A 55,646-nucleotide genomic window follows, 5' to 3' on the forward strand; every position below is an offset into this window, starting at 1 on the left:
CCCGGCTGCGCGCCGGGTTCGACGCGTCGGCGGCGTACGTCTGCGACCTGCTGGAGCGGCCGACCGCTCCGGCAGAGTTGGCCGACGGCCAACTGCCGCTCGTTCTCGGCCCGTTCGAGATCGTCACGCTGCGTGTGGCGCGCGCCGGGGCGTGACGTCGGGGGTGCGGTGCCCGTGGCGAAGGCCGCTGACGGCCGCCGCGGCACCGCCGGATCGCGCCATGTCGCTGACCGTCCCGGCGGGTTCCCGGTCAGGCCAGCGACCGCCCCGCGGGGATGAGTTTGCCCGCACGGGCGACCAGTTCCGCGAGGCGGTCCATCGAACGCGGGTCATGGACATCGGGAATGCTGAGGATGATGTGTTCGATGCCGTGGGCGGCCAACTCCTCGCAGCGGTCGGCGCACTGGTCGACCGAACCGCCGGGGCCGGTGAGCGGCAGCCTCGCTACGACGGTCTTCTCGATCTCGTCGTAGGGCCGCCCCTCGCGTTCGCAGTGCTCGCGCAGCACGGTCAGCTTGTGCGGGACCTCCGGGGTGTCGAACAGGTTGCAGGCGTCCGCGTACTTCGCCACCAGCCGCAGCGTCTTGCGCTCGCCCGAGCCGCCCACCAGGATCGGCGGACGCGGACCGGACAGCGGCGCGGGTGAGACCAGCGGACGCTGAAGCGAGTAGTGGCGGCCCTCGAACGGCCGGGTGTCCCCCGTCCACGCGTGCCGCACGATCCGCAGCGTCTCCTCCAGCCGCTCGAACCGCTCGGCCACGGGCGGGAACGGAATGCCGAGGCCGGCCGCCTCCGCGTCATACCACCCCGCGCCGATGCCCAGCCAGGCGCGGCCCCCGGAGAGGACGTCCAGCGTGGTCACCGTCTTGAGCAGCACACCGGGGTGCCGGTAGATCACGCCGGTGACCAGTGTGCCCAGCCGCAGCCGCCGGGTGTGCGCGGCGGCGAACGCCAGCGCGGAGTACCCCTCAAGCATCGGCTCGTCCTCGGCGCCGTTCATCGGGATCTGCCAGAAGTGGTCCATCACCCACAGGCTCGCCAGCCCCGCCTCGTCGGCGTCGCGCGCGACGCGCCCCAGGGTCGGGCCGATCGCCTCCGGCCCACCTGGCCAGCTGAACGAGGTCACCGTCAAACCGATTCGCACTGTTTCTCCCGTTATGTTCGACTTCCGGCTCACGGTCACGCTAGACGCACCGCACACCGTGCGCCGCGGGACCGCCAGCCCTGCCCACCGCGGTTAATCCGTTCGGCCGGGCGGCCCGTACAGTGATCCACGTCCGCCTGTCCCGCGACGAACAGGAGCGGCCGCACCATGCACGACCCCGTGGAGACCGTGAGGACGGCCGTCAGCGGCGGCATCGGCTCGCTGGTGCTGGACCGGCCCGGCGCGCTCAACGCCCTTGACCTGCGGATGGTCCGGGGGATGCGGGAGGCACTGGACGCGTGGCGCGCGGACGACGCGGTGCGTGCGGTGGTGGTGCGCAGCACCTCGCCCAAGGCGTTCTGCTCAGGCGGCGACATCAGGGCGGTGCGCGAGGCCGCGCTGCGCGGCGACCGCGCGGCGGTGCGCGAGTACTTCGTATCCGAGTACGGGCTCAACGCCGCGATCGCCGCATACCCCAAGCCGTATGTGGCGCTGATCGACGGCTACGCGCTGGGCGGCGGGCTGGGGATCTCGGTGCACGGCGCGGTGCGTGTGGTGACCGAACGGTCGGGGTTGGCCATGCCGGAGACCGCGATCGGCTTCTTCCCGGACATCGGCGCCAGCTACTTCCTGCCCCGGCTGCGCGGCCGGACCGGCTGGTACCTGGGGCTGACCGGGCGCCGGATCTCGGGTGCGGCGGCGGTGGAGTGCGGGCTGGCCACGCACTATGTGCATTCCGTCGAGCTCGCCGCGCTGGAGCGCGAGTTGACCGCCACCGGCGGCGAGCGGCTCACCGAGGTGCTGGGCCGCCATGCCACGGTGCCGCCCGCGTCCGAACTCGCCGGCCACCGTGAGGCGATCGACCGCTGCTTCGCCGCCGACAGCCTGAACGGGGTCTTCGAGCGGCTGACCGCCGAGGGCGGCGACTGGGCCGAGGAGACGCTGGCGGAACTGCGCGGCGCCTCACCGTCCGCACTCCATATGACCTTCGAGCTGCTACGGCGCGGCGCGCGTCCGGACGCCTCGCTGGCGGACTGCCTGGCCCTGGAACTGCGTACGGCCTGCCGGACAGCGGACACCCATGACTTCGCGGAGGGCGTACGGGCGGCACTGGTCGACAAGGACCGCAGGCCGACCTGGGACCTGGCCCAACTCGACACCGTACGCGGCTGGTTCGAACAGTAGCGGTCAGCACCCGTGCGGGACCGCTCCCATGGTGTGACCTGGCGTAACTCACCGGCAGGGTTCGGCAGTTATCGCTGGTGACGCCTCCGCGTGAGGTGAGCCGTACGGAGAGTAGGACCGCATGCCGCCCAGGAGCAACCCCACGGCGCGCCAGGTACGACTGGGCGCCGAAATGCGCAGGATGCGCGAGCGCGCAGGCGTCACGGCACGGGACGCCGCCGCCTTCCTCAATTCCAACCCGATCCAGATGAGCCATGTGGAGTCCGGCCGCAGCGGCATCAGCGAGGAACGCGTCCGGCGGCTCGCCGACTACTACTCGTGCGAGAACCCGCGCTACGTCGACGCACTGGTGGAAATGGCCAACGAGCGGGGCAAGGGGTGGTGGGAGGAGTTCCGCGGCCGGCTCTCCCCGGTATCGCTGGACCTCGCCGAGATGGAACACCACGCGGTGTACATGCGCGCACTGGAGGTGCTCCATATCCCTGGCCTCCTGCAGACCGAGGACCACATGCGGGCCGCTTTCTCGTACGTGAATCCGGACCTCCCGCCGAAAAAGCTGGACACCTGGGTGGAATTCCGTTCCCGCCGCAAGGCCGCGCTGGCCGACTGCACGTTCGGCGCGGTGATCCACGAGGCGGCGTTGCGGCTGAAGGTGGGCGGGACGAAGGAGTCCCGTGCCCAGCTCACGTACCTCCTGGAGATGTCGGAGTGGGACAACGTCACGGTGCGGATCATCCCGTTCGACGCCGAGGGCTTCGCGGGCGCCGGGTACTCCATGCTCTACGTCGGCGGCCGGGTCTCACAGCTGGACACGGTACAGATGGACACCATGGACGGTTCCAGTTTCGTTGACGGGGAATCCCGTTTGAGGAAGTACCGCACACTGCTCGACCGGATCGAGTGCTCGGCCCTGACACCCGCCGCCTCACGGGACTTCATTCGCCGCGTCGAAGGAGAGTTGTAGCCTTGGCCACCTCGATCACCTGGCAGAGGTCCTCCTATTCCGCGGGCTCGGAGGGGAACACCTGTGTGGAGGTGGGCACCTCCGCGAACCGAATACACCTTCGGGAAAGCGACACGCCCAACGCGATCATCACTACCAATCGCATGCATCTCTCCGCCTTCATTCGCCGTATAAAGGCGGGGCGTTGAAGCATGGGCCGGGTACTGATCGTCGATGACGACGCCGCGATCCTGCGCTCGCTCGGGCGCGGACTGCGACTGAACGGTTACACCGTCACCCTCGCGGACAGCGGCGAAGCCGCCCTGGAGCAGCTGACCGCGGCCCCGGCCGACGTCATCGTGCTGGACGTCTCCATGCCGGGCATCAGCGGCACCGAGGTGTGCCGCCGACTGCGCGCCGCCGGGGACGACACACCGGTGCTGATGCTCTCCGCGCTGGACGAGGTCAAGGACCGGGTGGCCGGGCTACAGGCCGGGGCTGACGACTACCTCGTCAAGCCGTTCGCGCTCCAGGAGCTGCTGCTGCGGTTGCAGGCGCTGCTGCGCCGGCGCCCGCCCTCGCCCAGCGAGCCCGTCCGGGTCGGCGACCTGGTGCTCGATCCCTCCTCACGCGAGGTGCGCTACCAGGGCGAGCCGATCCGGCTCACCCGCCGCGAGTTCGAGCTGCTTGAGGTGCTGGCGCGCAACGCGGGCGTGGTGCTCAGCCGGGACCAGCTGCTGGACCGGGTCTGGGGGTACGACTTCGACGTGCGCACCGACGCCGTCGACACGTTCGTCAGCTACCTGCGGCGGAAGATGGAGGCGCGGGGACGCCCTCGGTTGCTGCACACGGTGCGCGGGGTGGGGTTCGTACTACGGCAGGAAGCGAAATGAGGGCGGAGCGCAGCTCCTCACTTGAGAGTGGTGGCGGGCGGCGGCCGGGAATGCGGCTGTCCACCCGGATCGCGATCGCGGTGGGCGTGACCGTGCCCCTGCTGGTGCTGGCGTCGGCGGCGCTGCTGCTGCGACTGGTGAGCGTTGACGCGCACGCCGCACAGGACTCGCACCTGCGGGACCGGGCGGCCGTGGTGCTGCCGATGGCCCGCAACCTGATCAACGTCAACCGTGCCGGGCGCTACCAGCAGGAGCGCAACCGCGAACACCGGCTGTTCGCCACCGCGTTGGACGTTGGTGTACGGGTGGTGACCGGGCCGGACGCCACACCGATCGCGGCGGGCGGCCCACAGCCCGGCCTCGGCGTCTCGCTGCCCGCGGCGACGGCGAACCCGGTGACCGTACAGGCGAACGGCAGGGCGTGGCGGGCGTTCCGGCTACCGGTCACCGGGGAGCGGGCGGGGGACGCGCTGTGGGTGTTCTCGCCCGCGTCGGTGGTGCGCAGTGGGGTGGACGCGGTGCGCGGCAGGATCCTGCTGACCGCGCTGATCGCGGCACCGGTCTCGGCGCTGCTGGCGCTGCTGGTCGCGGAGCGGGCGACCCGCTCGCTGCGCAGGTTGCAGCGGCAGGCCAGCGGGCTCGACCCCCGGGTGAGCGAGGCCCGGCTGGAGCACCGGCCGTCCCGTGTCACCGAGGTCGACGACCTGGCGCGCACCTTGCAGACGCTGCTGGCGCGCTACGACGAGCAGGCGGCCCGCACCGGTGAGGCACTGGCCACCGCCCGGTCGTTCTCGGCGGCGGCCTCGCACGAGTTGCGCACCCCGCTGATGAGCATGCGGACCAACCTGGAGATCCTTTCCGGCCATCCGGATCTGGACCTGGCCGAGCGCACCGAGGTGCTGGCGGACCTACGGGACGAACACGCCCGGCTGGAGGGGCTGTTGGTGACACTGCGTGCGCTGGCGCAGGGCGATCTGGTGGAGGCGGACGCGTTCACCGCCGTGGATCTGGGCGAGCTGGTCGAGGCGGCGGTGGCCGACGCGGCCCGCCGTCATCCCGAGGCGCGGATCACCGTACGGGCGGACGCGGCCCCTCGGCTGCGCGGCTGGGAGCCGGGGTTGCGGATGATCGCCGACAACCTGCTGAACAACGCGGTGGTGCACGGCCGTCGGCCGGGCCGCGCGTCCGAGGTCCAGGTGACGCTGCGCCGTACGGACGAGCACGCGGTGCTGACGGTGGACGACGCCGGTCCGGGCATCCCGCCCGAGGCTCGGGACCGGGTCTTCCAGCGCTTCGAACGCGGCCCGCAGAGCCCCGGCACCGGGCTCGGGCTGACGCTCGTCGCCCAGCAGGTCGATCTGCACCGCGGCACCGTGCGCATCACCGAGCGGCCCGACGGTGAGCCCGGCAGCAGCTTCGAGGTGCGGCTGCCGCTGTCCGCAGCGGCGATGCCCGAACTACCGCCGCACCGCGACTGGTTGAGCGGTTCGGTGCGTTCCGCGCAATGACCCGGCCGCCCCCACAAGGAAACCACAAGAACCACTTCTACGGTCTGCGTCGAGCGGCCCGCCCACCGTCTCCCAGCGGGGGCGGACCGCGCCCCAACCGTCACCACGAAGTGGAGAGAGTCATCATGCAGCGTCGCAAGGCGACGGTGACCGCGACCGTCGCGGGACTCGTCCTCACCGGTTCACTGGCGGCCGTGGCCGCGCCCGCGTACGCGGACGGCAGCAGCCCGTCCCCCTCCGCCGGCACCGCCCCGCACGCCCACCCGAAGGGTCCGAAGACGGACGGTGCGCGGGCACTGTGCCGCCGGGTACCGAAGCTGGACCGCCGGATCGCACGGGAGATCAAGCGACTGGATTCGGGCGTCGGCACGCCCGGCTCGATCGCGTTCCTGAGGCAGCGCGTCGACAACGCCAAGAAGGAGAACCACGCGGCGATCGCCAAGTTCCTCGGCGACCGGCTCAGCGCGCGGCAGGCCCTGCTGGTCAACCTCAAGCAGCGGCAGAGCGATCTGAAGGACGTCGCAACCTGGTGCAAGGCGAACGGCGACGGCAAGCCGGCCAACAGCACCACGAGCGCGTGAGCCGCCGCCGACGTCTCACCCTGCTGGCGACAGCGGCACTGGCGGTGCCGCTGCTGGCCGGGTGCGGGCACTCCGCCTCCGGCTCGGCCAGCGGCACGCCGTCGGCCACGTCGACACCGGGTTCGTCCTCCGCGAGCCAGCTCCAGCAGATGCAGCACAAGGTCGACGCCGCCCAGAGCGCGGCGGACGCGGCGGACCAGGACGCCCGCAGTAACTAGCCCTTCCGGCGGATTCCCGCCCGGTTGCCGTCGGTGCGCCGGAAGATGCCGTCTGACGTGCGCGAACGCCCCCGCTCCTGGCGGGGGCGTTCCGGCATTCGGGTGAGGCCCGGCGTGCGGTTCGCATCGCACGCGGGGCGGAGAGGGGGTTGCATCCTGGTGAGCCGGTCGGGCCAACGCGGCCATGCAGACCGCGCCGTCCGGCGCCGGGAGAGTGCCATGTCCTCTGGTCGAATCACCGCGGTCGCCCTGGCCGCCGTTGCCACGCTCGGATTCACCGCCGCGGCCGCCGTGGCCAGTGTGAACCCCGATCCGGTGGGTCCGGGGCAGCAGTTGCGGCTGAGCGACGACAGGAAGTGCGACATGTCGATGGGCGCCCACGCTTCCTCACCCCTGTTCGGTGAGACGGCGCTGGCCGCGGGGGCGGACCGGATGGTGGCCGGCGTCACCACTCCCGCGACCGCGCGGCCCGGCAGCTATCCGGTGACGATCCGCTGCGGCGCGGGCGGTGTCCGGGTCACCGGCACGGTCACCGTCCAGGCCGCCCCCTCCAAGGGCGCCGACGCGGGCACCGGCACCCCCGGCGGGGGCGCGCCCCAACTCGCCTGCGGTACCGCCCTGTTGGCCTTGGCGGCCTGCGGCGCCGTACGCCGACGGCGCGGTCACTCCCACGGTTAGCGGGGCCGGTTCGGGCTCGCGGCGGGCCCGGCGTCCCGCATGCGAACCCCGGCGGGCGTCAGCCGTCCACGCGGGCGTGAAGGTGCATGTCATGCCAGCCATCGGCATGCAGTGTCGCGCTGCGCTTCGTGCCCTCCAAGGCGAACCCCGCCTTCTCCGCCACACGACAGGACGCCGTGTTCGCCACCCCGTGGGTGAGTTCGAGCCGATGCAGACCGAGGTCGCGGAAGGCCCATCGCGCGACCCTGTTGGTGGCGTGCAGAGCCACTCCCGCGCCGCGGGCGGCTGGCAGCACCCAGTAGATGTACTCCGCGGTGCCCTGCCGCAGGTCCATGCCGCCCAGGGAGACCGACCCCAGCACCGAGTCGTCGTCGGCACGGGCGATGCCCCAAGTGGCAGCCGCCTCCTCGTGCCACCGCCGCCCGTAGCGCGCGATACGCTCCCGGGCCTGCTCGACGCCGCCGGTAGGCGGGCGGTTCCACTGCCGGATCGCAGGGTCCTGCCAGGCGGCGGCCAGCGCGGGGGCGTCCTCCTGCCGCCATGGCCGCAGGATGAGCCCGGCGTCGGGTATGCGCAGTACGGGTTGCGCGGCGCCGCCCATCCGTCCCGCGGGGACGACATCGGGTATGCGCTCGTTGATCGGGTTCATCGCCGCATCCTGCCAGACGCGTGCACCCCGCCCCGGCCCGACCGGCCGGCCAGGAAGTCCTCAAGGCAAGCCCCGCGGCAGCGAGCAGCCACGACGGCGGAGACCGGCGGTGCCGAGCCGACCGCGTCCCGCATGCGAACCCCGGCGGGCGTCAGCCGTCCAGCAGCCAGGTACTGGACGGAAGTGTCTGCTCCCGCGCCGCCGAGCGCAGGTGCTCGCGCAGCACGCTGCGCAACTCCCGTGCCGCTCGCGGCGGTTCGACGTCCTTGCGGTGGGCGACCGCGATGGTGCGGTGCAGCCCGGGCGGGGCGAAGGGGGTGACCCGTAGCCCGGATCGGGCGGCGACCATGGAGGGGATCACGGCGAGGCCGAGCCCAGCTCGGACGAAGCCGAGTACCGCGTCCATCTCACCGCCCTCGACGGTGAAGACGGGGTCGAATCCGGCCGCCCGGCACGCCGAGGTGGTGAACTCACGTAGGTCGTAGCCGCGCCGGAACATCACCAGCGGCTGGTCGCGCAGGTCCTCGATGCGGATCCGGCCGCTGCGGGCCGGGGCGGACGACGGCGCGGAGACCACGACGAGGTCCTCGCGCAGCAGCTCGGTCGCGGCCAGCGCGGGGGCCTGGCCGGGCAGCGGGGTGATGATCAGGGCGAGATCGAGTTCACCGGCCGCCAGCACTCGTACCAGGTCCTGCGAGCCGTCCTCGTGGACCACCAGGTCCACCCCGGGGAAGCGGTCGTGGAAGTCCCGCAGCACATCCGGCACCAGACTGGCGCACAGGCTGGGGGTGGCCCCGAGGCGGACCCGGCCGCGGCGCAGCTGGGCGACCTCCTGCACCTCCCGGCGCGCCGTCTCGGCGTCGGCGAGGATCCGCTGGGCGAGCGGAAGCAGCGCCTCGCCCGCGTCGGTGAGCGTGATGTGACCGCGGGCGCGGTGGAACAGCTCGGCGCCCAACTCCCGTTCCAGGGCCCGGATCTGCTGGGAGAGCGAGGGCTGCGCGACATGCACCCGGGCGGCGGCCCGGGTGAAGTGGCGGGTCTCGGCGACGGCCGCGAAGTACTGGAGCTGGTGCAGCTGCACGGCTGCCACGATAACGCCACACGATAGAGAACGTCTATCGAAACCAGCCGCACCATGTCTTGGACCGATCCACCCTGACCTGCCTACCGTCTGTGTCATGGCACTGGCGACGCGGACGGTCCGACGGCCGTCCACCTTGGCAACCCTGTGGCGGTCGACCGTCGGCAAGAAGACCGTGATGGCCGTCACCGGCGTGATCATGCTGCTGTACCTCGTCGCGCACATGCTGGGAAACCTGAAGATCTTCTTCGGTTCGACGGAGTTCAACGGCTACGCGCACTGGCTGCGCACCATCGGTGAGCCCGCGCTGCACTACAGCTGGTTCCTGTGGATCGTGCGGGTGGTGCTGGCCGCCTCGGTGGTGCTGCACGCGGTGTCCGCGTACCAGCTCAGCCGCCGTGACCTGGCCGCCCGCCCCACGGCCTACGCGCACCGGCGGCCGCGGGCCGGCTACGCGACCCGCACCATGCGGTGGGGCGGCGTGATCCTCGGCCTGTTCATCGTCTGGCACCTGCTGGACCTGACCACCCTGACGGTGAACCCGCGCGGTGAGGCGGGCCATCCGTACCAGAACGTGGTGGCGGACTTCCACAACTGGTACGCCGACGTGGTCTACATCGTCGCGATGCTGGCCCTCGGGCTGCACATCCGGCACGGCTTCTGGAGCGCGGCGCAGACCCTCGGCGCCAACAACGCGCGCCGCGACAGGACGCTCAAGTTCACCGCCAACGCGCTGGCCCTCGTCCTGACCGCGGGATTCGTCGCGGTGCCCGTCTCGGTGATGACCGGAGTGGTGAGCTGACATGACCTCGTACACCGCCTACCTGACCGGCGAGCCGATCGCCGACACCAAGGCCCCGGCGGGGCCGATCGAGGAGCGGTGGGACCGCCGCCGCTTCACCGCGAAGCTGGTCAATCCGGCCAACCGCCGCAAGCACACCGTGATCGTGGTCGGCACCGGCCTCGCGGGCGGCTCCGCCGGTGCCACCCTGGCCGAACAGGGCTACCGCGTCATCCAGTTCTGCTACCAGGACTCACCGCGCCGCGCCCACTCGATCGCCGCCCAGGGCGGCATCAACGCGGCCAAGAACTACCGCAACGACGGCGACTCCATCCACCGGCTGTTCTACGACACCGTCAAGGGCGGCGACTTCCGCGCCCGCGAGTCCAACGTCCGCCGCCTGGCACAGGTCTCGGTGGAGATCATCGACCAGTGCGTGGCGCAGGGCGTGCCGTTCGCCCGCGAGTACGGCGGACTGCTCGACACCCGCTCCTTCGGCGGTGTACAGGTCTCGCGCACGTTCTACGCCCGGGGCCAGACCGGCCAGCAGCTGCTGCTCGGCGCCTACCAGGCGCTGTCCCGGCAGATCGCGGCGGGGAACGTGGAGATGCACGCCCGTACCGAGATGCTGGACCTGATCGTGATCGACGGTCGGGCGCGCGGCATCGTCGCCCGCGACCTGGTCACCGGTGAGATCGCCACGTACTTCGGGGACGCCGTGGTACTGGCCTCCGGCGGCTACGGAAACGTCTTCTACCTGTCGACCAACGCCAAGAACTCCAACGCCACAGCCATCTGGCGGGCGCACCGGCGCGGCGCGTACTTCGCCAACCCGTGCTTCACCCAGATCCACCCCACCTGCATTCCGCGCTCCGGCGAGCACCAGTCGAAACTGACGCTGATGAGCGAGTCGCTGCGCAACGACGGACGGATCTGGGTGCCCAGGGCGAAGGGCGACAACCGCCCGCCGGAGCAGATCCCGGAGGACGAGCGCGACTACTACCTGGAGCGGATCTACCCCTCGTTCGGCAACCTGGTGCCGCGCGACATCGCCTCGCGGGCCGCGAAGAACGTCTGCGACGAGGGACGCGGTGTGGGTCCCGGCGGGCAGGGCGTCTACCTGGACTTCGCCGACGCGATAGCGCGGATGGGACGCGAGAAGGTCGCGGAGAAGTACGGCAACCTCTTCGAGATGTACGAGCGCATCACCGCGGAGAACCCGTACGAGGTGCCGATGCGCATCTATCCGGCGATCCACTACACCATGGGCGGACTGTGGGTGGACTACGACCTGCAGACCACCGTCCCCGGCCTGTTCGCCGTCGGGGAGGCCAACTTCTCCGACCACGGCGCCAACCGGCTCGGCGCCAGCGCGCTGATGCAGGGGCTCGCCGACGGCTACTTCGTGCTGCCCTCCACCATCAACGACTACCTGGCGCGCCATCCGCACGACACCGTCGACCCCCGGCACCCCTCGGTCACCGAGGCGGTCGACGGTGTCACCGCGCGCCTGGAGCGGCTGCTGGCGGTGGACGGCGACCGAACCCCGGACTCCTTCCACCGCGAACTCGGCGAACTGCTCTGGGACAACTGCGGGATGGCGCGCAACGACGCCGGACTGCGCAAGGCGCTTGAGCGGATCCCGGAGCTGCGGGCGGAGTTCTGGCGCCGGGTGAAGGTGCCGGGCAGCGGCGAGGAGCTCAACCAGTCACTTGAGAAGGCCAACCGGATCGCCGACTACTTCGAGCTGGCCGAGCTGATGTGCCTGGACGCCCTGCACCGCGAGGAGTCCTGCGGCGGTCACTTCCGCGAGGAGAGCCAGACCCCGGACGGCGAGGCGGCCCGCGACGACGACCGGTTCTCGTACGCCGCCGCCTGGGAGTTCACCGGTACCGGCGCGCCGCCCGTGCTGCACAAGGAGCAGTTGGTCTTCGAGTACGTCCACCCCACCCAGCGGAGTTACGCATGAGGCTCACCCTGCGCGTCTGGCGCCAGCGCGGCCCGGAACAGCCCGGCGCCATGACCACGTACGAGGTCGACGGCATCAGCGAGGACATGTCGTTCCTGGAGATGCTCGACACGCTCAACGAGCGGCTGATCCTGGACGGCGACGAGCCGGTGGCCTTCGACCACGACTGCCGTGAGGGCATCTGCGGCGCGTGCGGGATGGTGATCAACGGCCAGGCGCACGGCCCGGAGCGCACCACCACCTGCCAGTTGCACATGCGGCACTTCTCGGACGGCGACACCATCGACATCGAACCATGGCGGGCGGCGGCCTTTCCGGTGGTGAAGGACCTGGTGGTGGACCGGTCGGCGTTCGACCGGATCATCGGCTCCGGCGGCTATGTCACCGCGCCGACCGGCAGCGCGCCGGAGGCGCATGCCACGCCGGTGCCCAAGCCCGTCGCCGACACGGCGTTCGAGCACGCCGAGTGCATCGGGTGCGGGGCGTGTGTGGCAGCCTGCCCCAACGGGTCGGCGATGCTGTTCACTTCGGCGAAGGTGGTCCACCTCAACGTCCTGCCACAGGGCGCTCCCGAGCGGGAGAGCCGCGTCCTCGACATGGTCGACACCATGGACGCGGAGGGCTTCGGCGGCTGCACCAACACCGGCGAGTGCGCGCTGGCCTGCCCGAAGGGGATCCCCCTGCAGTCCATCGCCACCATGAACCGCGAGTTCCTGCGCGCCGCCCGCAAGGCGCCCCGCCAGGCATGGCCGGTGTGATCACGGTGCGGGGCGGGGCGTCCTAGACTCCACCGGGACGTTCCGGATCATCCAGTCACCAGGAGGCGGCAAGAGTGCGGCACGACGCGAAAGGCGTGGGGCAGCGGGACGAGGCGGCGTTGGTCGAGTTGGCCGATGGCGTGTCGGCCTACGTACAGCCGCGGGGCGGGTGGTGCGTCAGCAACGCCGGGGTGCTGGTCGGCCGGGAAGCGGTCACGCTGATCGACTGCACGGCCACCGAGTCGAGCGCGCTGCGGCTGCGTTCGGCGGTCGCCGAGCGCACTCCCGCGCCGGTCGGCACCATGGTGCTCACCCACCACCATGGCGACCACCACTACGGCGCCGGGGTGTTCGGCCCGGGCCTGACCGTCGTCGCGCATGAGCGGACCCGGGAGACGATGCTGCGGGAAGGCGTGAACCTGCCCTCGATCTGGCCCGATGTGCGGTGGGGTGACGTTCGGCTGGTGCCGCCGCAGCTGACGTTCACCGACCGGATGACGCTGTATGTCGACGAGCTGCGGGTCGAGTTGATCCATCTGGGCCCGGCGCACACCACGGGGGACGTGGTGGCCTGGCTGCCGGAGCGGCGGGTGCTGTTCACCGGCGACCTCACGTTCTCCCAGAGCACGCCGTTCTGCCTGCAGGGGTCGCTGGACGGCACCCTGGAGGTGCTGGCGGCGCTGCGGGAGTTGGACGCGCAGGTGGTGGTCAGCGGGCACGGTCCGGTCGGCGGCCCGGAGGTGCTGGACGCCAACGCGGAGTACCTGCGCTGGGTGCGCGAGCTGGCCGCCGAGGGCTTCGCCGCCGGACGGGAGCCGTTGGAGGTGGCGCGGGGCGCCGATCTCGGGGCGTTCGCCGGGCTGTTGGAGCCGGAGCGGCTGGTGGCCAACCTCCACCGCGGATACGCGGAGCTGCGCGGCGAGCCGCGCGGCGTCGAACTGCCGCTGCCCCCGATCCTGAAGGACCTGGTCGCCTTCAACGGCGGTAGGCCGCTGTCCTGTTCGGCGTAGCGCTCGTCATGGCGGCCAGCCTGCGGTAGGAGCCGAACATGGCTTCCCGGTCGTAACCGCTCGTCGTCACCAGGAACTCGTCGGCCTCGGTGCGCCCGATCAACGCACCGAGGCCGTCGGCCACTTCCTCCTCCGTACCGAAGATGTGCCCGGTCATGGCGCGTTCGAACTCGGTGCGCTCGCGGCTCGTCATGTCCAGCGCCCGGATCTCCTCGGCGGGTGCCAGCGGCGGGAACTCGCCGTGGGTACGGGAGTACGCGGTGGACCAGGCCTCCGGGACCAGCAACTCGCGTGCGGCCTCGGCGCTGTCGGCGACCGCCACCGTGCCGGAGACGATCACATAGGGCCGGTCCGCCCACGCGGACGGCCGGAAGTGCTCGCGGTAGCCGTCGATGGCCTCCAGCATCCGCCGCTCACCGCGCGCGGCGGCGATCACCAGCGGCAGCCCCGCCTCCGCGGCCACCCGGGCCCCGGCGCCGGTGGCCAGTACGAACGCGGGAACGGTCAGTCCCTCGGCGGGGCGGGCGTGCACCGGGTGCTCACCGGTGAAGTAGCCGAGCAGTTCGGCCAGTTGGGCGGCGAAGTGGTCGGCCGCGTCCTTGTCCCGGCCCAGTGCCCGCCGCACCCCGTCGGTGAACGCCACCGAGCGGCCCAGGCCCATGTCGATCCGGCCGGGGAACAGTGCCGCGAGCACCCCGAACTGCTCGGCCACCACCATCGGTTGGTGGTTGGGCAGCATGACCCCGCCGGTGCCGACCCTGATCCGGCTGGTGGCGGCGGCCACGGCGGCGGCCAGAACGGTGGGCGCCGAGCCCGCGACACCGGGCACGCCGTGGTGCTCGGAGACCCAGAAGCGGTGGTAGCCCCAGGCCTCGGCCTGCCGGGCGAACGCCACGGTGTCGCGCAGCGCACGCGAGGGGTGCCGTCCGCGCCGGGTCCGGGAGCGGTCCAGCACCGACAGCCGGACCGTGGGCGTCTTCAAGGTCACTTACAGCACAACGCCCACGGCCGCCCGGAATTCCCGTCTCAGTCGTCCAGCCAGTGGCTTCGGCCCAGCCGGATCAGCCGCAACTGGCGGCGGGCGATGTTGGCGATGTCCTCCTCGGACTCGGGGTGCTCGGGTGGGACGTCCAGGAAGGCGATGGCGATCATCACCATGTGGTCGACATAGAGGTCGGCGAGCATCCGGACGTCCTGCGGGCTCCAGCCCTCGGACTCCGGCTGTGCCGCGAGGTCGCTCGCCAGCTCCTCGGCGAACAGCCGGAGTTCGTCGGCGATCGCCTCACGCACCGGCTGTACACCGCCGTACCTTTCGCGGGCGATGAAGCGGAAGTGCGGGCGGTGTTCGCGCACATAGCGCGCGATCACCGCGACGGTGCCGTCTATCACCTCGTCGGCCTTGGCCTGCTCGCCGCGGATGGCCCGCACCATCTCGCGCAGCGACCCGAAGGACTCCTCGACCAGTGCGACACCGAGGTCGCCCATGTCGCGGAAGTGCCGGTAGAACCCGGCGGGCGCGACCCCCACCTCACGGGTCAGTTCGCGCAGCCCGAGGCTGCTCAGGCTCTGGTGTTCCAGCAGCCGCAGCCCCGCGTCCAACAGCGCCTGGCGGGTGCGCAGTTTCTGGGCCTGTCTGGCGCCCAGGGGTTTGTGGGCCTGGTCGGCCCCGAGCATGTGACTCACATCATCCAGTAAACAGTCGTTCGCTCGTTTTCGCCAGGCTAGAGTGGTCATGTCAGTGAACAACTGTCATCCCAACTGTTCACTGACTGTTCGGTTCACCGAAGTCCCACGTCTTACGGAGAAGGCCCGTCATGGCTCTCGCCCTGATCGTCATCGCCCTCGGAACCCTTTTCGGCGCGGCGGCCTACGCACCGGCCCCGGTGTTCATCGGCGCCGCCGCGTTGATCGGCGGCTGGCTGCTGGTGTTCTACGTCCGTGAGCGCCTCGCCCGCGCCCGCAACCACTGACCGCTCCCGCATCCGGAAGGGAATCCACCACCATGGACACCGTCGTCCCGGCCCGGACCACGGCCACCGCCCGGCGTTCGGACGCCGACGGCACGGCCGTCGCCTCGTTCATCCTGGGGCTGCTCGGCACCTTCGTGCTGAACATCGTCTTCGGACCGCTCGCCATCATCCTGGCCTCGGTCGCCCTGGTACGCGGCACCCGGCGGCGCGGCCGTGCGCTGCTCGGGCTGTTCCTCGGCATCGCCGACATCGCCATCCTGGTCGCCCTGATCACCGCCCACCAGGACATCGCCTGGACCCCCGGCTTCTGAAACGCCGCCGCTGGCCGAACAAGCGTTTAAGCTCGGCCGGTGACCAACTACCACCGCACGGCGCACCGCCATGGCTGAGTTGATCGCCGTGGCCGCCGATCCGGTGGGGCCGGGCGGACGGCTGCAGGCGCTGGACGGGGACGGCACCCCCGTCTCGGCCGCCGAGCCGGTGCCCGACCTGGCGTCCGCGGTCGCCGGGCGGGAGCAGCGGCTGCGACCCCGCTGGGTGTGGGCGGCCACCGACGATCTGTACCCGCGGCTGCTGGACCGGATCCCGGTGCGGCTGGGCCGCTGCCATGACCTCAAACTCGTCGAGGCCCTGCTGCTCGGCCACGAGGGCGGCCACGGGCAGCCTCGTTCACTGGGCGCGGCCTGGGCACGGCTGCACCGGCTGCCGGTGCCGGATGATCCGCGCGACGGCGGCACCGACGGACAGCCGTCGTTGTTCGCCGCCGACCGTCATCAACTCCCGCCCGATGTGGACCAGTTGACCGCCGTGGTGGCGGTCCACGCCGAGCAGCGGCGGCGGATCGCGGCGGTGGAGCACCCGGAGCGGATGCGGCTGCTGTGCGCGGCGGAGTCGGCGGGCGCGCTGGCCGCGGTGGAGATGGCCAGGGACGGCCTGCCGTGGAGCGCCGCCGTCCATGACGCGCTGCTGACCGAGTTGCTGGGGCCGCGCCCGGCGGGTGGGGCCCGGCCCGAGCGGGTGGAGCGGTTGGCGGCGCGGTTCCAGGAGGCGGTCGGCCGCCCGGTCAACCCGGACTCCCCCGCGCAGGTGCTGGCGGCGTTCGCCCGGGTCGGGGTGAGCCTGCCGTCCACCCGCAGCCATGTGCTGAAGGCGGCCGACCATCCGGCCGCCGCGATCCTGCTGCGCTACAAGGAGCTGTCCCGCGTCCACTCGGCGCATGGCTGGGCGTGGCGCGAGCAGTGGGTGCGCGACGGCAGGTTCCGCCCGGAGTACGTGGTCGGCGGGGTGGTCTCCGGCCGGTGGGCGACGCGCGGCGGTGGCGCGTTGCAGATTCCGCGGCTGCTGCGCTCCGCGGTGGTCGCCGATCCCGGGCACCGTTTGGTGGTGGCCGACGCGGGCCAGTTGGAGCCCCGGGTGCTGGCGGCGATGTCCGGCGACCGCGGGCTGTGCGCCGCGGCGGCGGGCGGCGACATGTACGCGGACCTGGCACGCACCGCGTTCGACGGCGACCGCGGCCGGGCCAAGATCGGGCTGCTGGCCGCGATGTACGGGCAGACCAGCGGCGAGGCCGGGCAACTGCTGGCGATACTGCGCCGCCGATTCCCGGCCGCCATGGCACTGGTCGAGGAGGCGGCGCGCACCGGTGAGGCGGGCGGCGTGGTCCGCTCGCAGTTGGGCCGCACCTCGCCGCGCCCGTCGGACCTGTGGGCGGGAAGCGACGAGGAGTCGGCGGACGGCGTGTCCCCTGCGCTGCGTGCGGCGCGAGCGTGGGGGCGGTTCACTCGTAACTTCACCATCCAGGCCAGCGCCGCCGACTGGGCGCTGGCGGTGCTGGCCGCGCTGCGCCGCAGGCTGGCCGCGCTGGACGGCTACGGCCGCACACCGCCTCGGCTGGTGTTCTTCCAGCACGACGAGGTGATGGTGCACACCCCGGTCGAGTTGTCCGAGGCGGTGGCGGCTGCGGTCGCCGAGTCGGCGCGGGAGGCGAGCCGGCTGGTGTTCGGGGACACCCCGGTGCGCTTCCCGCTGGAGACCAGCGTGGTGGAGTGCTACGCGGACGCCAAGTGAGGCTCACACCTCGGGTGCGGCGGGCGGCTCTCCGTCGACGGCCACCAACGCCACCGTGTCGTAGAACGACAGATGGCCCTTGATCGCCTCGACGCTCGGCAGCGGGTCCTGGTACGACCAGACCACGTCCGCGTGCGTGCCGCTGCCGTCGCCCACGTAACTCCAGTACGAGGCCACGCCCTTGAACGGGCACGTGGTCCGCGTGTCCGTGGACTCGAACAGGGTGAGGTCGACATCCTCCGGCGGCAGGTAGTAACGGACCTTGTGGCCCGTCTCGTACACCAGGACCGGGCGGCGGCTGTCGGCCACCATCCGGCCGTCGATCTCCACCCTGACGTGCTGGGAACCGGGCACCGCGGTAACGCGGTGGCCGTGCTCACGCTCTGACATCACGCCTCCTCATTCCCTCTTCGCACCTTGGGGCAACACCGCTGTCAGGCGGAGTGTTCCACCTCGATCAGCACCTTGCCCACCGCGTTGTCGCGCACCGCGTCATGGGCGTCGGCGGTGCGCTCCAACGGGAACCGGTGCAGCGGCAGTCCCGCCCGCTCACCGACCCGGAACGCGCCGTCCGCCACCGCCGCCGAGACATCGGCGACCGCGTTCTTCTTGGCCTCGTCGGAGACGAAGTACAGCAGCACGCCCTGCCAGCGCAGATTGCCGGTCATCGCCGCCCGCACCGGGATCCGCAGTTCGTCATCGGGGTTGCCCGCGTAGTAGGCGATCACCGCGTTCTGCGCGGCCACCGCGTGGTCCAGCTCGGCGTTGGCCGCCGGAGCCACCTCCACGATGATGTCGACACCCGCGGGCGCGATCTCACGGATCGCCGAAGCGGCGTCCCGCGTACGGTAGTTGACCACATGGTGGGCACCGGCCGCCTTGGCCAGCTCCGCCTTGTACGGACCGCTGACCGTGGTGATCACCGTGGCCCCGGCCCAACGCGCCAACTGGATCGCGGCGTTGCCCACCGCCCCCGCCCCGCCGGCGACCAGCACGGTGCGGCCCGCGAGGCTGCCCGGGGTCAGCCGGGTGGGTCCCCCGTCGGCGACGGTCAGACAGCGGTGCGCGGTGAGCGCCGGGACGCCCAGGCTCGCGCCCAGCTCGAAGGAGGCGTGCTCGGGCAGCGCCACGGCCTGCCGCTGGGGAATGACCAGGTACTGCTGCGCGGTGCCGTCGGCGCGCCGCCAGGCCGCCTCCCACAGCCACACCCGCTCGCCGATCCGGTCGGCGGGCACCCCCTCGCCGACGGCGTCGATGACCCCGGCACCATCCTGGTTGGGCACCTGCCCCTGCTCACCGAGCGGGCCGAACACCGGGGCGGTGCGGGTCTTCCAGTCGGTGGGGTTGACACCGGAGACGTGCACCCGGACCCGGACCTCGCCCGGCCCAGGCTCCGGAATCGGCCGTTCCACAAGGGTGAGGACATCGGAACCGCCGTGCTGGGTGTAGACGATCGACTTCATGTCCCCGTACAAGTCACCCGGCGGCCGGATTCTTCCCGTCCGGCAGCCGGGCCGCGAGATACGGCGCGGTACGGCTGGCGGGCTCGGCGGCGACCTGGGCGGGGGTGCCCGCGGCCACGATCCGGCCGCCCTCGTCGCCACCGCCCGGGCCGAGGTCGATGACCCAGTCGGCGGCGGCCACCACATCCATGTCGTGCTCCACGACGACCACCGAGTTCCCCGCCGCCACCAGCTCGGACAACTGGCGCATCAGCACCTCGGTGTCGGCCGGATGCAGTCCGGTGGTCGGCTCGTCCAGCAGGTACAGGGTGTGCCCGCGATCGCGGCGGGTGGCCCGCTGCAGCTCGGCCGCGAGCTTGACGCGCTGCGCCTCGCCGCCGGACAGCTCGGTGGCGGGCTGGCCCAGCCTCAGATAGCCGAGGCCCACCTGGCGCAGCGTGCGCAGGCTGCGAACCGCGGCGGGCACGTCGGCGAGGAAGTCGGCCGCCGCGTCGACCGTCAGCTCCAGCACGTCGGCGATGGAGGCACCCCGGTACGTCACCTCCAGGGTCTGCGGGTTGTAGCGGCTGCCGTGGCACTCCGTACAGGGCGCGTAGCCACCCGGCAGGAACAGCAGCTCCACGCTGACGAAGCCCTCGCCCTGGCAGGTCTCGCAGCGGCCACCCGCGACGTTGAACGAGAAGCGGCTGGCGGTGTAGCCGCGCGCCTTCGCCTCCTCGGTCGCCGCGAACAGCTTCCGTACCGCGTCGAACAGCCCGGTGTAGGTGGCGAGGTTGGACCTCGGGGTACGGCCGATGGGCTTCTGGTCGACACACACGAGCCGGTGGACGGCCGACAGCCCCTCGACGGCGGCTACTTGTCGAGCCGTCAGGTCGGCTGTCGTCTCCTCGGCCTGGGCGGCGGTGCCCAGGTGTTCCGCCAGCGCCTCGGCGAGGACCTGGCTGATCAGCGTCGACTTGCCGGACCCGGACACTCCGGTGACGGCGGTGAACACGCCGAGCGGTACGTCCGCGTCCAGGTCGCGCAGATTGTGCCGGGTGACACCGCGCAGCCGCAGCCACGCCGAGGGTCGGCGGGGCCTGCGGGCCGCCTCGGCGCCGGGCGGCGTACGGAACAGGAAGCGCCGGGTGGCCGACTCATGGACGTCCCGCAGCGCGGGGACCGGGCCGCTGTGCAGGATCCGCCCGCCCCGCTCCCCCGCGTGCGGCCCCACGTCGACCAGCCAGTCCGCGCGGCGCACCAGGTCCATGTCGTGCTCGACCACCAGCAGCGAGTTCCCCGCGGCGATCAGCCGTTCCAGCACGGTGAGCAGCGCGACGGTGTCCGCCGGATGCAGCCCGGCCGACGGCTCGTCCAGCACGTACACCACGCCGAACAGGCCGGACCTCAACTGCGTTGCCAGCCGCAGCCGTTGCAGCTCGCCCGCGGACAGCGTGGTGGTGGCCCGGTCCATTCCCAGGTAGCCGAGGCCGAGTTCGGTCAGCACCTCGATGCGCGCGACCAGGTCGCGGGCGATGGTCCGGGCCACGCCGTCGCCGGGGGCGTCGGCGGTCGGCCGCAGCACCTCGGCGAGCCGGGCCAGCGGCATCGCCGCCAACCGTGCGATGTCGTACCCGGCGAAGGTGACCGCCAGCGCCTCCGGCCGCAGCCTGCGCCCGTCGCACACCGGGCACCGCTCACTGACCAGGAACCGCTCGGCACGGGCGCGCAGCGCGGGGCTCTTGGAGTCGGCGAAGGTGTGCAGCACATACCGCCGTGCGCTCTGGTAGGTGCCCTGGTACGGGCGTTGGATGCGGTCCGCCTCCCGTACCGGGTGAACGGTGACCACCGGCTGCTCGTCGGTGAACAGGATCCAGTCGCGGTCCCGTTGCGGCAGTTCGCGCCAGGGGCGGTCGGTGTCGTAGCCGAGGGCGTCCAGGATGTCCCGCAGGTTCTTGCCCTGCCAGGCGCCCGGCCAGGCGGCGATCGCGCCCTCGCGGATGCTGAGCCCCGGGTCCGGCACCAGCGAGCGTTCGGTGACGCGATGCACCGTGCCCAGACCGTGGCACTCGGGGCAGGCGCCCGCCGCGGTGTTCGGCGAGAACGCGTCGGAGTCCAGCCGTTCGCCCGCGTCGTGCGGATACGTTCCGGCGCGCGAGAGCAGCATCCGCAGCGAGTTGGACAGCGTCGTCACGGTGCCCACCGAGGAGCGCGAGGTCGGCGCGGAACGGCGCTGCTCCAGCGCCACCGCGGGCGGCAGCCCGGTGATCTCGCCGACCTTGGGCACCCCCACCTGGTGGATCAGCCGCCGGGCGTACGGCGCGACGGACTCGAAGTAGCGGCGCTGCGCCTCCGCGTAGATCGTCCCGAAGGCGAGTGAGGACTTGCCGGAGCCGGACACCCCGGTGACCACGACCAGCGCGTCGCGCGGCAGGTCCACATCGACACCGCGCAGGTTGTGCTCACGCGCGCCGCGGACCCGCACGAACGGATCGTGCGGGTCGTGCGCCGGCGGTACGGAGGCGGCTGGGGCCGGGTCGGTCATCGGTGCTCGTCTCCGTGGCTCTGCGTCAGGGATTCGCGGTGATTTTACGGTTTGGTTCGCAAGTCCTCCGCGCCGCGCGGGTCACGGCCGCGACACCAGACGGTAGCCGTCGCCGTCCCGCCGTACGCGACCGCCGGTCGGCGGGGCGAAATGGGTGCCGAGCAGCAGCGTGTCGGTCTGCGCGACCTCGGCCAGCAGTGCCTGGCGGGTGCGCACGGCCTGCGCCGGGTCGGTGTCGAAGACGCTGCACACCTCGGTCCTGGCCAGCTGTACCGGATGGTGCATGCAGTCCGCGGTGATCAGCGCCGCGCCGCCCGCCCCGGCCAGCCGCACCGTGACCTGCCCGGGGGTGTGGCCCGGCGCCGGTAGCAGGGTGAGCCCGGGAACGACCTCAAGACCGGTGGGCGGTACGTCCACCAGATCCAGCAGGCCGCTGTCGCGCACCGGGTCGACGGACTCGGTGAACATCCGCCGCCGCTCCGGCGGGAGATCGGCCGAATACCAGTACTCGTACTCGACGCGGGTCGTCAGATAGCGGGCGTTGCGGAAGGTGGGCACCCAACGGCCGTTGTCCAGGCGGGTGTTCCAGCCGATGTGGTCGGCGTGCAGATGGGTGTTGACCACCAGGTCGACGCTCTCCGGCGGAAAGCCGATGGCGGCCAGCCGGTCGAGGAACGGGGTGTCCAGGCCGCTCCACCGCGGGTTCGGCAGCGTCTTTCCGTTGCCGATCCCGGTGTCGACCAGGACCTTGCGGCCCGCGACCTCCACCGCGAACGTCTGGACGGCGCCGACGAGTTCACCGGACGCGTCGACGTGGTCGGGGGCCAGCCACGGGGTGCGCGGCACGAGATCGGACGGCAGGTCGGCGAAAACCCGGGGACCCATGCCGGTGAGCGCCAGCTCGTCCACGCGGTGCACGGTGATGGCGCCGATCCGCCAGCTCGCCGCCGGGCCCTCGAAGTCCTGAGTCGCTGTCATGCGCCGATCCTAGGAGGCGCCTGCGGGCGTGACGCGGACGCCGATGTCGGCCGGCGGCGCCCTGGCTCGGATTAGGCTCTTCGCCTGGGTTCCGGCCCTTCCCATCCCATACCGCCCGGAGGACAACCGACCGTGCGTGACGAGACGATCAGCGGATTCCTGGAGCGACTGGCCGCGCGGCAGCCGGCCCCCGGCGGCGGTGCGTCGGCCGCGCTGCACGCTGCGCAGGGGGCGGCCCTGCTGGGCATGGTGGCCCGCTACACCACCGGTGCCAAGTACGCGGAACACCACGAGGCCATCGAGCGGATCATCACCGCGACCGACGAACTGCGGGCGGCGGCCCTGCAACTCGCGCAGGACGACGCGGCGGCGTTCGGGGCCGTGGCGGACGCGTACCGGTTGCCCAAGGGCACCGACGAGGAGAAGGCGGCGCGCTCGGCCGCCATCGCCGCGGCCCTCGTCGGCGCCGCCTGGCCGCCCTCGGAGGTCATCGGCGTCGCCGAGCAGGTGGTGACCGCGGCGGAAGGACTGCTCCCGGTGGGCAACCGCAACGTCCTGTCCGACGTCGCCGCCGCGGTCGAGGCCGCCCGCGCGGCGGCCACCACCGCCCGGGTCAACATCGAGGTCAACCTGGGCGGCATCACCGACGAGCGGGCGCGCGCCGAACTGGCCGAGGTGGCCGGCGAGGTGGACGGCATCGCGACCCGCGCCGACCGGGTCACCGCCACGGTACGCGCGGAGATCGCCGAATGACCGCCACCGCCCTGTACGGCAGGGAGCTCGCCGCCGCCATCCGTGCCGAGACCACCGAGCGGGCGGCGGCCCTGACCGCCTCCGGCCGTCCGCCGAAGCTGGCGGTGGTGGTGGCGACGGCCGACGAGTCCAGTGCCTGGTACGTGCGGTCCATCGCCAAGGCGGCCGGGCAGAGCGGCATCGCCTGCGACATCGTCGACCTCGGGCCCGACGCGGCGGCGGACACCATCGTGGCGGCTCTCGACCGCCTCAGCGCGGATGGCTCGGTGCACGGGGTGATGCTGCAGACGCCGCTGCCCGGCGGCGCCGCGTTGGAGGAGCTGGCCGGTGCCATCGCGTTCGGCAAGGACGTGGACGGCGCGAATCCGCTCAGCCTCGGCCGGTTGGCGGCCGGACTGCCCGCCCATCCTCCGGCCACCGCCGAGGCGGTGGTGGCGTTGCTCGACCACTACGGCGTCGAACTGGCCGGACGGCGGGTCGCGGTGGTCGGCCGCTCCACGGTGGTGGGCAAGCCGCTCGCGCACCTGCTGCTGGACCGGAACGCCACGGTCACCGTCTGCCATTCGCGCACCGTCGACCTGCCGGGCGTCACCTCGACCGCGGACGTGGTCGTGGCGGCCGCAGGGCGGCCCGGACTGATCACCGCGGACCATGTCCGCCCCGGCGCGACCGTGATCGACGTCGGCACCAACCCGACGCCCGACGGCGGGCTGACCGGTGACGTGGACGCCGAGGCGGTCGTCCACCGCGCGGCGGCGCTCACCCCGGTCCCGGGCGGCGTGGGACCGGTCACCACGGCGCTCCTGCTCCGCCACACGGTGAGGGCCGCGGCCGACCGCTGAGCTGGATGGACGGACGCCAGACCCCCGCGTTGGCGCCCGTCCACAGGTCTATGGATACGCCCCGCGACGTCAGCGGGCCGTAAAGGCGCCAGGAGGGGGCCGGTACCGCCTGTGGGGCGGCACCGGCCGTCAACACGCCGTAAAAATAGGCTGGTTGCCGGTATGGGTGGCGCTAACGTCCCGGCGCTTCGAGGCGCCGTGCGCCTTCCGCTGGACAGGCTCAAGCGGGAGGTGAGCCCAATGGCTTCGGTGCACTGGGTGCGAGTGGCGCGGCGTGGCTCCCGGCCGCGTACGTTGATCGGTGATCTTGTGTTGCCGGTCGGGTACGCGTCGGCGGCAGTGCTGGCCGCCGCCCTCGCGTTGGGTGGCGGGCGCGGTCACCCGTGGTTCTCGATGGCGGTCTTCGCCGTGCTCACCGCCGGGGTCGCCGCGCAGACCACGAGGATGGTGTGGGCTCCGGCGGTGGCGGTGGTCTGCTGGCTGTTCTTCGACGGGTTCCTCGTCAACCGCCAGGGCGAACTGGCCTGGCGGTCGACGGACCGCGCCGGGCTCGTCGTCCTGCTGGTCGCGGCTCTCGTCGGAGCCGTGGCCGCGGCGCTCGACCGGCGCCGGAACCAGTAGTGGGGCGGGTCCGGCGGACCCGCCCCACATGGGCGGTTACTGCTCGTGGGCCAGGTCCACGTCGAACCCTTCACGCCCGGTGGTGTCGAGCTGCACCTGGGTGGCGACCGGCGGGTACCCGCTGGCGATCACCGTGTACTGGCCGCGCTCCAGGTCACTGAACCCGTACACGCCGTCGGCCCCCGTGGTCGAGGTGCCGACCACGTTGCCGGCCGGGTCGAGCAGGGTCACCCTGGCCGCGTCCAGCGGCGCACCGTCCGGCGTGCGCACCGTGCCGCGGATGCGGGCGCCCGGCGAGAGCCGCACCTCGTACCAGTTGGGCGTGCCGCTCACCACCTCGACGGGCAGTGCGGCCGGGCGGTGCCCGTCGGCGCTGACCGCGAGCGTGTAGCTGCCCGGAACCAGTTCACCGAAGGAGAAGTCGCCCTCCGCTCCGGCGGCGCCGGAGGCAACGACCTCGCCGCGCACATCGGTGGCCACCACCAGCGCGCCCGGCAGCGGTTCGCCGTCCGTCGCGTCGCGTACCGCACCGGTCAGACCGGCCGCACCGCTGAGCGTGAGGTCGAAGTCGACCGGGGCGTCGCCGAGCACCACGGTGGCCGCCTGCGGCTGACGGGCCCCGGCGGAGCCGATCAGCACATAGGTGCCGCTACCGGGCGCGTCGAGAGCGTACCGGCCGTCGGCCTGGGTGGTGGTACGGCCGAGCTGGCGCCCGCCGACGTCGATCAGGGTGATCACGGCCTGCGGGACGGGGGCGCCCTCGCCGTCCGTGACCAGACCGCGTACCGACAGACCGGTGCGGTCCAACAGGGCCGTGGCGGCGGCCAGTTCGACGGCTTCCGTCGGTCCGCCCTCCCGCCGGTGGGCGCCGCTGCCGGGCTCGACGGCCACGGCCGCGGCCTGCTCCACGGTCGGTGCGGCGGACGGCTCGCCGGCATCCCCGGCCGACTCCGCCGCCTCGGCGGCGCGGGCCTGGAGGCCGGAGACCTGGCGCAGCGGGACCTCCTTGATGAACAGCATCAGCAGGAAGGCCACCGCGACCACGACGGCACCCAGCAGGAAGACGGTGTGCATCGAGTCGGCGAAGCCCTGCTTGAAGGGCTCGGCCAGCCGCGGGTCCAGCTTCTGGATGAACGACGAGTCGTTGAGCACACCTGAGGAGCCGCCGGCCGCCCCGGGGTGCTTCAGCATGCTCAGCACGGGCTGGTTGGCGGAGTTGGACAGCACCGACGGGTCCTGCAGCGCCGCCTGGAACCAGTCGGTGTGCACCGCTGCCTTGAACGCCGAGGAGATCTTGCCGCCGACGTTGCTGAAGAGCACCGACAGGAAGATCGCGGTACCGGCGGTGGCTCCCATCTGCCGGAAGAAGGTGGACGAGGCGGTCGCCACGCCCATGTCCTTCGGCGGCACGGCGTTCTGCACCGCGAGCACCAGGGTCTGCAGACATCCGCCCAGGCCGAGGCCGAAGACGAGCATGTAGACCATGGTCTGCCACAGCGGGGTGTCCCACTGCACCTCGCGGTAGAACAGCAGCATCGAGGCAACCATCAGCAGGGTGCCGATGACGGGGAAGATCTTGTAGCGCCCGGTCCTGGACGTCACCTGGCCGGAGACGACCGAGGCAATGATCATGCCGAGCATCAACGGCAGCATTTCCAGACCGGACTTGGTCGGGCTGGCGCCCTTAACGATCTGGAGGTACTGCGGGATCATCAGCATTCCGCCGAACATGCCCATACCGATGAGCACGGACAGCAGGCTGGTCTTGCTGAAGGTGCCGTTGCGGAACAGCCGCATCGGGATCAGCGCGTCGTCGCCGATCCACCGCTCCACGAAGATCCAGGCGATGATGCCGACAGCGCCGATCGCGTAGCAGACGACGGACTTCGTGGAGCCCCAGCCCCAGTCGCGGCCCTGCTCCGCGACGAGCAGCAGCGGCACCACGCCGATGGCGATGGTGACGGCGCCCCACCAGTCGATGCGGTGCTCGCGGCGGGTGTGCGGGATGTTGAGCACCTTGGCGACGACGAACAGCGCGACGATGCCGATCGGCACGTTGACCAGGAACACCCAGCGCCAGCCGGTGATGCCCAGCAGGGAGCTCTGGCCGGCCAGGAAGCCGCCGATCAGCGGTCCGGCGACGCTCGATGTGGCGAAGGTGGCGAGCATGTAGCCCTGGTAGCGGGCGCGCTCACGGGGCGGCACGATGTCACCGATGATCGCCAGGGCGAGCGACATCAGACCACCCGCGCCGATGCCCTGGAACGCCCGGAAGGCGGCCAGCTCGGTCATCGAGGTGGAGAAGGTGCACATCGCCGAGCCGACGATGAACACGCTGATCGCGGTGAGGAAGTACGGCTTGCGCCCGTGCAGGTCGGACAGCTTGCCGTACAGCGGCGTGGCGATCGTGGAGGTGATCAGGTACGCGGTGGTGGCCCAGGCCTGCTGGCTCAGTCCGTGCAGGTCGTCGGCGATGGTGCGGATCGAGGTGCTGACGATGGTCTGGTCCAAAGCGGCCAGGAACATGCCGAGCATGAGGCCGCTGAGGATGGTCAGGATCTGCCGGTGGCTCATGCCGCCCGGCGAGGGTATCGCCTTGGGCTCCGCGGTCGGCGGAGACGCGGACGTGCTCATACGTGTATTTCTCCCTGCTTCGCCGCGGTGCCCGCGTGTCCCCCGGGGCAGAGCCGCGCCTGTTGTTGTTCCACCAAGTCGTCGTTGAGTCGTGCCATGAGCCGGATCAGCTCACGGCGGTCCTCAGCCGGCCAGGGCTCCAGGAGCTCGGCCAGTTCCGCGTCGCGCTGGCGCTGGTAGTGCTCGAACGCCGCGCGCCCGGCCTCGGTCGCGGTCAGCAGCGACCCTCGCCGGTCCTCCGGGTCCGGTCGGCGTTCGACCAGCCCCCGCTCCACCAGGGAGCGCACCTGCCGACTGACGGTCGACAGGTCGAGGAAGGCGTCCGCGGCCAGATCGGTCGCCCTGCGCTCGCCACCGATCACCAGTCTGGCGAGCAGTACCCGGTCAGCGGCGCCCGGCTCGTGCTTGGCGCGCTGCTTCCAGGCCGCGATCAGCCGGGTGAGCCGTACCAGCTCGGTACCGAGACCGGCCGCCGCTTCGGGCAGCCCCGCCTGGTCCGTCCCCTCGCCCATCGCCTTCCGCCTCCACAGTGTATTGCTTGTATCCAGCAAGCTAGTCTAACCCGCTCCGGAGCGCCTCTAGCACGCGGGGAGTGAATTTGTCATAAGAACCGGGCGCGACCCGCGGCTCCTCGAAGATCACCGAGCGTTCGACGCGCATCACGGGACGCCACTCCACCCATGGCCCTGGTTTCCGGCGCGTCACCGGACAGGAGTAGTGTGCCGCCCCTCTCACAGGCTCGCGGCGCAACGGGGGCGCCGCCAGGGGAAGTTGAAGGAGAGCACATGACCAGAGCGAGCCGTGGCGGCAGGAGATCGGGCGTCGTCGCCGCTGCCGTCCTCACGGCCCTGCTCGGGAGCGGCGTACTCGCCGCGCCCGCCTCAGCACATGTCCCGGGATGGTCGGTGACCTGCGACAAGGTCTCGATCGGCCTCACCTACTACAACGCTCGCGCCACGAACACGGTGACGGTCAAGGCCGACGGCAGGGATCTGCTGCCGACGACCGAGTTCGGCGACGCCTATCACAACTCGCTCCGACTGCCCGCGCACACCGGCCCGTTGCAGGTGGAGCTGATCGTGCGGGCCGGTGACGACCAGCGGTACAGCGTGGACCAGACCAAGACCGCGCCGGTGTGCGCGAGCACCTCGCCGTCGCCCAGCCCCACCCCGTCCAGCGCGCCGCCGTCCAGCAGCCCGCTGCCCACCGTCACGGCGACGCTCAGCTCCTCTCCGTCCGCCGTCGCACCGGTCCCCTCGCCCTCGAAGTCGGGCGGCCTGGCCGAGACCGGTGGCTCCAGCGCCACACCGGTCGTCGCCGGTGCCGCGGCCGCCGTGCTGGCCGCCGGTGGCGCACTGCTGGTGCTGGGCCGCAGGCGCCGGGCGCACGGCTCGCACGCCGCCCGCTGACCCTGTAGGGCCCGGGCGGGGCGTGCGGGTTCGCCGCCGCGTCCGGGCCAAACGGGTCTCGTTTCAGCCCTGTTCGGTCGCTCGTCGGCCATTCTTCGCCATGTCACATCCGCGACGACACCTCCAGCGGGCATCGTCGGCCCCCATGAGTCGCACCGAACCTCCTACGTCCCGGCCGGCCGTCTCCCGCCGGGGCCTGCTCAGCGCGGCCGGAGCAGGTGTCTCCCTCATCGCCGTGGACGGCGGCCGGGCCACCGCCCTGCCCGCCCCCTCCGCCACCCTGCTGACCACCCCGAGCAGGCTGGACGCTCCCGCACTCACCGGAGTGCACCTGCAGTTCGGCGCCGACGCCTCCCGCGAGGTGACGGTCTCCTGGCAGACGGATGTCTCGGTACGCCGTCCCCGGGTGCTGCTCGGCACGGTCGAGCACGGCGTCGGCACCACCTGTCCGGCGGAGACCCGGACATACCGCGACCCGGTCACCGGCGAGGAGGTACAGGCCCACCACGCCCGCATCCGGGGTCTGCGACCCGGCACGGAGTACCTGTACATGGCGGTGCACGACGGGGCCACCCCGGAGGCGGGCACCTTCCGTACGGCACCGCGCGGACGGCACCCGTTCACCTTCACCAGCTTCGGCGACCAGGCCACCCCGCAGGTCAACAAGGCGCAGTCCGGGGGGCTCTGGGGCCAGGACAACTTCGGCTCGCAGTACGCGGGGGACACCACGTCCGCGGTGGAACAGGTGGCTCCGCTGTTCCACCTGCTCAACGGGGACCTGTGCTACGCCCAGTTGTCGGCCAACCCGACCCGGGTGTGGCGCGACTGGTTCATCAACAACGGCCGCAGCGCCCGCAACCGCCCCTGGATGCCCACCGCGGGCAACCACGAGAACGAACTGGGCAACGGCCCCATCGGCTTCCGCGGCTACCAGACGTACTTCGACTTCCCGGACAACGGAGCCGAGGACGAGTTCAAGGGCCTGTGGTACGCGTTCACCGCCGGTTCGGTACGCGTCATCATGCTCCAGAACGATGACGTCGCCTACCAGGACGCGGGCGGATCGTACATCCGCGGCTACTCGGCGGGCGCCCAGGAGCGCTGGCTGGAACAGGAGTTGCGGCGCACCAGGGCGGACCGGGAGATCGACTGGATCGTGGTCTGCATGCACCAGGTAGTGATCTCCACCGCCGACTTCAACGGCGCCGACCTCGGTGTGCGCAAGGCCTGGCTGCCGCTGTTCGACCGGTACGGCGTCGACCTGGTCGTCTGCGGCCATGAGCACCACTACGAACGGTCGCTGCCCATCCGCGGCCAGCAGGGCAACGCGACGGGCACCCCCATCCCGGTCTCCACCGACCTCGCGCTGGCCGACACCAGCAAGGGCACCGTGCACATGGTGATCGGGGGTGGCGGCATGGGCTTCACGTCCAACGGCAAGCTGTACGACGGGAAGACCGCCAAGGTGATCGTCGCCCGCGGCGACACCAGGGCGAACGGCCACTACCAGCCGGTCTACGCGCACGAGGACGCGCCGTGGTCCGCCTTCCGCGACCGGGAGAACCCGTACGGCTTCTGCGCCTTCGACGTGGACCCCGGCCAGCCGGGCGGCCGGACCCGGATCCATGTCACGTACTACGCGGTGACCGGCGCGGGCGGAGCGATGAAGCCGGTGGACCGCTTCACCCTGGAACGGCCCCGCAGCGACGGCTGACACTGAGGCGGGGCCGCGGTCCCGCGGCCGGAGGCCAGGGGCACCGCGGCCCCGCCGAGCGGAGCGCGAACCCCCACCGAGGCGACGGGAAACGCTAGTTGGCGAGCCCTTCCGTGGGCGAAGCCCCCAGAGCGTCCAGGCGTTGCCGCAGGGCGCGTAGCGCGTCGGGCTGGTGGCCCACCACCTGGCGGCGCAACCGCACCAGCTCCGGGGCGAGTTGTCGGGCCCGGCCCGGGTCGGTGACCCGGGACCAGCAGTGGTGGGCGCGGTCGACCGCGTTGACCACGGCCTCGTCCTCGGTGTCCTGGCCGCCCCTCAGCCGGGCGTCGGCCGCCGTCAGCCACAACTCGCAGGCGCGGCCGGTGTCCTGGGCGAGCATGGCGAGGTCGGCCCGTACCTCCACCCAGTGGACCGCCTCCGCCGAGGAGGGTCCCGCGGCGCGTAGCGCGGCCTGCTCCCACGCGGCCGCTATGGCCGCGGCCTCGGTGTGGCGTCCGGCGCGGGCCGCCTCGCGGATGGCGGCGTGCGGATCGGCCGCGGCGGGCGGGGGTGCGGCGGGGGCCGCCACACGGCTGTCGGCCCGCGGGGGCTCGGGCGGGGCGGGCGGTACCCGGTCGGCGGGTTCCGGCAGCGCGGGCCTGGGGGCGGGGAGTTGGGGCCGGGCCGGTGCGAACGCCCCGGCGGCGCGCGGGATTTCGGCGGCCGTCCCGCCGTAGTACTGCTGCTGGGGCTGCCGTCCGCCTGCGAACAACAGCTGCCGACCGCCCGTCGCCCCGGCCGCCGCTGCCGCCTCCTGGTGCAGCTGGCCCAGGGGCGGACGGACGGTGGCGGCCCGCAGCAGCTCGGCGAGCGCGCGGCTGTACGCGCACCCGCTGGTCTCCCGCTTGGGCGGCGGCGGAGCCAACACCCCGTACAGCGCGAGGCCGCCTGCCAGCAGCTCGGGCCGGGTGGATATCAGCTGCCACGCCGTGTCGTCGGCGACCAGGTCGCACACCACCGCCGTACTGCCGGGCGGCCGTTGCTGGAACGCGGCGGCCAGCCAGTGCCACGGCAGCGCCGTGTAGCGCACGGTGTCCGCCGTGGTGCGGCCGAGCACCAGGTGCGGCAGTCGCTGCTTGCGGTCGACGGTGAGCTGTCCGCACACGTAGACCAGCAGCGGTCCCGGTGTGGTCGCGGCGGTGTGCAGATGGGTGGTCACGGTGTTGGCGTCCACCGGGTCCACCAGCTGTACGACGTTGCCGCCGGACCGGGTGCCGGTGAGGACGTGCGGCGGCACGGCCGCGAGCAGCGGCAGCGCCGAGGCGGTGTCCAACACGCGGCGTCTGCCGGGAGGTGCGGAGGTCAGCAGCAGCGCACATCCTTGTTCCTGGTGGTCCGCCGCCCCGTTGATCGCCATGTCAGCACAGTATCGGCCCCCCGGCGGCGGCCTCGCCACGGTCCCGGCAGCAGCCCTTCACCGCCGCGCGTCACCGCTTCGTCACCTGTGTGCGCGCCATTGGTCCGAGGTCCTAGACTCGGCCTCCCAGACCAGCGCGCCAACACGGACGGGGAGTTGGTTTTCCATGAGCGGCGAGTGGTCACCGGGAGCGGCCCTGCCCCCGGTGGCGGCGGCCAGGACCGCCGAGGCGCGGCGCACTGGCACCTGGTCGTCCGCGGTGTCCACCGGAGAGTTCGCGGCGATCCGCTCGGTGGGCTTCGAACCGGTGGGCCAGGTGATGGGCTCGGCCGTCTACCAGGTGTCGCGCAGCGGTCCGTTCTGGGGCTACTACGACTGCGGGTACCAGTACGCCGGGTTCTCCGGCCGGATGTCGTCTCCGGCGCAGGTGGCGCTCTCCGGTCAGGGGGCCGGGTCTCGGGCGCTGGTCGAGGTGCTGATGGCCGCACGGCACAAGGCGCTCGGCCGGATGTCCGCGGAGTGCTCGGCGCTGGGCGGCGACGGTGTGGTGGCCGCCAACCTGACCATCGCGCCGTTTCCGGCCGCGCCGAACTGCCTGGAGTTCCAGGTCATCGGCACCGCGGTGCGCGCGCAGGGGCCGGTGCGTCCGCCGCGGCCGTTCACCACGCATCTGGACGGGCAGGGGTTCGCCAAGCTGGTCTCGGCCGGATGGGTTCCGGTGGAGCTGCTGATCGGCCTGTCCATCGGGGTACGGCACAACGACTGGACGACCCGGCGGCAGAACTGGCTCGGCGCGGGCAACCAGGAGGTCACCGGCTGGACCGACCTGGTCGGAGCCACCCGGCACGACGCCCGGGCCCAGCTGTACGGCCAGGCCGCCAGGAGCGGCGCCAACGGCGTGGTGCTGGGCAGCAGCGACCTGAGGGTATGGGGCGAGCGCTGCGTGCGGGCGCGCAACCGCAACAGCGAGTCCGACGCCGAGGACCACACCGCCGAGGCCACCCTGGTCGGCACGGCGGTGGCCGCCTTCCAGGTACGCGAGGCCCCGCCACGCACCCTGAGCATCATGCCGCTGGACTCCAGGCGGAAGCGGCTGCGCAGGCGCATCGAACGAGAGCTGGACTCCTACGGCACCGATCCGACCGAGGTGCGCCAGATGCTGGCCGAGCTGTCGGAACTGGACGGTACCGAATGATCCGCCAACAGCCGCACGCCCGTACCGCCGATGACCACGCAACGAGGGGAACCCGATCATGACCGCCACCGACCCCACCGCCCAGGGCGTACCGGCCGACGCGATGCGCCGACTGGCCGAGCTGCAGCCGGGCAAGCCGGGCGGGATCTTCACCAGTGACCTGTCGGTCAACGAGTTCCTGCTGGTGCGCGAGGCGGGCTTCCGGCCCATCGGCCTGGTGCTGGGCAGCTCGATCTACCACGTCGGGATCCAGTTGGGCCGCTGGGGCAAGAACCAGGAGCTGACCACGCTCAGCCAGGCCATGTACCACGCGCGTGAGCTGGCGATGACGCGGATGGAGGCGGAGGCGGCGCAGCTCGGCGCGGACGGCATCGTGGGCGTGCGGCTGTCGGTCGAGGCGCGTGAATTCGGCAACGACATCGCGGAGTTCATCGCCATCGGCACCGCGGTCAAGGCGGACGCCCCGGCTCCGGGCGGCGACGGCAGCTGGCGCAACATCAAGGGCCAGCCGTTCACCTCCGACCTGAGCGGCCAGGACTTCTGGACGCTGATCCGCGCCGGTTACGCGCCGCTGGGCATGGTGATGGGCACCTGCGTCTACCACATCGCGCACCAGAAGATGGGCTCGGTGTTCTCCAACTTCGGCAAGAACGTGGAGATCGAACCGTTCACCCAGGCCCTGTACGACGCGCGTGAGCTGGCGATGGAGCGGATGCAGCACGAGGCGGAGGAGCTGCACGCGGAGGGCATCGTGGGCGTCCAGCTGAACTCCCACAACCACCGGTGGGGCGGCCACACCACGGAGTTCTTCGCGATCGGCACGGCGGTACGGCCACTGCGCGACGACCATGTCATCGAACGGCCCACGATGGTGCTCAGCCTGGACGGCTGACCGCCCCGAGTAGCGTATTCATCCACTCCAGACAAGGCTCGCTCGTGATGACCCCCAACGACCCCACACCGTACGAACCGGGCGGTTCACCCGACTCCGTGGAGCTGCTGGCCGCCGCGCTGCGCCAGGACGCCGCCGATCTCGACGTGTACGCGCGGGTGCTCACCGGCACCCTGGCGGACGCGCTGCCGCCCGGCTCGGTCGCGGTGGAGCGCAAGCGCGGTATGGCCGACCGGCTGGCGGGCCGTGAGGGCCGGGTGGAGCGGCTGGACGTCTCGCTGGGCGAGCAGCGGCTGGTGCTGAACCTGGCCGGCGGCCGTCCGACGGGTGAGGTGTGCAAGGAGGTGCGCGGCGTGGTGCTCTCCCGCCGCCCGGTCGCGCTGGACGAGTGGGTACGGGAGCTGGCGAGCGCCATCGCGGCCCGCGCCGCGTCGGACGCGCGGGCCCGGGCGGCCCTGGAGAAGCTGATCCTCGGCCGGTAGCCGCTGTCGGAAACATCACGTCGGCGTCGGCGTCATCGCGGTCAACACCGTCATGCAATAGCTCGGAAACAGCCGGAAATTCGACCTGCGGCGGCCCGTGCGGGGCTCGGATGAGAAATGCCCCGTGAGATGGACGCGACTTTGCCGCCGCATGGTTGCCGCACAGTTCCCACACAGAAGACGTCCGGTTTGGCCAGGCACAGAGCGGTGTCACCTCTTCGGGTGATTGGTAAAGTCGAGGGTTGGTGCGGAACGCGGTTCGGCAATGGGGGCGCACCAGCGAGCGGTTTTCCTGGGATCTGAGGGGCGTCATCCATGAGCAATGCTGTCAGTGCCGCGCCGAGTGCCGATACGGGCACCGGGCCGGGGGCCGGAGGACAGCAGCAGCGGCGGTCGGGCAGGCAGTCCTCCGCCCTGACTCGACGCAGCGCGGCGGTGCCGATCTGGTACCTGCGGTTGGTGGGCGTGCTGAACCTGCTGACCGCGGTGTCGTTCGCGCTCCGCGAGCGGGTGCAGGAGCACAACACCGGTGAGCTGTTCACCCCGTTCATGCTGTTCGCCGGATTCGGCTCGGCGGCGGCGGCGCTGTTCATGGCGATGATGCTCGCGCGGCGCAAGCGGATGGCGTGGATCGTCTTCATCCTGCTGTGCGGCGGTTACGCGGCGTTGACCGCGTGGTGGCTGGTGGCCTGGGAGGAGCTGCGCCGCCATCCGTTCAACTGGATCTCGTTCGCGATCACTTGCCTGGTGCTGCTGTTCGCCTTGATCTCGGGCCGCGAGTTCTACGCCAAGGGCGACCGTACGAACCCGCAGCTGGCTCTCGCGGTGCTGGGCGTGGGTGCGCTGATCTCCGTCCTCGTCGGCGCGACCCTGGTGACGGCGGTCGGCCCCGACCAGGCCAGCATCGGCGACCGGGTGTGGTACGTGGCGCTACGACTGGCCACCCTCACCAACGACAAGGACTTCGGCACCCTGCACGTGGCCCGCTGGGTCAGCGCGGGTATCAACCTCACCGGCCTGGCACTGCTGCTCGCGGTGCTGTACGCGCTGTTCCGCTCGCCGCGGGGTCGCGAGCGGCTGGACCGGGACGACGAGGACCGGCTGCGGGCCCTGCTGGACAAGCACGGTTCGCGTGACTCGCTGGGGTACTTCGCGCTGCGCCGCGACAAGTCGGTGATCTTCTCGCCGACCGGCAAGGCGGCGGTGACCTACCGGGTGATCGGCGGGGTGACGCTGGCGTCCGGCGACCCGATCGGGGACGTGGAGGCGTGGCCCGGCGCGATCGACGCCTGGCTGGCCGAGGCCCGGGAGCACGCCTGGATCCCGGCGGTGACCGGTGCCAGCGAGGAGGCGGGCAACGTCTACGCCCGGCACGGGCTGGACGCGCTGGAGATGGGCGACGAGGCGATCGTCTACCCCTCGGAGTTCACCCTTGAGGGCCGTGCGATGCGCGGCGTACGGCAGGCCTACAACCGTGTGAAGCGCGCGGGTTACACCACGCGTATCCGTCGGCACGACGACATTCCGGCCGACGAGATGGCCGAGCTGCTGGAGGCGGCGGACCGCTGGCGTGACGGGCAGACCGAGCGCGGCTTCTCCATGGCGCTGGGCAGGCTCGGCGACCCGGCCGACGGCCAGTGCGTGATGATCGAGTGCGTTGACGGTGAGGGGAAGCTGCGGGCGCTGCTGAGCTTCGTGCCGTGGGGGCCGAAGGGCCTGTCCCTCGATCTGATGCGCCGGGACCGCGAGTCCGAGAACGGCCTGGTGGAGTTCATGGTCCTGGAGCTGATCCAGAACGCGGGCACGGTGGGCGTGGAGCGGATCTCGCTGAACTTCGCGATGTTCCGCTCGGTCTTCGAGGAGGGCGCCCGGCTGGGCGCGGGGCCGGTGCTGCGGATGTGGCGCTCGGCGCTGCTGTTCTTCTCACGCTGGTGGCAGCTGGAGTCGCTGTACCGCTCCAACTCCAAGTACCGCCCGATCTGGGAGCCGCGCTTCCTGCTGTTCGAGAAGACCTCGCAGCTGCCCCGGATCGGCATCGCCAACGCCCGCGCCGAGGGCTTCATCACCACTCCCGCGCCGCTGGCCCGGCTGCGCCGGGACGGCTGACCCCACACCGCCCCACCGTGGCCCCGCGGCTTTCCGCCGCGGGGCCACGGTGTTTCCGCTGTGTTTCGTACGTCCCGCGGATATGCCCCGTGCACTGCACGGGCGTCCCTTTTGTACGGGCGCAGGTGTGCGTTTTCAGCCGACTCCAGTCGACGCGGGGGATGACCTGTTCGACATTCGCACAGGTGAGCAAGGCGTCAACTGCAGTTGCGTAACACGGAATTCATAATCAACTCCTGCCCAGCGACCACCCCGCACCACCTCCGAGCAGCCCCGACGCCACTGCGAGCCATCACTCGATCGCACCCCGTGACCAGAAGTGTTCGTTCGATGTGCGTTAGGTGGAGGATTCGGCAAGACTCCCGTCCGCTATCTGCACCCCCAAGCCAAGGAGTGTTCGGAATGCGGTTCACCAAGCGGACCATCGGGCTCGCTGCGACCCTCGCCCTGGGACTGACCGGAATCGGGGCCACCGCCGCGCAGGCCGCCGACGGCGGCCCGGCGACGCACGCGCCCTCGGCCCTGGTGCTCACCATCGCCAACGGCACCAACCCGAACACCGCCACCGTAGAGCGCGCGGTAACCCTCCGCTGTTCGCCGGCGGTTGGCGGCGACCACCCGGACGCGTACCAGGCGTGTGCCGAACTCGGCGCCGTCGGGGGCGACTTCGCCGAGCTGAGCACCAACTCGCCGCACGGGATATGCCCGATGATCTGGATGCCGGTGACGGTCAGCGCACAGGGCGTCTGGAACGGCCAGCGGATCTCGTACTCGCACACCTACGCCAACGAGTGCGTGATGAAGACCAACAACGCGTACGTCTTCAGCTTCTGAGCGGTCCGAAACCGCTCAGCGCACCACCTCAGAAGGTGCCGGTCCCCCAGGGGCCGGCACCTTCGTCATACGCGCCCCGCGGCCACCGGGCACAGCGCCGCGTACTCCAGCGGGGCGGACGGGTCCACACAGACGTCCAGCGGCGCCGCGGGCGCGCCCGCGCGGACCAGCAGGTCGCCGACGGCGGCGATCATCGCGCCGTTGTCCGTGCACAACCGCGGTGGCGGAACCCGCAGTTCGACCCCCGCGGCGGCACACCGCTCGGCGGCCAGCGAACGCACCCGGGAGTTCGCCGCCACGCCGCCGACCACCACGAGGGCGCGCACTCCGTACTCCCGGCAGGCGGCGACCGCCTTACGGGTCAGCACATCGGCCACCGCCTCCTGGAGCGAGGCCGCCGCGTCGCCGACCGCGACCGCACCGCCACGGGCCTCCGTGTGGCGGGCGACCGCGGTCTTCAGCCCGGAGAAGGAGAAGGCGTACGGCGCGTCACGCGGCCCGGTCAGCGGCCTGGGGAAGGCGACAGCGCTCGGATCGCCGTCCCGCGCCGCCCGGTCGATGGCCGGTCCGCCCGGGTACGGCAGGCCCAGCAGTCGGGCGGCCTTGTCGAAGCACTCCCCCGCCGCGTCGTCCAGCGTGTCGCCGAGGTGCGCGATCGGATCCCGGGCCACATCCCGTACCAGCAGCAGCGAGGTGTGGCCGCCGGAGACGATCAGCACCATGCACGGGTTCGGCAGCGGGCCGTGCTCCAGGGTGTCGGCGGCGACATGCCCGGCGAGGTGGTGCACCCCGTAGAGCGGGACGCCCAGCGTGTAGGCGTAGGACTTGGCCGCGGCCACGCCCACCTGCAGGGCACCGGACAGCCCGGGACCGGTGGTCACCGCGACCGCGCCGACGTCCGCGAGCCGCAGCCCGGCGTCGGCCAGGGCGGCCCGCACCACCGGCCCGATGGCGTGCAGATGCGCCCGGGACGCGATCTCGGGCACCACGCCGCCGTACCGGGCGTGCTCGTCCATGCTGGACGCCAGCGCCTGGCCCAGCAGCCGTCCGTCCCGCACCAGTGCGGCGCCGGTCTCGTCGCAGGAGGACTCGATGCCCAGCACGATCGGGGAGGCGCCCATGCCAAACCTTTCTTGCAAGTCTATTGCAGTTGCACATCCTACGCGCTGGCGTGCGGCACCCTGCCCGCCGGGAGCCCGGCCCCCGGCGGGTCAGTAGAGTTCGGATTCCGTTTTCGTCCCCGACCGCCGAGGAGACCCGTGAGTTCCGCCGCAGCCCACAGCGACGACGGTGCCGTGCCGGTCACGGTGGTGGGGATCGGGGCCGACGGATGGAACGGGCTCTCAACGGGCGCCCGCGAAGCGCTGCTCGGCGCCGAGGTGGTGATCGGTGCCGCCCGGCAACTCGGGCTGCTGCCACCGGAGTGCGGCGGCGAGCGGGTCGCCTGGCCGTCGCCGCTGCGCCCGGCGGTGCCGGGGCTGCTGGACCGGTACGCCGGGCGCCGGGTGTGCGTACTGGCCAGCGGGGACCCCATGTTCTTCGGCATCGGCCGGACCCTGACCGAAGTGGCGGGCGCCGGGCGGCTGCGGATACTGCCGCACCCCTCCTCGGTCAGCTACGCGTGCGCGCGACTGGGCTGGCCGCTGGAGGAGACGGAGGTGGTCAGCCTGGTCGGACGGCCGGTGGCCGCCCTGGCCGCCGCGCTGCACGCCCGGCGGCGGCTGCTGGTGCTCAGCGCGGGCGCCGCCACCCCCGCCGAGGTCGCCGCGCTGCTGCGGGACCGCGGCTACGGCCCGAGCCGCATGCGGGTGCTGGAGAGCCTCGGCGGCGAGCGGGAACGCCAGCTCACCGGGGTCGCCGCCACCTGGTCGCACCCCGCGGGCGATCCGCTCAACGTGGTCGCCGTCGAGTGCGCGCCCGCCGAAGGCACCCCGAGGCTGCCGAACACCCCGGGCCTGCCCGACGAGTCCTTCGAACACGACGGCCAGTTGACGAAGCGCCATGTCCGGGCCATGACGCTGGCCGCCCTCGCCCCCACGCCCGGTGAACTGCTGTGGGACATCGGTGCGGGCTCCGGCAGCATCGGCATCGAGTGGATGCGCACCCACCGCGGCTGCCGGGCGATAGCCGTGGAGCGCGACCCGGTGCGGGCCGAGCGGGTGGCCCGCAACGCGGAACGGCTCGGCGTGCCCGGCCTGCGCGTGGTCACCGGCCGGGCTCCGGACGCGCTCGCCGAACTCCCCACGCCCGACGCGGTGTTCATCGGCGGTGGCGCCACCGCGCCGGGGCTGCTCGACAGTTGCTGGGAGGCACTGCCCAGTGGCGGCCGGCTGGTGGCGAACACCGTGACCCTGGAGTCCGAGGCACTGCTGGCCGACCACTACCGACGGTACGGCGGCGAGCTGGTGCGGATCGGGGTCTCCCACGCGGTTCCGGTGGGCGGCTTCACCGGATGGCGGCAGGCCATGCCGGTCACCCAGTGGGTGGCCACCAAGCACGGCTGACGTCGGCGCCACTTTCACGCTCACGAAGAACCCGCAGGTCACAGCCGTCTTACCGGCTTCGATAACGGTTGCCAGTGCAGTCTTTGGATCTTTCGCCAATTCGCGGTCTACTGCCTTGGACCGGGTACGACGAGATGCCCAATCAACATGTCCGCAGTGGAAGGGATCGGGGATGGGCGACGAGGCGGAGCGGCGGCACGAGCACGGCCACGCCGGGCACGGACACGACCACGGGCACTCGCACGGTGTGGCGGCCGACACCGACCGCCGCTGGTTGACGATCGCGCTGTGCCTCATCGTGGGCTTCATGGCGGTCGAGGTCGTCGTCGGCCTGTTCGCCCAGTCGCTGGCACTGATCTCGGACGCCGCGCACATGCTCACCGACGCGGCCTCGATCGTGCTCGCGCTGGTGGCGATGCGGCTCGCCGCGCGCCCGGCACGCGGTGGCTTCACCTACGGACTGAAGCGGGCGGAGATCCTGTCCGCGCAGGCCAACGGCATCACGCTGCTGGTGCTGTCGCTGTGGCTGGCGTACGAGGCGGCCTGGCGGCTGATCTCGCCGCCCGCGGTGACCGGCGCCCTGGTACTGGTGACGGCGCTGGTCGGGATCGTGGTCAACGTGATCGCCGCCTGGTGCATCTCCAAGGCCAACCGCAGCTCGCTGAACGTGGAGGGCGCCTTCCAGCACATCCTCACCGACCTGTACGGCTTCATCGCCACCGCGGTCGCCGGCCTCGTCGTGCTGCTCACCGGGTTCGCCCGCGCGGACGCCATCGCCTCGCTGGTGGTGGTGGCGCTGATGCTGAAGGCCGGTGCGGGCCTGGTGCGCGAGTCGGGCCGGATCTTCCTGGAGGCGGCACCCGCCGGGGTCGACCCCGACGCGATCGGTGACCGGCTGGTAGGCCACCCGTGCGTGGTCGAGGTGCACGACCTGCACGTCTGGCAGATCACCTCCGGCCAGCCCGCGCTGTCCGCACACGTCCTGGTCGAGCCGTCCGGGGACTGCCACGCGGTGCAGCGGGACCTGGTGGAGCTGCTGCACCAGGACTACGGCATCACCCACACCACGCTCCAGGTCGACCACGCCCCCGAGCAGTTGCTCGCGGTCACCCGCCGGGGCGCGGAGCAGGACAACGGCCACTGCGCGGACGCGCACGGCCCGGTGCACCGCGAGGGACCGCACCCGCACTGACCGTCCCGCCGTCTGTCGTCCAAGCCGGTGGGCGTCGGGGTGTTGCCGTCCGCAACCCCCGCGCCGTCACCGGTGCCGTGATTCGCTGAGGACCACGGCGACGGAGGTGAGGCGGTGGCGGGCGCGGACGGCTTTCCGTCCCGGGATGTCTGGCGCCGTCCCGGGCTGCGCTGGGTGGACCTGCTGGTGGCGGCGGCGCTGGTGGGACTGCTGTACGGGCTGCTGGAGCTGGCGCCGTCGCTCAACTCGCCGTTCCTGCCCGGCCAGGCACCGAGGACGGTCTCCACCGACCCGGCCAACCTGCCGTTCTACGCGGTACGTTCGCTGCTGCGGATGTTCCTGGCGCTGATCCTCTCGGTACTGTTCACCTTCGTCTACGGGGTGGCCGCGGCCCGGCTGCGCAGGGCCGAGAAGGTGCTGCTCCCGGTGCTGGACATCCTTCAGTCGGTGCCGGTGCTGGGCTTCCTGTCCGTGGTGGTGACCGCGTTCATCAACCTCTTCCCCGGCTCCACCCTGGGCCTGGAGTGCGCGTCGATCTTCGCCATCTTCACCTCGATGGCCTGGAACATGACGTTCGCCTTCTACCACTCGCTGGTGAGCCAGCCGCACGAACTGGACGAGGCGGCGCGGGTGATGCGGCTGACGAAGTGGCAGCGGTTCTGGCGGCTGGACGTGCCCAGCGGCATGATCCCGCTGGTCTGGAACGGGATGATGAGCTTCGGCGGTGCCTGGTTCTTCCTGGCCGCCTCCGAGACCATCAGCGTCCTCAACCACCAGTACGCGCTGCCCGGCGTGGGCAGTTACGCGGCCACCGCCATCGGCAGCGGCGACCTGGGCGAGGTGGGCATCGCCATCGGTGTGATGGTTGTAATGGTGATCGGCGTGAACGTGCTGTTCTGGCGGCCGATGGTGGCCTGGTCGGAGCGGTTCCGGGTGGAGGAGTCCGAGGCCGCCGAACGGCCGCGCAGCGTCGTGCTGGAGCTGCTGCGCCGCTCCTCGCTGGCGGACCTGATGGCGCGTCCACTGCGCTCGGCTGGCCGGGCCCTGGACGCGGCCACCCGGCCGTTCGGGGTGGCCGAACACCCGCTGGTCAGGCCCGCGGCGCGGGAGCGCACCGGCGATGTGTTCTTCGGCGGCGCGCTGGCGGTGGTGGTGCTCTACGGCGTGTGGAAGGCGCTGGGTTACGTGCGGGCGTCGGTGGGCCTGGGCGAGTTCGGGCACGCCTTCGCGCTGGGCGCGGCGACGTTCGGCCGGGTGATCGTGCTGCTGGTGGCGGCGACGCTGGTGTGGGTGCCGGTCGGGGTGTGGATCGGGATGAGCCCGAGGGTCACCAGGTTCGCCCAGCCGGTCGTGCAGGTGCTCGCCAGCTTCCCGGCGAACTTCCTCTTCCCGTTCGCCACGGCCGCGTTCGTGGCGCTGGGCGTCTCGCTGAACGTGGGCAGCATCCTGCTGATGGCGCTGGGCGCGCAGTGGTACGTCCTGTTCAACGTCATCGCGGGAGCCTCGGCGATCCCCTCCGACCTGCGGGAGGCGATGACCGGCTTCCAGGTGGGCGGGTGGCTGCGCTGGCGGTACTTCATCCTGCCAGCGATCTTCCCGTACTACGTCACCGGCGGGATCACCGCGGCGGGCGGCGCCTGGAACGCCTCGATCGTCGCCGAGGTGGTCCGCTTCGGCCACCACCACCTGACCGCGACCGGGCTGGGCGCGTACATCGCGAACGCGACCGGCACCGGTGACTTCCCGAAGATCCTGGTCGGGGTCACAGTGATGAGCGTGTATGTCGTCGCGCTCAACCGACTGCTGTGGCGCCGCCTCTACCACCTGGCCGAGACCCGCTACGCGCTGTGACCCGGAGCCGCCGATGACCAACACGCCCAGCAGGTCCGAGACCGGCGCCGCGATCGTCCGGGCGGAAGGGGTGACCAAGACGTTCACCACGCCCGACGGGCGGGCGCTGCCGGTGCTGGACGCGATCAGCATGCAGGTGAACGAGGGCGAGATCGTGGCGCTGCTCGGCAAGTCCGGCTCCGGCAAGTCCACGCTGCTGCGCTGCCTCGCCGGGCTGATCGCCCCCTCGGCGGGCACCGTCTCGTACCGCGGCACACCGCTGGCCGCGACCAACCCCGGGGTTGCGATGGTCTTCCAGTCCTTCGCGCTGCTGCCCTGGCTGACCGTGCAGCAGAACGTGGAGCTGAGCCTCCAGGCCCGGGGCGTCACGGAGGACGAGCGCAGGGAGCGGGCGCTGAAGGCCATCGACCTGATCGGCCTGGACGGTTTCGAGGGCGCCTACCCCAAGGAGCTGTCCGGCGGCATGCGGCAGCGGGTCGGTGTCGCCCGGGCGCTGGTGGTCGAGCCGGACGCGCTGTTCATGGACGAGCCGTTCTCCGCGCTGGACGTGCTGACCGCGGAGAACCTGCGGCGGGAGATCGTCGGCCTGTGGGAAGGGCACGAGGCGCCGGTGCGCTCGGTACTGATCGTCACCCACAACATCGAGGAGGCGGTGCTGCTCGCCGACCGGATCCTGGTGCTGTCGTCCAACCCGGGCCGGATCAAGGCCGAGTTGACGGTGAACCTGCCGAGGCCACGGGACCGCCGAACCCCGCAGTTCGAGGCCCTGGTCGACACGGTGTACGGGATCCTCACCGGCCGGGAGGAGGCCGCGGAGGTGGCGGCCGCCGCCGCGGTGCAGGCACCCACCGGACCCCCGCGGGCCGCGGCCACCCCGATCGCCGTACCGCTGCCCGAGGTGAGCGTCGGCGGGCTGGCCGGGCTGCTGGAGATCCTGGTGGCGCGCGGCGGTGAGGACGGTCTGGCGGAGCTGGCCGACGAGTTGAGCTTCGAGATCGACGATCTGCTGCCGCTGGTGGACGCCGCCGTGCTGCTGGGTCTGGCCCGCACCGAGGGGCCGCGGATCACGGTGACCGAGCAGGGCCGGGAGTTCGCCGCCGCCGACATCCTCACCAGCAAGCAGTTGTTCGCCCGGCACGCGGCCCGGCACGCCCCGCTCGTGCGGGCGATCGTCCAGGCGCTGGCCGCGACCGAGGGCCAACGGTTGCGCGAGGAGTTCTTCCTCGATCTGCTGCGCCGCGGGTACTCCGCGGAGGAGGCCCGGCGCCAGCTCGACATCGCGATCGACTGGGGCCGCTACGGCGAGTTGTTCGACTACGACGCCGACGACGGCGTGCTCACCCTGGAACCGGGCGCGGAGGCCAAGCTGTGACGGTGACGGCGGGCGGGTGCCCGCCGCCACCGGTGGGCCTCAGTGGCCGAGGGCGACCTCGACGATCTTGATGACCACCAGGACCATCGCGATCAGCAGGTAGGAGCGCAGTGCCCCCATGCCGATCTTGTAGCCGGTGGACATGACCGGCTTGGCCAGCGTCTCCAGCGGCGGCATCCGCCACTCGTCCCGGCCGCTGCGGTCGATGCCCGCGCCGGCGCGCGCCCAGCCCTTGCGGCGGCGGCGCACCTCGGCGTAGCCGATGGCGAGCACCCCGGCCACTCCGCAGGCGGCCATGATGTCCATGATCGCGCCCGCGGTGATGTCCGGGAAGAGCACGGAGGCGGTCAGGATGATCGACAGCGTGACCAGCACGCCGACCACGGCCGTGGTGAAGGCGTTGGTCTTGGCCCCGTTGACCCACGGGCCGAGGACGGCCTTGTCGTTGCACAGCAGGAGCAAGAAGACCGAGGCGGACGGCAGCAGCACACCGGCCAGCGTCTGCACGCCCTCGGTCAACAACCCCAACGGCGAGCCCGGGATCAACACGATCGCCGCAGCCGCGGCCACCAACCCCGCGTACACGGCGTAGAAGCCCTTGGCCCCCTTGACCCCGCGGTGCAGCGAGTGCCTCATCCCGAACACATCACCGATCGCGTACGCGGTCGACAACGACACCGCGAACGCACCGATGATCGAGGCGTCCAGCAGCGCGATCGCGAACAACACCCCCACCAGCTTGCCCGCATGCGCCTGAAGACCGGTGGCGATCGCACCCGCGTCGGAGAAGTTCCCAAAGCCCCTGGTCCCCGCGAACGCCGCGGCGGTGAAACCCATCATCGCGGCGGCACCGACGACCACCACCGCGATACCGATCCACAAGTCCGCCTTCTCATACCGCATGAACCGCGGCGTGATCCGCTTGTCGATCACATACGACTGCTGGAAGAACAACTGCCAGGGCGCCACCGTGGTACCGACGATCCCGATGATCAGCAGCATCACCGTCGCCAACCCGCCCGACCCACCCGGCATCGTGGGCACCACGAAGTCATGCGCCATCCGCGAAGTCGCCGGATGCACCATGAAGTAGATCGGCACCAGCAGCAGCGACGCCGCACACAACAAGATCGCGATCCGCTCGAACCGGCGGAACGACCCGGTGAACGCCGACGCGACGATGACCGCCGCCGCCAACACCACCGACGCCGCCTTCGGCAACCCCAGATACCCGGCCGCCAGCGTGATCCCGATGAACTCGGTCACCAACGTCAACGCGTTCAGCAAGAACAGGTCGATGACCGAGAACGCGCCCCAGAACCTCCCGAACCGCTCCAGAATCAACCGGGCATGCCCCACACCGGTGACCGCGCCCAAACGCAGCACCATCTCCTGGTTCACATACAGCACGGGCACCAGCAGCAGCAGCGTCCACAGCAACTTGGTGCCGTAGTTCTGCCCCGCCTGCCCATAGGTGGCGAACGCACCCGCGTCATTGTCACCGACCATGACGATCAGGCCAGGACCCACGATCGCCAACAACGTCTTCAACTTCGCCGACAAACCCAACCGCGGCGCGGTGTCATCCAAACGAATAGTGCCAAGCGCACCACGGATGTCGCCGACATGCGCGTCGTCAAGGACCGCGGAGCGCGTGATCTGCTCGGCGGCGGTCTCGGTGATGGTGGTCATTACGAGCCTCCCAGGCCCCTTTGGGGGCTTCGCTAGGGGGCACGCAGCAGCAATCCCCCCTGCGAGCGCACGCCGAACCGCGGCCGAGCGGCACAAGGCCGTACGGGACCGCGATCAGTGGTGCTGTGGTGCGCGCAGGGAAGGTGGTTACCGCGTGCCGGAGGTCAACGAGGACAAGCGGATTCGGGGCCGACTATGGCCCGGACTACTGCTACTGCAATCCATGTCTCTCGCCTCCTCCCGGCCGGGGCGCAGGGCGCCGTACGGACTCGGCAAGGAGCGGACCAGCCCGATACGGCTGGTTCACCCCAACTCGTCAGAGCTTTGGCACTCCACGGCGTGTCCCGCCAGAGGCGGGAAGCCACTTGGGGTCACCCCTTAACTCGGGGAGACCTGTCCTGATCCGGAGCGTCTCTCGACGGGTGGGATCAGTGGCCTGTGTCCGTGCAGACGCCTCACCGAACGAGGTGCCTCCTGCAACTTCGTTTGAAGTCTAGCCTCTTTCTTGCATATCCGCGCAACTACTTGACCGAACCTTGACTCCGGCCGGTCGGTGTGTCTAGTCACAAAGCTCCGGTTCGCCGGTGGTGACCAGCGGGAACTCAGTGCCGACGGCCCCCCTGGCTGTGCCACGATCAGCAGCGCGAGACGTCGAACCCCTCTCAACTTCCAAGCCAGGGAGCCCTCTTGGACGCCGTTCAGGACCCCTTCGACACAACCGGTTCCGCGCTCTCCCGGCGCGGTTTCTTACACGCGGCGGCCGGAGCCGCGGCCGCCGGGGCCGTACTGGGCCTTCCGGGTGAAGCCCTCGCCGACCAGGACCCGGCCGGCGCCGCCACCGGGCGCGTCACGCTGTCCTTCACCTCCGGCACCAACGGCTCGGCCACCCTCTCCCCCACCGGTGACCGGCTGGTCGCCGAAGTGCAGAACGTGCTGTGGTCGCTGCCGCCCACGGGCGGCCGCGCGGTGCCGATCAGCACGCCGGACCTGGAGCCGACCCGCCCGGTCTTCTCCCCCGACGGCAAGCTGCTGGTCGTGTGCGCCTACCGGGGAGGCGGCTTCCACATCTGGACGCTGCGCCCGGACGGCTCGGAGCTCAAGCAGCGCACCGACGGCCCCTGGGACGACCGCGGTCCGTCCTGGTCGCCGGACGGCACCCGGATCGCCTTCGCCTCCGAACGCGGCGGCGACCCGGTGGCGGGCAGCCCCTACCGGATCTGGCTGCTCGACGTGGCGACCGGGCGGCTGACCCGGATCACCGGCCTGCCCGGCCAGCAGGGGCCCCTGCAGGACGGCCCCTGGGAGGACTTCGACCCGGCCTGGTCACCGGACGGCCGCGAGGTGCGGTTCGTGCGCGCCCGGCCGGTGGCCTCCGGCACGCCCGGCGGCACCGCGCTGGACGCCCGTACCATCGCCTCGGTCCCGGCCGACGGTTCCGGTCCGGTCACGGTCACCCACACCGATCCGACGCCCGGCGTCCAGCTGATGGTCCCGGCCGTCTCGCCCGGCGGACGGCTCGCCTATCTGCGCACCACCGCCGCGCCCGCCGCCTCCTGCACGCTGGTGGTGGACGGCACGCCGGTACGCGTCGACGGGGACGTGGCGCCCGCACCGCCGCGCTGGACGTCCGATGACGAGTTGCTGGTCAACGTGGACGGCCAGTTCCGACTGTTGCGCCCGCAGCGGCCCGGTGACGCCCGGCGGATCCCGTTCGCCGGCACGCTGCCGGTGGACCTGCCGCGCTACCGGGTGAAGAAGTACGACCTGGACGGCACCGGCGTGCGCCCGGTGCGCGGGGTGCATCTGCCCGCGCTGTCCCCCGACGGACGGCAGGTGGCCTTCGCGGCGCTCAACTCGCTGTGGCTGTGCGGAACTTCGGGCGCCAAACCGCGCCGGATCGTCAGAGCCGACCCCACCCGCTATGTGCTCGGCCCGGTCTGGGCGCGGGACGGGCGGTCACTGCTGTACGCGGACGACCGGGACGGGCTGTACGCGGTGCGCCGCCATGACCTCGCCTCGGGAACGGAAACGGTTCTGGCCTCGGGCGGACGGGTGTACCCGGCGCTGTCACCGGACGGCAACCGGCTGGCCTGTGTGGATATGTCCGGCAACCTGGTGGTGCGCGATCTGGCGAAGGGCACCGAGCGGGTGCTCGCGGCTCCGCTGGGCGGCGGGGGTCTGCCGGGCCGGCCGAGCTGGTCGCCGGACGGGCGGTACCTGGCGTTCTGCGACCGCAACCGGCTCAACCAGCGCTTCCGTGAGGGCTACAACCTGATCCGGGTGGTGGACACCACGGACGGCACCGCCCGGCTGCACGCCGTGGCACCGCATGTGTCCATCTCCGACCGCTACGACTCCGGCCCGGTCTGGTCCCCCGACGGCCGGTGGATGGCGGTGATCTCCGAGTCCGCGCTGTGGCTGCTGCCGGTACGTCCGGACGGCACCCCGGACGGGGCGCCACGGCAGCTCACCGACGAGCCCGCCGACCATCCCTCCTGGTCCGGGGACTCACGCACCCTGCTGTACCTGTCGTCGGGCGCGCTGCGCATGATCGACGCCGCGGGCGGCACGGCCCGTACGGTCCGCGTCCCGCTCGACTACCGGCGCCCGGCGCCCGCCGACACCGTGGTGCACGCCGGTCAGCTGTGGGACGGCACCGGCGAGCGGGTCCGGCACGACGTCGACGTGGTGGTGCGCGGCGGGCGGATCGCCGCCGTGGAGCCGCACCGCGCGGGGCGGCCCGCGCGGCGGCGGATCGACGCCTCCGCGTACACCGTCACGCCCGGGCTGTGGGACTCCCACACCCATCCGTGGCAGGCGACCTACGGCGGTCGGCAGACCTCCCTGCAACTCGCCTACGGGATCACCACGGCCGTCTCGCTGGGCGGTTTCGCCTACGAGCAGGCGCGGATCCGGGACGCGGTCGCGGCGGGCGCGCTGGCCGGGCCGCGGCTGCTGGCCACCGGCGAGTTGCTGGACGGTTCACGGGTCGCGTACAGCATGGGCAGGGCCCACCGCACCCGCGAGGGGCTCGCCCGATCGCTGGCCCGGGGGGCGGCGCTGGACTGGGACTTCGTCAAGACCTACGTGCGGGCGCCCGGTTGGGTGATGGAGACGGCGGCGCGCTTCGCGCACGAACGGCTCGGGGTGCGCAGCGGCGGCCACCTGTGCACACCTGGCATCCAGCTCGGACAGGACCTGACGTCCCATCTGCACGCCACTCAGCGGCTGGAGTTCGGACACGACGTGACGGCCACCGGGCACTCCTACGAGGACCTGCTGGAGCTGTACACGGCGACGGACTTCCGGATGATCGCCACACCGTTCACCGCGGCACCGCTGGTCGGCGCCGAACCGGCGCTGGCCACCGACCCCAGGGTCACGGCGCTGATGCCGCCGTGGGACACGGCGGTGGTCCGCCAGCTCGCCGCGCAACCGCCGACGGCCGACCAACTGGCCGCTCTGGAGACGGAGGTCGGCGTCTACCGCAGGGTGCTGGCGGGTGGCGGCCTGGTGGCGATGGGCACCGACTCGCCGTTGGTACCGGTGGGCCTCCATCTGCACATGGGCTTGCGCGCGCTGCACCGCTACGGCCTGTCGGCGGCGCAGACGCTGCGCACCGCCACAGTCGTCCCCGCCCAGGTCTTCGGCGTGGAGGGCGAGTTGGGCACCGTGGAGGAGGGCAAGCTGGCGGACCTGACGGTGGTCGACGGCGATCCGTTCACCGACTTCGACTCGCTGGTGCGGACGGTGTCGGTGCTGCGCGGTGGAGTCCCGTACGAGCAGGCCGAGTTGGTTGACTCCTTCTCCGGTCCCGGGCACACCGCACACCGCGCGTCGGTGACGGACGCGGAATGGCTGGCGGTCGGTCGGCAGTTGCGCCGTGACTGCTGTTGCGACGTGGGCGTCTGAGCCCTTCCGGACAACTCCCTCACCGCCAGTTAAGTAGCCTGACCAGCCGGTTTCTGAATTGGACTGGTGCATGGCAGCGCTTACATGGCAGGATGCCAAGCGTGCAGTTAAGTGGCTTAACTGGCGGTGAGACGTTGGAAGGACGGTAGGAGATGGCAGCCGGAGGTGACACACCGCCCAAGCCCACCTGCGGGCCGCTGGCCGAACGCCTCAACTACCTGTTCGCGCACATGCACCCGCCAGGCGCCCCCTACACCAACGCCCATGTGGCTGCCGAGATCAGCAAGGGAACCGAGGAGTACGGCGGGGTCACCCTCACCGAGCAGTACCTGTCGATGCTGCGCAACGGCAAGCGGGCCAACCCCAGCCCGGATGTGCTGCGCGCCGTGGCCAAGTTCTTCGGCGTGCCCGTCGGATACCTGCTGGGCGATCTGTCCGCCTCGCAGACCCAGCGCGTGGAGGAGGAGGTCCGCTTCCTCGTCGCCATGCGCGACCAGCGGGTACGCGCCATCGCGCTGCGCGCGGTCGGACTTCCGCCCGATGTCCAGGACTGCCTCACCACCATCATCGGCCAGTTCCGCCGCGAGATGAACCTGCCCTCCGACCCACCCCAAAGCCCCTGAACCGGTGCCGTGTCCACACGGCGCCACAGCGAGGTGGCCCCGGACGGGGGTCAGGGCCACCTGCACCGCAGGGGCGGCGCCGCGCCACCACGGCCCGGCGCCGCCCCTCGCCCAACCACCAAGGCATCTAGAGTCGTTGACCATGCAGAACCCCGGCGCCGACGCCCTGGATCCGCGGCGTGAGCAGTCCGGTCATCTCTCGCTCGGCCACGGCATCCACAGCTGGCCGTTTCGCCGGAGGGCACTGCGGCGGCGGCCCCCTCGATGAGGGCCGGTGGCCTGATTTCGTTGCCAGTGGCGCGGTGAATGGCAAAGCGAACAAGATTTTGATGCATAACCACCCCTCGATGCGGTAAAAAGATCCTTGTGCCTGCCCGGTGTGCATCCCCCGTCGCACCGGGCAGGCCTTCTGCTTTCCGGGCGCGGTGACGGCGCGAGGGCAGATGGTCGCCCAACACACCGGCGCACAACGGCAGATGGCGTCCTGGGCCCCGTCTGGTGGGCCTTCCAGGGCCGTGGCCGCCGGGGATGTCGTCCCGGGGACGGGCCCGGGCCCTGACACGGGAGCTCCCGGGGGCGGATTCGGGGGCGCGGGGGCCTTCTTCTCCGGTGGCGCTTTCGGCCAATCCTGGCGGGCGACCGCGCGGGATAATGGTTCTTGACTGCCGGGCGAGTCGGGCAGGAGGGAGCCATGGCCGGGGTCGCGGTTGCCCAGCCGCAGTTGCCGCCGGTGCGCCTGTCGCCGCGGGTGCGGGTCCTGGTCGGCCTGGCGTACCTGCTGATCGCGGCCGCGATCGTGGTGGACCTGCTCACCGGCCCCGGGTCGACGTTCTCCCCGATCCTGGCGGCGCTGCCCGTGCTGGCCGCGATCAGTACCCGCAAGGTGGCGGTACCGCTGGTCGCCGGGCTGGTCGGCACGCTGGCCGTGGGCGTGCTCAGCGTGGCCAACAGCGGGGTGCCCACGGTCGTGCACGCCACGGCCGCGGCCACCGTGCTGGCGGTCACCTTCACCAGTACCGCCTCGGTGGCGCTGGTCGCCGCGCGGGAGCGGGAACTGGCCCAGGTGCGCAGTGTGGCCGCCGCCGCCCAGCAGGCGCTGCTGCGGCCGGTCCCCCGGCGCTTCGGGCCGCTGCGGGTCGCGGTGCGGTACGTGGCCGCCGCGGCGGAGGCCCGGATCGGCGGTGACCTGTACGAGGTGCTGCCCACGCCGTACGGCACGCGGCTGCTGCTCGGCGATGTGCGCGGCAAGGGGCTGTCCGCGGTGGAGGCGGCCGTGGACGTGCTGGGGGTGTTCCGGGACGCCTCGCAGACCGAGCCGGACCTCACCGCCGTGGCGCGCCGCCTGGACGGGGCGCTCGCCCGGCGGCCGGGCGGCGAGGAGTTCGTGACCGCCGTACTGGTCGGCGTCCCGGACCACGGCCCGGCCACGATCGTCAACTGCGGCCATCCGCCGCCGCTGCTGCGTGACGCGTCCGGCGCCACGGTGGAGGTCGACCCACCCGCGTACGCCCCGCCGCTGGCGCTGCTGTCCCTGGTGGGCGGCGCCTACACCGCCCGGACCGTCGACTTCCGCCCGGGTGAGCTGCTGCTGCTCTACACCGACGGGGTCTCCGAGGCACGCGACGCGGCGGACCGGTTCTACCCACTGCTGGAGCGGGTCGCCGCGATGCGGGCGGACGACCCCGACGCACTGCTGGACGAACTGCTCGCCGATGTGCGGGCGTACGCGGGCGGCTCGCTCAACGACGACGCGGCGGTGCTGGCGTTCCGCCGTGACACGTCGGCCGGGGCCAGGCGGTCACTGCTGTGACGGCGGCGGCCAGAGGTCGCCGCCCTCCCACACCACCTGGTCGGGATCGTCGAGGTCCAGCCCCCACTCCTTGGCCAGCACCTCGAGTTCCTCCCTGGTGTGCACCTGCCGGTAGCTCTCGTTGGGGAACATGACCAGCCGGTACGGGCTGTGCCCGTCCCACGCGTACACCACATACGGATACCGGCTCATGCCCCCAGCCTGACGCCATCGCGCGGCGCCCGCCACGCGAGGACCCGGCCGTGACGCCACTACCGCACCTCGCCGACAAGGCGGCGCAGGTCCTTCCCCAGAACCCCGGCGAAGTCCGCGGGGACCGACGGATAGCGGGCCGCGACATGCCCGTCCGGGCGGATCAGCACCGCGCCGTCCTTGGCGATGCCGTACAGCTGCGTCCAGTCGGTGCCCGGCTCGGCGGAGGCGACCTGGTGGACCCGTACCGGCGGGCGGTCCGGCACGGCGGACGCGGTGTCGCCGACGAGCAGGGTGAACCGGGGGCCGTACAGGTCGGCGACCGGCACCCGGGCGCCGGAGGCGAGTTCCAGTACGGTGTGCGGCGCCCGGTGCCCCGGCCGCCCGCAGGGGACGTACGAGCCGAACGGGTCGTCGTTGGACGGCGGCGGGCTGCCGTCCGGCAGCACCGCGGTGGAGTCGTAGTGGTAGCCGAAGACCAGCCCCTGGTCGTTGCGGCGCTCCAGCATCCGCCCGTACCAGTGGCCCCAACGGCCCATGCCCGCCTGGTCGTCGGGCGGGGCGCCGGACGGGCGGGCGGCCCGCATCGTCTCCCGGTCCTCGGCGATGGTCCACGCCGCGACCGCCCGCCGCTCGACCTCGTAGGACCGCACGAGCGCGGGGCCGCCCCAGCCCAGTACCGCACCGGCGAGCTTCCAGGCCGCGTTGCAGGCGTCCTGCACCCCGAGGTTCAGTCCGATCCCGCTGAACGGGGTGACGACGTGCGCCGCGTCGCCGACCAGCACCAACCGGCCCTCGCCGAACCGTTCGGCGAGCCGGCTCACCCCGGTCCAGCGCTGCCGGTCGACCACGCTCACCGGCGGGCCGCCGGGGCCGAGGACGCGCCGTACCGCGTCCGCACACCGGTCGGTGTCGTCGGTCGCGGGGCGGTAGGGGCCGTCGAGTATCTGGTTGAACAACCAGCGGCGTGCGCCGTCGCCGGGCATCAGGTAGCCGTGCACCTCTCCGCTGTCCAGGAAGTAGATGGCACTGCGCCGGTCGGCGAGCAGCGGGTCGAGGTCCGCCTCGAAAAGGATGTTGAGGTTGTGCGAGGTCTCTTCCGGCTCGCTCATCCGGATCCCCACCGCCTCGCGCGCCACACTGTGCGCACCGTCGGCGGCCACGCAGTAGGCCGCCCGGCAGACGCGCCCGGGCCGGGCGCCGCGCGACCGGTATCCGACCTCCACCCGGTCCGCACGCGGCTCGACGGAGGTCACCTCGGCGCCGGTGAGCAGGGTGACGGCGGGCGTGCCGCGCACGGCGGTCCGCAGGACGGGCTCCAGCCGGTCCTGGGTGCAGATCGCGGGTGCCACCGCGCTGGCCTCGGTCAGCCGGGAGGACCTGGAGCGGGCCAGCCGCCGGAAGTCCGGGTCGGTCAGCGAGCGGCCGAAGTAGTAGTGGCGGCCGGTGACTTCGACCGGCAGTGCAGCCGCCCGCACCCGCCGCTCAAGACCGAGCGAGCGCAGCGCCTCCATGGTGGGCGCGGTCAGCGCCCTGGCCCTGGGCAGCGGCGAGGGCTCGGTCCGCCGCTCAAGGACCGTGCTGCGCACCCCCCACCGGGCCAGCAGCAGCGCCGTGACCAGGCCGACCGGCCCGCCACCGACGATCACCACCTGTGTGTCCAGGCCCTCGTCCGACACCGTCATGCCCCCAACTCCTCACGCTGGTCGATGCGTTACCGGTCGCCGCCCGCGGACCGCCCCTCGCCGACGAGGTGGCCGCGCAGGCTGTCGAACACCCACTGCTCCCACTCGCGCGGGGTCCAGCCGCGTTCGTGCACCAGCAGGTGGTAGAGCTCGGGACCGAGCAGCCCGTAGCAGATGTCCACGGCCCGGTCCCGCGCCATGCCGTCCGGCAGCGCGCCCTTCTTGGCCAGCGCGTCCACGAAGTGCCCCTGGACGACGATCCGTTGGTGCTGGTTGGTCTGCCACAGCTCCGTCGCGTCACCGCTGACCACCGCGGCGTTGCGCAGCACCTCGAGCAGGCCGCCCACCCGCTCGTAGATCTCCCGGGCGCCCCGCGCCTGCAGCCGCAACTGCTCCACCGGATCGGGGGCGTCCAGCGCCTCGGCCACCCAGGGGCGTTCCAGGGTGGGCACCGGGTCGTCGTCACCGGCGACATGCCGGTCGATGAGCTCCTTGAGGATCTTCTGCTTGTTGCCGAACGAGAAGTACATCGTCTGCACGGCCACCCCGGCCTCGCGGGCGATGGACTCGATGGTCGTCGCCCCGTAGCCGTTCTCGACGAACAGGCGCATGGCCGCGTCCAGCATCCGCGCCCTGGTCAGCTCGGCCCGTGCGCGCCGTCCGTCGGTCTTCTTCGCCGTCGCCATCACTACCTACTTACTATAGTGTGTATCTAGAGTTCTACTACATTGAAATTCACTCCATTATTGGCATCCATGCAATGGGGGACGCAAGCGATGGCCACCGAATCGGTTGAAAAGAACACCACCAACGCGGCGGCACCCACCGCCGACCGTCCCGGCAGCTCACCCAGGACCCTGCTCCCACTGCTCACCAGCGGCATGGCGCTGTCCATGCTGGTGCTGTACGCGATCGGCTCGCTGGGGCCGTTCATCATCGATGATCTGCACATATCCAAGTCCCAGTTGGGACTGCTCACCGCCGTCGCGTTCGGAACCGCCACCGTGCTGTCGCTGTACGCGGGCCATCTCACCGATGTCATCGGGGGCCGCCGGGCACTGGTCGCGCTACTGGCGCTGATCGCCGTGGACTTCGGTCTGCTGGCCGCCACCCGTACGTACTGGTTCCTGCTCGGCACGCTGGTGCTGGCCGGAGTGCCGCAGGCCCTCGCCAACCCCTCGACCAACAAGCTGATAGCCACCCATCTGCCCGCCGAGCGCAGGGCGGCCGCGGTGGGCGTCAAGCAGTCCGGTGTACAGCTCGGCGCCTTCGTGGCCGGGCTGCTGCTGCCCACGCTGGCCAGGGCGCTGTCCTGGCGCGGGGCGCTCGCCCTGGTCGCACCGGTCGCCGTGGTGGCCGCGGTGCTGGCCGCGGTGCTGCCCCGGGACGCCGCCACCGGCCAGGCCAGGCGGCTGTCGCTGCCCGGGATGCCGAACACCGCGACCCGCTGGCTGATGGCCTACTCGCTGTGCATCGGCAGCGGTCTGGCCGCGCTCAACACCTATCTGCCGCTCTACGCCCACCAGCACCTGGGC

General features: G+C 71.8%; 51 protein-coding genes and 1 riboswitch (1 of these 52 only partly in view). Of the genes, 34 read left to right on the top strand and 17 right to left on the bottom strand.

Annotated features, from left to right (window positions below):
• Positions 1-50 precede the first annotated feature (50 nt).
• The gene (locus P3G67_RS35995) at positions 51-155 is read left to right on the top strand and encodes a hypothetical protein (RefSeq protein WP_391858219.1); all 105 of its coding nucleotides are present in this window, start codon (positions 51-53) and stop codon (positions 153-155) included.
• Positions 156-250: 95 nt separating this feature from the next.
• On the opposite strand, the gene P3G67_RS07635 is transcribed toward P3G67_RS35995, so the two are convergent.
• Positions 251-1,144, bottom strand: a complete 894-nt coding sequence (locus tag P3G67_RS07635) for an LLM class F420-dependent oxidoreductase (protein WP_276092756.1) — start codon at positions 1,142-1,144, stop codon at positions 251-253.
• A 168-nt stretch (positions 1,145-1,312) separates the two neighbouring features.
• Here P3G67_RS07635 and P3G67_RS07640 point away from each other — a divergent pair, with 168 nt between their 5' ends.
• From P3G67_RS07640 to P3G67_RS07675, 8 genes are all read left to right on the top strand, one after another.
• Positions 1,313-2,329, top strand: coding sequence for an enoyl-CoA hydratase/isomerase family protein (locus tag P3G67_RS07640; protein ID WP_276092757.1), 1,017 nt, complete (start codon positions 1,313-1,315; stop codon positions 2,327-2,329).
• A gap of 121 nt (positions 2,330-2,450) precedes the next feature.
• Positions 2,451-3,293, top strand: a complete 843-nt coding sequence (locus tag P3G67_RS07645) for a helix-turn-helix domain-containing protein (protein ID WP_276092758.1) — start codon at positions 2,451-2,453, stop codon at positions 3,291-3,293.
• On the top strand, positions 3,230-3,481 hold the full coding sequence (locus P3G67_RS07650; protein WP_276092759.1) for a DUF397 domain-containing protein: 252 nt from the start codon (positions 3,230-3,232) through the stop codon (positions 3,479-3,481). Before P3G67_RS07645 ends, P3G67_RS07650 begins: the two co-directional genes overlap by 64 nt.
• A gap of 3 nt (positions 3,482-3,484) precedes the next feature.
• Positions 3,485-4,165 (top strand): response regulator transcription factor, encoded by a 681-nt coding sequence (locus tag P3G67_RS07655; protein WP_276092760.1) that lies wholly within the window; start codon positions 3,485-3,487, stop codon positions 4,163-4,165.
• Positions 4,162-5,673, top strand: coding sequence for a sensor histidine kinase (locus P3G67_RS07660; protein ID WP_276092761.1), 1,512 nt, complete (start codon positions 4,162-4,164; stop codon positions 5,671-5,673). The genes P3G67_RS07655 and P3G67_RS07660 overlap by 4 nt, the downstream gene beginning before the upstream one ends.
• Positions 5,674-5,798: 125 nt before the next feature.
• On the top strand, positions 5,799-6,254 hold the full coding sequence (locus P3G67_RS07665) for a hypothetical protein (RefSeq protein WP_276092762.1): 456 nt from the start codon (positions 5,799-5,801) through the stop codon (positions 6,252-6,254).
• Positions 6,251-6,472, top strand: coding sequence for a hypothetical protein (locus tag P3G67_RS07670; protein ID WP_276092763.1), 222 nt, complete (start codon positions 6,251-6,253; stop codon positions 6,470-6,472). The genes P3G67_RS07665 and P3G67_RS07670 overlap by 4 nt, the downstream gene beginning before the upstream one ends.
• A gap of 219 nt (positions 6,473-6,691) precedes the next feature.
• A complete protein-coding gene (locus P3G67_RS07675) occupies positions 6,692-7,150 on the top strand; it encodes a hypothetical protein (RefSeq protein WP_276092764.1) in 459 nt (152 codons plus the stop codon).
• 58 nt (positions 7,151-7,208) lie between these two features.
• Here the strand turns inward: P3G67_RS07675 and P3G67_RS07680 are convergent, their stop codons facing one another.
• Positions 7,209-7,799: a GNAT family N-acetyltransferase gene (locus P3G67_RS07680; RefSeq protein ID WP_276092765.1), complete on the bottom strand. Its 591-nt coding sequence runs from the start codon at positions 7,797-7,799 to the stop codon at positions 7,209-7,211.
• 151 nt (positions 7,800-7,950) lie between these two features.
• Complete coding sequence (locus P3G67_RS07685; protein WP_276092766.1) at positions 7,951-8,880, bottom strand: LysR family transcriptional regulator; 930 nt, start codon at positions 8,878-8,880, stop codon at positions 7,951-7,953.
• Between the two features lie 97 nt (positions 8,881-8,977).
• Between P3G67_RS07685 and P3G67_RS07690 the strand changes: the two genes are divergently transcribed.
• The 4 genes from P3G67_RS07690 to P3G67_RS07705 all read left to right on the top strand — a co-directional run bounded on the left by P3G67_RS07690 (position 8,978) and on the right by P3G67_RS07705 (position 13,398).
• Positions 8,978-9,682 carry a succinate dehydrogenase cytochrome b subunit gene (locus P3G67_RS07690; protein ID WP_269855110.1) on the top strand — a complete coding sequence of 235 codons (705 nt, stop codon included), beginning with the start codon at positions 8,978-8,980 and terminating at the stop codon, positions 9,680-9,682.
• A 1-nt stretch (position 9,683) separates the two neighbouring features.
• On the top strand, positions 9,684-11,630 hold the full coding sequence (locus tag P3G67_RS07695) for a fumarate reductase/succinate dehydrogenase flavoprotein subunit (RefSeq protein WP_269855111.1): 1,947 nt from the start codon (positions 9,684-9,686) through the stop codon (positions 11,628-11,630).
• A complete protein-coding gene (locus tag P3G67_RS07700; RefSeq protein ID WP_276092767.1) occupies positions 11,627-12,388 on the top strand; it encodes a succinate dehydrogenase/fumarate reductase iron-sulfur subunit in 762 nt (253 codons plus the stop codon). The genes P3G67_RS07695 and P3G67_RS07700 overlap by 4 nt, the downstream gene beginning before the upstream one ends.
• A 74-nt stretch (positions 12,389-12,462) precedes the next feature.
• Positions 12,463-13,398: an MBL fold metallo-hydrolase gene (locus P3G67_RS07705; protein ID WP_276092768.1), complete on the top strand. Its 936-nt coding sequence runs from the start codon at positions 12,463-12,465 to the stop codon at positions 13,396-13,398.
• Here the strand turns inward: P3G67_RS07705 and P3G67_RS07710 are convergent.
• Both P3G67_RS07710 and P3G67_RS07715 read right to left on the bottom strand, forming a co-directional pair.
• A complete protein-coding gene (locus P3G67_RS07710) occupies positions 13,364-14,386 on the bottom strand; it encodes an LLM class flavin-dependent oxidoreductase (RefSeq protein ID WP_276092769.1) in 1,023 nt (340 codons plus the stop codon). The genes P3G67_RS07705 and P3G67_RS07710 overlap by 35 nt on opposite strands.
• Before the next feature lie 38 nt (positions 14,387-14,424).
• Positions 14,425-15,072 (bottom strand): TetR family transcriptional regulator, encoded by a 648-nt coding sequence (locus P3G67_RS07715; protein WP_269855167.1) that lies wholly within the window; start codon positions 15,070-15,072, stop codon positions 14,425-14,427.
• Between the two features lie 140 nt (positions 15,073-15,212).
• On the opposite strand from P3G67_RS07715, the gene P3G67_RS07720 reads away from it, so the two are divergent.
• From P3G67_RS07720 to P3G67_RS07730, 3 genes are all read left to right on the top strand, one after another.
• Positions 15,213-15,368, top strand: coding sequence for a hypothetical protein (locus tag P3G67_RS07720; protein WP_269855115.1), 156 nt, complete (start codon positions 15,213-15,215; stop codon positions 15,366-15,368).
• Positions 15,369-15,400: 32 nt separating this feature from the next.
• Complete coding sequence (locus P3G67_RS07725) at positions 15,401-15,679, top strand: DUF4190 domain-containing protein (protein WP_269855116.1); 279 nt, start codon at positions 15,401-15,403, stop codon at positions 15,677-15,679.
• A 70-nt stretch (positions 15,680-15,749) separates the two neighbouring features.
• The gene (locus tag P3G67_RS07730) at positions 15,750-17,435 is read left to right on the top strand and encodes a bifunctional 3'-5' exonuclease/DNA polymerase (RefSeq protein WP_276092770.1); all 1,686 of its coding nucleotides are present in this window, start codon (positions 15,750-15,752) and stop codon (positions 17,433-17,435) included.
• Between the two features lie 3 nt (positions 17,436-17,438).
• Here the strand turns inward: P3G67_RS07730 and P3G67_RS07735 are convergent, their stop codons facing one another.
• From P3G67_RS07735 to P3G67_RS07750, 4 genes are all read right to left on the bottom strand, one after another.
• Positions 17,439-17,825, bottom strand: a complete 387-nt coding sequence (locus P3G67_RS07735) for a DUF427 domain-containing protein (RefSeq protein WP_276092771.1) — start codon at positions 17,823-17,825, stop codon at positions 17,439-17,441.
• Between the two features lie 44 nt (positions 17,826-17,869).
• Positions 17,870-18,898: an NADPH:quinone reductase gene (locus P3G67_RS07740; RefSeq protein ID WP_276092772.1), complete on the bottom strand. Its 1,029-nt coding sequence runs from the start codon at positions 18,896-18,898 to the stop codon at positions 17,870-17,872.
• Between the two features lie 13 nt (positions 18,899-18,911).
• Positions 18,912-21,422 (bottom strand): excinuclease ABC subunit UvrA, encoded by a 2,511-nt coding sequence (gene uvrA, locus P3G67_RS07745; protein ID WP_276092773.1) that lies wholly within the window; start codon positions 21,420-21,422, stop codon positions 18,912-18,914.
• A gap of 81 nt (positions 21,423-21,503) precedes the next feature.
• A complete protein-coding gene (locus P3G67_RS07750; protein WP_276092774.1) occupies positions 21,504-22,400 on the bottom strand; it encodes an MBL fold metallo-hydrolase in 897 nt (298 codons plus the stop codon).
• Between the two features lie 132 nt (positions 22,401-22,532).
• Here P3G67_RS07750 and P3G67_RS07755 point away from each other — a divergent pair, with 132 nt between their 5' ends.
• From P3G67_RS07755 to P3G67_RS07765, 3 genes are all read left to right on the top strand, one after another.
• The gene (locus P3G67_RS07755; RefSeq protein ID WP_276092775.1) at positions 22,533-23,153 is read left to right on the top strand and encodes a cyclodeaminase/cyclohydrolase family protein; all 621 of its coding nucleotides are present in this window, start codon (positions 22,533-22,535) and stop codon (positions 23,151-23,153) included.
• The gene (locus tag P3G67_RS07760; RefSeq protein ID WP_276092776.1) at positions 23,150-23,995 is read left to right on the top strand and encodes a bifunctional 5,10-methylenetetrahydrofolate dehydrogenase/5,10-methenyltetrahydrofolate cyclohydrolase; all 846 of its coding nucleotides are present in this window, start codon (positions 23,150-23,152) and stop codon (positions 23,993-23,995) included. Before P3G67_RS07755 ends, P3G67_RS07760 begins: the two co-directional genes overlap by 4 nt.
• Positions 23,996-24,235: 240 nt before the next feature.
• Positions 24,236-24,616, top strand: coding sequence for a DUF4118 domain-containing protein (locus P3G67_RS07765; RefSeq protein WP_276092777.1), 381 nt, complete (start codon positions 24,236-24,238; stop codon positions 24,614-24,616).
• Positions 24,617-24,652: 36 nt separating this feature from the next.
• Here P3G67_RS07765 and P3G67_RS07770 read toward each other — a convergent pair whose 3' ends face one another.
• Entirely contained in the window at positions 24,653-27,250 is a 2,598-nt protein-coding gene (locus P3G67_RS07770; protein WP_276092778.1) for an MFS transporter, read from the bottom strand.
• Complete coding sequence (locus P3G67_RS07775) at positions 27,247-27,762, bottom strand: MarR family winged helix-turn-helix transcriptional regulator (protein ID WP_269855126.1); 516 nt, start codon at positions 27,760-27,762, stop codon at positions 27,247-27,249. The genes P3G67_RS07770 and P3G67_RS07775 overlap by 4 nt, the downstream gene beginning before the upstream one ends.
• A 273-nt stretch (positions 27,763-28,035) precedes the next feature.
• Here P3G67_RS07775 and P3G67_RS07780 point away from each other — a divergent pair, with 273 nt between their 5' ends.
• The gene (locus tag P3G67_RS07780) at positions 28,036-28,659 is read left to right on the top strand and encodes an LAETG motif-containing sortase-dependent surface protein (RefSeq protein ID WP_276092779.1); all 624 of its coding nucleotides are present in this window, start codon (positions 28,036-28,038) and stop codon (positions 28,657-28,659) included.
• Between the two features lie 145 nt (positions 28,660-28,804).
• The gene (locus P3G67_RS07785) at positions 28,805-30,373 is read left to right on the top strand and encodes a purple acid phosphatase family protein (RefSeq protein ID WP_276092780.1); all 1,569 of its coding nucleotides are present in this window, start codon (positions 28,805-28,807) and stop codon (positions 30,371-30,373) included.
• A 94-nt stretch (positions 30,374-30,467) separates the two neighbouring features.
• Here P3G67_RS07785 and P3G67_RS07790 read toward each other — a convergent pair whose 3' ends face one another.
• Positions 30,468-31,769, bottom strand: coding sequence for a hypothetical protein (locus tag P3G67_RS07790; RefSeq protein ID WP_276092781.1), 1,302 nt, complete (start codon positions 31,767-31,769; stop codon positions 30,468-30,470).
• A 166-nt stretch (positions 31,770-31,935) separates the two neighbouring features.
• Between P3G67_RS07790 and P3G67_RS07795 the strand changes: the two genes are divergently transcribed.
• The 5 genes from P3G67_RS07795 to P3G67_RS07815 all read left to right on the top strand — a co-directional run bounded on the left by P3G67_RS07795 (position 31,936) and on the right by P3G67_RS07815 (position 37,278).
• Entirely contained in the window at positions 31,936-32,964 is a 1,029-nt protein-coding gene (locus P3G67_RS07795) for a heavy metal-binding domain-containing protein (protein WP_276092782.1), read from the top strand.
• A 58-nt stretch (positions 32,965-33,022) separates the two neighbouring features.
• On the top strand, positions 33,023-33,856 hold the full coding sequence (locus P3G67_RS07800) for a heavy metal-binding domain-containing protein (RefSeq protein ID WP_269855131.1): 834 nt from the start codon (positions 33,023-33,025) through the stop codon (positions 33,854-33,856).
• A gap of 47 nt (positions 33,857-33,903) precedes the next feature.
• A complete protein-coding gene (locus tag P3G67_RS07805) occupies positions 33,904-34,338 on the top strand; it encodes a hypothetical protein (protein WP_269855132.1) in 435 nt (144 codons plus the stop codon).
• A 315-nt stretch (positions 34,339-34,653) separates the two neighbouring features.
• Positions 34,654-36,444 carry a phosphatidylglycerol lysyltransferase domain-containing protein gene (locus P3G67_RS07810; protein ID WP_269855133.1) on the top strand — a complete coding sequence of 597 codons (1,791 nt, stop codon included), beginning with the start codon at positions 34,654-34,656 and terminating at the stop codon, positions 36,442-36,444.
• A gap of 402 nt (positions 36,445-36,846) precedes the next feature.
• Positions 36,847-37,278 (top strand): subtilase-type protease inhibitor, encoded by a 432-nt coding sequence (locus tag P3G67_RS07815; protein WP_269855134.1) that lies wholly within the window; start codon positions 36,847-36,849, stop codon positions 37,276-37,278.
• Positions 37,279-37,343: 65 nt separating this feature from the next.
• Here P3G67_RS07815 and tsaD read toward each other — a convergent pair whose 3' ends face one another.
• Positions 37,344-38,399, bottom strand: a complete 1,056-nt coding sequence (gene tsaD / locus P3G67_RS07820; RefSeq protein WP_276092783.1) for a tRNA (adenosine(37)-N6)-threonylcarbamoyltransferase complex transferase subunit TsaD — start codon at positions 38,397-38,399, stop codon at positions 37,344-37,346.
• 138 nt (positions 38,400-38,537) lie between these two features.
• On the opposite strand from tsaD, the gene cbiE reads away from it, so the two are divergent.
• The 4 genes from cbiE (at position 38,538) to P3G67_RS07840 (ending at position 44,197) form a co-directional block, all read left to right on the top strand.
• Positions 38,538-39,782 carry a precorrin-6y C5,15-methyltransferase (decarboxylating) subunit CbiE gene (gene cbiE, locus P3G67_RS07825; RefSeq protein WP_276092784.1) on the top strand — a complete coding sequence of 415 codons (1,245 nt, stop codon included), beginning with the start codon at positions 38,538-38,540 and terminating at the stop codon, positions 39,780-39,782.
• A gap of 172 nt (positions 39,783-39,954) precedes the next feature.
• The gene (locus P3G67_RS07830; RefSeq protein ID WP_276092785.1) at positions 39,955-40,974 is read left to right on the top strand and encodes a cation diffusion facilitator family transporter; all 1,020 of its coding nucleotides are present in this window, start codon (positions 39,955-39,957) and stop codon (positions 40,972-40,974) included.
• 114 nt (positions 40,975-41,088) lie between these two features.
• Positions 41,089-42,825: an ABC transporter permease gene (locus P3G67_RS07835; protein ID WP_276092786.1), complete on the top strand. Its 1,737-nt coding sequence runs from the start codon at positions 41,089-41,091 to the stop codon at positions 42,823-42,825.
• Between the two features lie 13 nt (positions 42,826-42,838).
• Complete coding sequence (locus tag P3G67_RS07840) at positions 42,839-44,197, top strand: ABC transporter ATP-binding protein (RefSeq protein ID WP_276092787.1); 1,359 nt, start codon at positions 42,839-42,841, stop codon at positions 44,195-44,197.
• 39 nt (positions 44,198-44,236) lie between these two features.
• On the opposite strand, the gene P3G67_RS07845 is transcribed toward P3G67_RS07840, so the two are convergent.
• Complete coding sequence (locus tag P3G67_RS07845) at positions 44,237-45,889, bottom strand: NRAMP family divalent metal transporter (protein ID WP_276092788.1); 1,653 nt, start codon at positions 45,887-45,889, stop codon at positions 44,237-44,239.
• Between the two features lie 300 nt (positions 45,890-46,189).
• Positions 46,190-46,363: riboswitch (M-box (ykoK) riboswitch) on the bottom strand.
• Between the two features lie 213 nt (positions 46,364-46,576).
• Between P3G67_RS07845 and P3G67_RS07850 the strand changes: the two genes are divergently transcribed.
• The 3 genes from P3G67_RS07850 to P3G67_RS07860 all read left to right on the top strand — a co-directional run bounded on the left by P3G67_RS07850 (position 46,577) and on the right by P3G67_RS07860 (position 52,234).
• Positions 46,577-49,801 carry an amidohydrolase family protein gene (locus tag P3G67_RS07850; protein ID WP_276092789.1) on the top strand — a complete coding sequence of 1,075 codons (3,225 nt, stop codon included), beginning with the start codon at positions 46,577-46,579 and terminating at the stop codon, positions 49,799-49,801.
• Between the two features lie 152 nt (positions 49,802-49,953).
• Positions 49,954-50,424 (top strand): helix-turn-helix domain-containing protein, encoded by a 471-nt coding sequence (locus P3G67_RS07855; protein ID WP_269859353.1) that lies wholly within the window; start codon positions 49,954-49,956, stop codon positions 50,422-50,424.
• Between the two features lie 691 nt (positions 50,425-51,115).
• Positions 51,116-52,234 (top strand): PP2C family protein-serine/threonine phosphatase, encoded by a 1,119-nt coding sequence (locus tag P3G67_RS07860; protein ID WP_276092790.1) that lies wholly within the window; start codon positions 51,116-51,118, stop codon positions 52,232-52,234.
• Here P3G67_RS07860 and P3G67_RS07865 read toward each other — a convergent pair.
• From P3G67_RS07865 to P3G67_RS07875, 3 genes are read right to left on the bottom strand one after another with little or no spacing between them, the layout of a single operon-like run.
• Positions 52,223-52,426: a hypothetical protein gene (locus P3G67_RS07865; protein ID WP_269859351.1), complete on the bottom strand. Its 204-nt coding sequence runs from the start codon at positions 52,424-52,426 to the stop codon at positions 52,223-52,225. The genes P3G67_RS07860 and P3G67_RS07865 overlap by 12 nt on opposite strands.
• A 59-nt stretch (positions 52,427-52,485) precedes the next feature.
• Positions 52,486-54,111 (bottom strand): FAD-dependent monooxygenase, encoded by a 1,626-nt coding sequence (locus P3G67_RS07870; protein ID WP_276092791.1) that lies wholly within the window; start codon positions 54,109-54,111, stop codon positions 52,486-52,488.
• Between the two features lie 29 nt (positions 54,112-54,140).
• Positions 54,141-54,797, bottom strand: coding sequence for a TetR/AcrR family transcriptional regulator (locus P3G67_RS07875; protein WP_269859349.1), 657 nt, complete (start codon positions 54,795-54,797; stop codon positions 54,141-54,143).
• 90 nt (positions 54,798-54,887) lie between these two features.
• Here P3G67_RS07875 and P3G67_RS07880 point away from each other — a divergent pair, with 90 nt between their 5' ends.
• Positions 54,888-55,646, top strand: the 5' portion of a protein-coding gene (locus P3G67_RS07880) for an MFS transporter (RefSeq protein ID WP_276092792.1). The gene runs 468 nt beyond the window's last position; only the first 759 of its 1,227 coding nucleotides appear in the window; it begins with the start codon at positions 54,888-54,890; its stop codon lies beyond the right edge, outside the window.

This window comes from Streptomyces silvisoli, assembly GCF_029269905.1.
GTDB lineage: Bacteria > Actinomycetota > Actinomycetes > Streptomycetales > Streptomycetaceae > Streptantibioticus_A > Streptantibioticus_A silvisoli_A.

Excerpts from the sequence above, each read along its gene's own strand:
- P3G67_RS07700 (WP_276092767.1), top strand. The coding sequence starts at position 11,627 with ATGAGGCTCACCCTGCGCGTCTGGCGCCAGCGCGGCCCGGAACAGCCC.
- P3G67_RS07815 (WP_269855134.1), top strand. The coding sequence starts at position 36,847 with ATGCGGTTCACCAAGCGGACCATCGGGCTCGCTGCGACCCTCGCCCTG.
- P3G67_RS07790 (WP_276092781.1), bottom strand. The coding sequence starts at position 31,769 with ATGGCGATCAACGGGGCGGCGGACCACCAGGAACAAGGATGTGCGCTG.
- uvrA (WP_276092773.1), bottom strand. The coding sequence starts at position 21,422 with ATGACCGACCCGGCCCCAGCCGCCTCCGTACCGCCGGCGCACGACCCG.
- P3G67_RS07760 (WP_276092776.1), top strand. The coding sequence starts at position 23,150 with ATGACCGCCACCGCCCTGTACGGCAGGGAGCTCGCCGCCGCCATCCGT.
- P3G67_RS07660 (WP_276092761.1), top strand. The coding sequence starts at position 4,162 with ATGAGGGCGGAGCGCAGCTCCTCACTTGAGAGTGGTGGCGGGCGGCGG.
- P3G67_RS07640 (WP_276092757.1), top strand. The coding sequence starts at position 1,313 with ATGCACGACCCCGTGGAGACCGTGAGGACGGCCGTCAGCGGCGGCATC.
- P3G67_RS07740 (WP_276092772.1), bottom strand. The coding sequence starts at position 18,898 with ATGAAGTCGATCGTCTACACCCAGCACGGCGGTTCCGATGTCCTCACC.
- P3G67_RS07690 (WP_269855110.1), top strand. The coding sequence starts at position 8,978 with ATGGCACTGGCGACGCGGACGGTCCGACGGCCGTCCACCTTGGCAACC.
- P3G67_RS07720 (WP_269855115.1), top strand. The coding sequence starts at position 15,213 with ATGGCTCTCGCCCTGATCGTCATCGCCCTCGGAACCCTTTTCGGCGCG.
- P3G67_RS07750 (WP_276092774.1), bottom strand. The coding sequence starts at position 22,400 with ATGACAGCGACTCAGGACTTCGAGGGCCCGGCGGCGAGCTGGCGGATC.
- P3G67_RS07675 (WP_276092764.1), top strand. The coding sequence starts at position 6,692 with ATGTCCTCTGGTCGAATCACCGCGGTCGCCCTGGCCGCCGTTGCCACG.
- P3G67_RS07860 (WP_276092790.1), top strand. The coding sequence starts at position 51,116 with ATGGCCGGGGTCGCGGTTGCCCAGCCGCAGTTGCCGCCGGTGCGCCTG.
- P3G67_RS07800 (WP_269855131.1), top strand. The coding sequence starts at position 33,023 with ATGACCGCCACCGACCCCACCGCCCAGGGCGTACCGGCCGACGCGATG.
- P3G67_RS07725 (WP_269855116.1), top strand. The coding sequence starts at position 15,401 with ATGGACACCGTCGTCCCGGCCCGGACCACGGCCACCGCCCGGCGTTCG.
- P3G67_RS07805 (WP_269855132.1), top strand. The coding sequence starts at position 33,904 with ATGACCCCCAACGACCCCACACCGTACGAACCGGGCGGTTCACCCGAC.
- P3G67_RS07695 (WP_269855111.1), top strand. The coding sequence starts at position 9,684 with ATGACCTCGTACACCGCCTACCTGACCGGCGAGCCGATCGCCGACACC.
- P3G67_RS07785 (WP_276092780.1), top strand. The coding sequence starts at position 28,805 with ATGAGTCGCACCGAACCTCCTACGTCCCGGCCGGCCGTCTCCCGCCGG.
- P3G67_RS07680 (WP_276092765.1), bottom strand. The coding sequence starts at position 7,799 with ATGAACCCGATCAACGAGCGCATACCCGATGTCGTCCCCGCGGGACGG.
- P3G67_RS07715 (WP_269855167.1), bottom strand. The coding sequence starts at position 15,072 with ATGCTCGGGGCCGACCAGGCCCACAAACCCCTGGGCGCCAGACAGGCC.
- P3G67_RS07780 (WP_276092779.1), top strand. The coding sequence starts at position 28,036 with ATGACCAGAGCGAGCCGTGGCGGCAGGAGATCGGGCGTCGTCGCCGCT.
- P3G67_RS07730 (WP_276092770.1), top strand. The coding sequence starts at position 15,750 with ATGGCTGAGTTGATCGCCGTGGCCGCCGATCCGGTGGGGCCGGGCGGA.
- P3G67_RS07845 (WP_276092788.1), bottom strand. The coding sequence starts at position 45,889 with ATGACCACCATCACCGAGACCGCCGCCGAGCAGATCACGCGCTCCGCG.
- P3G67_RS07865 (WP_269859351.1), bottom strand. The coding sequence starts at position 52,426 with ATGAGCCGGTATCCGTATGTGGTGTACGCGTGGGACGGGCACAGCCCG.
- P3G67_RS07840 (WP_276092787.1), top strand. The coding sequence starts at position 42,839 with ATGACCAACACGCCCAGCAGGTCCGAGACCGGCGCCGCGATCGTCCGG.
- P3G67_RS07665 (WP_276092762.1), top strand. The coding sequence starts at position 5,799 with ATGCAGCGTCGCAAGGCGACGGTGACCGCGACCGTCGCGGGACTCGTC.
- P3G67_RS07645 (WP_276092758.1), top strand. The coding sequence starts at position 2,451 with ATGCCGCCCAGGAGCAACCCCACGGCGCGCCAGGTACGACTGGGCGCC.
- P3G67_RS07775 (WP_269855126.1), bottom strand. The coding sequence starts at position 27,762 with ATGGGCGAGGGGACGGACCAGGCGGGGCTGCCCGAAGCGGCGGCCGGT.
- P3G67_RS07795 (WP_276092782.1), top strand. The coding sequence starts at position 31,936 with ATGAGCGGCGAGTGGTCACCGGGAGCGGCCCTGCCCCCGGTGGCGGCG.
- P3G67_RS07855 (WP_269859353.1), top strand. The coding sequence starts at position 49,954 with ATGGCAGCCGGAGGTGACACACCGCCCAAGCCCACCTGCGGGCCGCTG.
- P3G67_RS07770 (WP_276092778.1), bottom strand. The coding sequence starts at position 27,250 with ATGAGCACGTCCGCGTCTCCGCCGACCGCGGAGCCCAAGGCGATACCC.
- tsaD (WP_276092783.1), bottom strand. The coding sequence starts at position 38,399 with ATGGGCGCCTCCCCGATCGTGCTGGGCATCGAGTCCTCCTGCGACGAG.
- P3G67_RS07875 (WP_269859349.1), bottom strand. The coding sequence starts at position 54,797 with ATGGCGACGGCGAAGAAGACCGACGGACGGCGCGCACGGGCCGAGCTG.
- P3G67_RS07735 (WP_276092771.1), bottom strand. The coding sequence starts at position 17,825 with ATGTCAGAGCGTGAGCACGGCCACCGCGTTACCGCGGTGCCCGGTTCC.
- P3G67_RS07870 (WP_276092791.1), bottom strand. The coding sequence starts at position 54,111 with ATGACGGTGTCGGACGAGGGCCTGGACACACAGGTGGTGATCGTCGGT.
- P3G67_RS07810 (WP_269855133.1), top strand. The coding sequence starts at position 34,654 with ATGAGCAATGCTGTCAGTGCCGCGCCGAGTGCCGATACGGGCACCGGG.
- P3G67_RS07830 (WP_276092785.1), top strand. The coding sequence starts at position 39,955 with ATGGGCGACGAGGCGGAGCGGCGGCACGAGCACGGCCACGCCGGGCAC.
- P3G67_RS07655 (WP_276092760.1), top strand. The coding sequence starts at position 3,485 with ATGGGCCGGGTACTGATCGTCGATGACGACGCCGCGATCCTGCGCTCG.
- P3G67_RS07765 (WP_276092777.1), top strand. The coding sequence starts at position 24,236 with ATGGCTTCGGTGCACTGGGTGCGAGTGGCGCGGCGTGGCTCCCGGCCG.